51 protein-coding genes, 2 tRNA genes and 1 other RNA gene (2 of these 54 cut by a window edge) are annotated in these 56,837 nt (G+C 61.8%); 25 read left to right on the top strand and 29 right to left on the bottom strand.

The genetic code is table 11. From position 1 onward, the window contains the following. Positions 1–388, bottom strand: partial view of a disulfide bond formation protein B gene (locus tag EGN72_RS15130; protein WP_127049021.1) — the 5' portion only. 86 nt of this gene lie to the left of the window's left edge; only the first 388 of its 474 coding nucleotides appear in the window; it begins with the start codon at positions 386–388; the stop codon falls past the left edge of the window. Further along, the gene (locus tag EGN72_RS15125) at positions 385–963 is read right to left on the bottom strand and encodes a YqaA family protein (protein WP_127049019.1); all 579 of its coding nucleotides are present in this window, start codon (positions 961–963) and stop codon (positions 385–387) included. Before EGN72_RS15125 ends, EGN72_RS15130 begins: the two co-directional genes overlap by 4 nt. Positions 964–1,082: 119 nt before the next feature. Between EGN72_RS15125 and EGN72_RS15120 the strand changes: the two genes are divergently transcribed. From EGN72_RS15120 to EGN72_RS19630, 4 genes are all read left to right on the top strand, one after another. Next, entirely contained in the window at positions 1,083–1,934 is an 852-nt protein-coding gene (locus tag EGN72_RS15120; RefSeq protein WP_127049017.1) for a neutral zinc metallopeptidase, read from the top strand. A 111-nt stretch (positions 1,935–2,045) separates the two neighbouring features. After that, positions 2,046–2,129: transfer RNA gene (locus tag EGN72_RS15115), tRNA-Leu, on the top strand. 751 nt (positions 2,130–2,880) lie between these two features. After that, entirely contained in the window at positions 2,881–6,969 is a 4,089-nt protein-coding gene (locus EGN72_RS15110; RefSeq protein ID WP_127049015.1) for an Ig-like domain-containing protein, read from the top strand. 265 nt (positions 6,970–7,234) lie between these two features. Then, a complete protein-coding gene (locus tag EGN72_RS19630; protein ID WP_127049013.1) occupies positions 7,235–14,212 on the top strand; it encodes a Hint domain-containing protein in 6,978 nt (2,325 codons plus the stop codon). Between the two features lie 11 nt (positions 14,213–14,223). On the opposite strand, the gene EGN72_RS15100 is transcribed toward EGN72_RS19630, so the two are convergent. Then, a complete protein-coding gene (locus EGN72_RS15100) occupies positions 14,224–14,829 on the bottom strand; it encodes an NTP transferase domain-containing protein (RefSeq protein ID WP_127049011.1) in 606 nt (201 codons plus the stop codon). Between the two features lie 538 nt (positions 14,830–15,367). On the opposite strand from EGN72_RS15100, the gene EGN72_RS15095 reads away from it, so the two are divergent. The 4 genes from EGN72_RS15095 (at position 15,368) to EGN72_RS15080 (ending at position 21,587) form a co-directional block, all read left to right on the top strand. Then, positions 15,368–18,073, top strand: coding sequence for a ribonuclease E/G (locus EGN72_RS15095; protein WP_127049009.1), 2,706 nt, complete (start codon positions 15,368–15,370; stop codon positions 18,071–18,073). A 146-nt stretch (positions 18,074–18,219) separates the two neighbouring features. Further along, a complete protein-coding gene (locus EGN72_RS15090; RefSeq protein ID WP_127049007.1) occupies positions 18,220–18,969 on the top strand; it encodes a cytochrome c biogenesis CcdA family protein in 750 nt (249 codons plus the stop codon). A gap of 51 nt (positions 18,970–19,020) precedes the next feature. Further along, complete coding sequence (locus tag EGN72_RS15085; protein WP_127049005.1) at positions 19,021–20,244, top strand: hypothetical protein; 1,224 nt, start codon at positions 19,021–19,023, stop codon at positions 20,242–20,244. Then, positions 20,241–21,587, top strand: coding sequence for a cytochrome P450 (locus tag EGN72_RS15080; protein WP_127049003.1), 1,347 nt, complete (start codon positions 20,241–20,243; stop codon positions 21,585–21,587). Before EGN72_RS15085 ends, EGN72_RS15080 begins: the two co-directional genes overlap by 4 nt. A gap of 152 nt (positions 21,588–21,739) precedes the next feature. Here the strand turns inward: EGN72_RS15080 and EGN72_RS15075 are convergent, their stop codons facing one another. From EGN72_RS15075 to EGN72_RS15020, 12 genes are all read right to left on the bottom strand, one after another. Continuing rightward, on the bottom strand, positions 21,740–21,967 hold the full coding sequence (locus EGN72_RS15075) for a ribbon-helix-helix domain-containing protein (RefSeq protein WP_127049001.1): 228 nt from the start codon (positions 21,965–21,967) through the stop codon (positions 21,740–21,742). After that, positions 21,964–22,152: a DUF4169 family protein gene (locus EGN72_RS15070; RefSeq protein WP_127048999.1), complete on the bottom strand. Its 189-nt coding sequence runs from the start codon at positions 22,150–22,152 to the stop codon at positions 21,964–21,966. The genes EGN72_RS15075 and EGN72_RS15070 overlap by 4 nt, the downstream gene beginning before the upstream one ends. A 4-nt stretch (positions 22,153–22,156) precedes the next feature. Then, on the bottom strand, positions 22,157–23,551 hold the full coding sequence (gene fumC, locus EGN72_RS15065; protein ID WP_127048997.1) for a class II fumarate hydratase: 1,395 nt from the start codon (positions 23,549–23,551) through the stop codon (positions 22,157–22,159). 118 nt (positions 23,552–23,669) lie between these two features. Continuing rightward, entirely contained in the window at positions 23,670–24,239 is a 570-nt protein-coding gene (locus tag EGN72_RS15060; RefSeq protein WP_127048996.1) for a class I SAM-dependent methyltransferase, read from the bottom strand. 12 nt (positions 24,240–24,251) lie between these two features. After that, the gene (locus EGN72_RS15055; protein WP_127048994.1) at positions 24,252–24,728 is read right to left on the bottom strand and encodes an SspB family protein; all 477 of its coding nucleotides are present in this window, start codon (positions 24,726–24,728) and stop codon (positions 24,252–24,254) included. A gap of 105 nt (positions 24,729–24,833) precedes the next feature. Next, complete coding sequence (gene chrA / locus EGN72_RS15050) at positions 24,834–26,102, bottom strand: chromate efflux transporter (RefSeq protein ID WP_127048992.1); 1,269 nt, start codon at positions 26,100–26,102, stop codon at positions 24,834–24,836. 83 nt (positions 26,103–26,185) lie between these two features. Then, the gene (locus EGN72_RS15045; RefSeq protein ID WP_127048990.1) at positions 26,186–26,983 is read right to left on the bottom strand and encodes a sulfurtransferase/chromate resistance protein; all 798 of its coding nucleotides are present in this window, start codon (positions 26,981–26,983) and stop codon (positions 26,186–26,188) included. Between the two features lie 128 nt (positions 26,984–27,111). After that, on the bottom strand, positions 27,112–27,672 hold the full coding sequence (locus tag EGN72_RS15040) for a hypothetical protein (RefSeq protein WP_127048988.1): 561 nt from the start codon (positions 27,670–27,672) through the stop codon (positions 27,112–27,114). Positions 27,673–27,695: 23 nt separating this feature from the next. Beyond that, positions 27,696–28,346 carry a DUF1194 domain-containing protein gene (locus tag EGN72_RS15035; RefSeq protein ID WP_127048986.1) on the bottom strand — a complete coding sequence of 217 codons (651 nt, stop codon included), beginning with the start codon at positions 28,344–28,346 and terminating at the stop codon, positions 27,696–27,698. Between the two features lie 46 nt (positions 28,347–28,392). Further along, complete coding sequence (locus EGN72_RS15030; protein WP_127048984.1) at positions 28,393–29,112, bottom strand: phytochelatin synthase family protein; 720 nt, start codon at positions 29,110–29,112, stop codon at positions 28,393–28,395. Between the two features lie 208 nt (positions 29,113–29,320). Continuing rightward, positions 29,321–29,677, bottom strand: a transfer-messenger RNA (tmRNA) gene (gene ssrA / locus EGN72_RS15025). Between the two features lie 559 nt (positions 29,678–30,236). Further along, on the bottom strand, positions 30,237–31,154 hold the full coding sequence (locus tag EGN72_RS15020) for an MBL fold metallo-hydrolase (RefSeq protein ID WP_127048982.1): 918 nt from the start codon (positions 31,152–31,154) through the stop codon (positions 30,237–30,239). Positions 31,155–31,226: 72 nt separating this feature from the next. Here EGN72_RS15020 and EGN72_RS15015 point away from each other — a divergent pair, with 72 nt between their 5' ends. Next, on the top strand, positions 31,227–32,546 hold the full coding sequence (locus EGN72_RS15015) for an ATP-binding protein (RefSeq protein WP_127048980.1): 1,320 nt from the start codon (positions 31,227–31,229) through the stop codon (positions 32,544–32,546). Positions 32,547–32,558: 12 nt separating this feature from the next. Here EGN72_RS15015 and EGN72_RS15010 read toward each other — a convergent pair whose 3' ends face one another. Next, on the bottom strand, positions 32,559–33,032 hold the full coding sequence (locus tag EGN72_RS15010; RefSeq protein WP_127048978.1) for a CAP domain-containing protein: 474 nt from the start codon (positions 33,030–33,032) through the stop codon (positions 32,559–32,561). 285 nt (positions 33,033–33,317) lie between these two features. Between EGN72_RS15010 and EGN72_RS15005 the strand changes: the two genes are divergently transcribed. The 5 genes from EGN72_RS15005 (at position 33,318) to EGN72_RS14985 (ending at position 36,674) form a co-directional block, all read left to right on the top strand. Then, entirely contained in the window at positions 33,318–33,950 is a 633-nt protein-coding gene (locus tag EGN72_RS15005) for an ATP-dependent Clp protease proteolytic subunit (protein ID WP_127048976.1), read from the top strand. A 124-nt stretch (positions 33,951–34,074) separates the two neighbouring features. After that, complete coding sequence (gene clpX / locus EGN72_RS15000; protein ID WP_127048975.1) at positions 34,075–35,340, top strand: ATP-dependent Clp protease ATP-binding subunit ClpX; 1,266 nt, start codon at positions 34,075–34,077, stop codon at positions 35,338–35,340. 25 nt (positions 35,341–35,365) lie between these two features. Further along, a complete protein-coding gene (locus EGN72_RS14995) occupies positions 35,366–35,848 on the top strand; it encodes a hypothetical protein (protein ID WP_127048973.1) in 483 nt (160 codons plus the stop codon). A 71-nt stretch (positions 35,849–35,919) separates the two neighbouring features. Continuing rightward, entirely contained in the window at positions 35,920–36,294 is a 375-nt protein-coding gene (locus EGN72_RS14990) for an NADH:ubiquinone oxidoreductase subunit NDUFA12 (protein ID WP_127048971.1), read from the top strand. A gap of 32 nt (positions 36,295–36,326) precedes the next feature. Further along, a complete protein-coding gene (locus EGN72_RS14985) occupies positions 36,327–36,674 on the top strand; it encodes a DUF2155 domain-containing protein (RefSeq protein ID WP_370323311.1) in 348 nt (115 codons plus the stop codon). On the opposite strand, the gene aat is transcribed toward EGN72_RS14985, so the two are convergent. Genes aat through accB form a run of 3 tightly spaced genes read right to left on the bottom strand, consistent with a single transcriptional unit; the run spans position 36,638 to position 39,182 of the window. Continuing rightward, positions 36,638–37,279, bottom strand: coding sequence for a leucyl/phenylalanyl-tRNA--protein transferase (aat, locus tag EGN72_RS14980; RefSeq protein WP_127048967.1), 642 nt, complete (start codon positions 37,277–37,279; stop codon positions 36,638–36,640). The genes EGN72_RS14985 and aat overlap by 37 nt on opposite strands. 48 nt (positions 37,280–37,327) lie before the next feature. Beyond that, positions 37,328–38,680 carry an acetyl-CoA carboxylase biotin carboxylase subunit gene (accC, locus tag EGN72_RS14975; protein WP_127048965.1) on the bottom strand — a complete coding sequence of 451 codons (1,353 nt, stop codon included), beginning with the start codon at positions 38,678–38,680 and terminating at the stop codon, positions 37,328–37,330. A gap of 10 nt (positions 38,681–38,690) precedes the next feature. After that, a complete protein-coding gene (accB, locus tag EGN72_RS14970) occupies positions 38,691–39,182 on the bottom strand; it encodes an acetyl-CoA carboxylase biotin carboxyl carrier protein (RefSeq protein WP_127048963.1) in 492 nt (163 codons plus the stop codon). Between the two features lie 246 nt (positions 39,183–39,428). Between accB and EGN72_RS14965 the strand changes: the two genes are divergently transcribed. Together EGN72_RS14965 and preA are read left to right on the top strand one after the other, a co-directional pair. Further along, entirely contained in the window at positions 39,429–40,742 is a 1,314-nt protein-coding gene (locus EGN72_RS14965; protein WP_127048961.1) for an NAD(P)-dependent oxidoreductase, read from the top strand. A 1-nt stretch (position 40,743) separates the two neighbouring features. Next, positions 40,744–42,045, top strand: a complete 1,302-nt coding sequence (gene preA / locus EGN72_RS14960) for an NAD-dependent dihydropyrimidine dehydrogenase subunit PreA (RefSeq protein ID WP_127048959.1) — start codon at positions 40,744–40,746, stop codon at positions 42,043–42,045. A 36-nt stretch (positions 42,046–42,081) separates the two neighbouring features. On the opposite strand, the gene EGN72_RS14955 is transcribed toward preA, so the two are convergent. The 3 genes from EGN72_RS14955 to EGN72_RS14945 all read right to left on the bottom strand — a co-directional run bounded on the left by EGN72_RS14955 (position 42,082) and on the right by EGN72_RS14945 (position 43,930). After that, positions 42,082–42,378 carry a hypothetical protein gene (locus EGN72_RS14955; protein ID WP_127048957.1) on the bottom strand — a complete coding sequence of 99 codons (297 nt, stop codon included), beginning with the start codon at positions 42,376–42,378 and terminating at the stop codon, positions 42,082–42,084. 96 nt (positions 42,379–42,474) lie between these two features. Further along, the gene (locus EGN72_RS14950) at positions 42,475–43,089 is read right to left on the bottom strand and encodes a TetR family transcriptional regulator C-terminal domain-containing protein (protein ID WP_127048955.1); all 615 of its coding nucleotides are present in this window, start codon (positions 43,087–43,089) and stop codon (positions 42,475–42,477) included. A 97-nt stretch (positions 43,090–43,186) separates the two neighbouring features. Then, entirely contained in the window at positions 43,187–43,930 is a 744-nt protein-coding gene (locus EGN72_RS14945) for a FadR/GntR family transcriptional regulator (RefSeq protein ID WP_127048953.1), read from the bottom strand. A 130-nt stretch (positions 43,931–44,060) separates the two neighbouring features. Between EGN72_RS14945 and EGN72_RS14940 the strand changes: the two genes are divergently transcribed. From EGN72_RS14940 to acuI, 4 genes are read left to right on the top strand one after another with little or no spacing between them, the layout of a single operon-like run. Next, entirely contained in the window at positions 44,061–44,864 is an 804-nt protein-coding gene (locus tag EGN72_RS14940; RefSeq protein ID WP_233587155.1) for a DUF2182 domain-containing protein, read from the top strand. A gap of 11 nt (positions 44,865–44,875) precedes the next feature. Further along, on the top strand, positions 44,876–45,499 hold the full coding sequence (locus tag EGN72_RS14935; RefSeq protein ID WP_127048951.1) for a DUF1326 domain-containing protein: 624 nt from the start codon (positions 44,876–44,878) through the stop codon (positions 45,497–45,499). 11 nt (positions 45,500–45,510) lie between these two features. Then, the gene (locus tag EGN72_RS14930; protein WP_127048949.1) at positions 45,511–46,611 is read left to right on the top strand and encodes a dimethylsulfoniopropionate demethylase; all 1,101 of its coding nucleotides are present in this window, start codon (positions 45,511–45,513) and stop codon (positions 46,609–46,611) included. A gap of 12 nt (positions 46,612–46,623) precedes the next feature. Beyond that, complete coding sequence (acuI, locus tag EGN72_RS14925) at positions 46,624–47,613, top strand: acryloyl-CoA reductase (protein ID WP_127048947.1); 990 nt, start codon at positions 46,624–46,626, stop codon at positions 47,611–47,613. Positions 47,614–47,653: 40 nt separating this feature from the next. On the opposite strand, the gene EGN72_RS14920 is transcribed toward acuI, so the two are convergent. After that, positions 47,654–48,610, bottom strand: a complete 957-nt coding sequence (locus EGN72_RS14920; RefSeq protein WP_158623204.1) for a FliM/FliN family flagellar motor switch protein — start codon at positions 48,608–48,610, stop codon at positions 47,654–47,656. Between the two features lie 150 nt (positions 48,611–48,760). Here EGN72_RS14920 and EGN72_RS14915 point away from each other — a divergent pair. Then, positions 48,761–48,837: transfer RNA gene (locus EGN72_RS14915), tRNA-Ile, on the top strand. Between the two features lie 44 nt (positions 48,838–48,881). Here EGN72_RS14915 and EGN72_RS14910 read toward each other — a convergent pair. Beyond that, positions 48,882–49,331, bottom strand: coding sequence for a hypothetical protein (locus EGN72_RS14910; RefSeq protein WP_127048943.1), 450 nt, complete (start codon positions 49,329–49,331; stop codon positions 48,882–48,884). Positions 49,332–49,574: 243 nt separating this feature from the next. Here EGN72_RS14910 and EGN72_RS14905 point away from each other — a divergent pair, with 243 nt between their 5' ends. Genes EGN72_RS14905 through EGN72_RS14895 form a run of 3 tightly spaced genes read left to right on the top strand, consistent with a single transcriptional unit; the run spans position 49,575 to position 51,789 of the window. Continuing rightward, positions 49,575–50,279: an ABC transporter permease gene (locus EGN72_RS14905; protein ID WP_127048941.1), complete on the top strand. Its 705-nt coding sequence runs from the start codon at positions 49,575–49,577 to the stop codon at positions 50,277–50,279. After that, the gene (locus EGN72_RS14900) at positions 50,273–50,989 is read left to right on the top strand and encodes an ATP-binding cassette domain-containing protein (protein ID WP_127048939.1); all 717 of its coding nucleotides are present in this window, start codon (positions 50,273–50,275) and stop codon (positions 50,987–50,989) included. The genes EGN72_RS14905 and EGN72_RS14900 overlap by 7 nt, the downstream gene beginning before the upstream one ends. Beyond that, positions 50,986–51,789 (top strand): substrate-binding domain-containing protein, encoded by an 804-nt coding sequence (locus tag EGN72_RS14895; protein ID WP_127048937.1) that lies wholly within the window; start codon positions 50,986–50,988, stop codon positions 51,787–51,789. The genes EGN72_RS14900 and EGN72_RS14895 overlap by 4 nt, the downstream gene beginning before the upstream one ends. 45 nt (positions 51,790–51,834) lie before the next feature. On the opposite strand, the gene EGN72_RS14890 is transcribed toward EGN72_RS14895, so the two are convergent. From EGN72_RS14890 to EGN72_RS14870, 5 genes are read right to left on the bottom strand one after another with little or no spacing between them, the layout of a single operon-like run. Next, entirely contained in the window at positions 51,835–52,329 is a 495-nt protein-coding gene (locus EGN72_RS14890; RefSeq protein ID WP_127048935.1) for a DUF6505 family protein, read from the bottom strand. Further along, positions 52,322–53,044 carry a biotin/lipoate--protein ligase family protein gene (locus EGN72_RS14885; protein WP_127048934.1) on the bottom strand — a complete coding sequence of 241 codons (723 nt, stop codon included), beginning with the start codon at positions 53,042–53,044 and terminating at the stop codon, positions 52,322–52,324. Before EGN72_RS14885 ends, EGN72_RS14890 begins: the two co-directional genes overlap by 8 nt. After that, positions 53,041–54,132, bottom strand: a complete 1,092-nt coding sequence (locus EGN72_RS14880; protein WP_127048932.1) for an Mrp/NBP35 family ATP-binding protein — start codon at positions 54,130–54,132, stop codon at positions 53,041–53,043. The genes EGN72_RS14885 and EGN72_RS14880 overlap by 4 nt, the downstream gene beginning before the upstream one ends. Continuing rightward, on the bottom strand, positions 54,129–54,329 hold the full coding sequence (locus EGN72_RS14875) for a DUF6494 family protein (RefSeq protein ID WP_127048930.1): 201 nt from the start codon (positions 54,327–54,329) through the stop codon (positions 54,129–54,131). Before EGN72_RS14875 ends, EGN72_RS14880 begins: the two co-directional genes overlap by 4 nt. A gap of 32 nt (positions 54,330–54,361) precedes the next feature. Continuing rightward, entirely contained in the window at positions 54,362–56,314 is a 1,953-nt protein-coding gene (locus EGN72_RS14870; protein WP_127048928.1) for a 4Fe-4S binding protein, read from the bottom strand. A 362-nt stretch (positions 56,315–56,676) separates the two neighbouring features. Here EGN72_RS14870 and EGN72_RS14865 point away from each other — a divergent pair, with 362 nt between their 5' ends. Next, positions 56,677–56,837, top strand: the start of a protein-coding gene (locus tag EGN72_RS14865) for a DUF3305 domain-containing protein (RefSeq protein WP_127048927.1). 412 nt of this gene lie beyond the right edge of the window; only the first 161 of its 573 coding nucleotides appear in the window; the start codon lies at positions 56,677–56,679; its stop codon lies beyond the right edge, outside the window.

Here is a 56,837-nt window from a genome sequence, read left to right as displayed (position 1 = left end):
GTTCCCACGCCACCGCGTCACAGCGCACCGGGGCGGCAACGGTGGCGGCGGGGTTCAGCAAATCCTCGACACTGATCCCGGCGATGGAGCCTGCGCTGCACGAGGCAAGGCCCTCCCACCACAACCGCTCTACCCCTGTGTGAAACAACGCAATGCCTGCGGTGGTCAGGGCTGCCAGCGCGCCCAGATAGGGCAGGGTGCGCCCTTGCAGGATCAGCGCCAACAGGCCGATCACCACCGCCGCCATATGCGGATAGCGCTGCCAGAGGCAAAGCTGGCACGGGGCCATGCCGCCAAGATACTCAAAACCGTAAGCCCCGGCCAACAGCGCGGCAGAGCCACCCGCCGCCAGAAGTATAAACTGTGTCCGGGTGATGGAATGCGTCATAGGAACCTCACAGCGGCAAATCCGGCGATCAGCAACAGCACCGCCAAGGTGAACATAAGGCCCAAACGCCGTTCGATGAAATCACGGATCGGTGCGCCGAATTTCCACAATAGCGCCGCGATCAGGAAAAACCGCAAGGCCCGCGCCACCACGCTTGCCAGCATGAAAACCGGCAGCGAAAGGCCGGTGGCCCCGGACAAGATGGTGATGACCTTATACGGGAACGGCGTGACCCCCGCGATCAGCACCGCCCAGGCGCCGAATTCATTGTAACGCGCCTGGAAGGTCGCGAAATGTTCGGTCTTGCCATAAAACTCCAGCACCGGCAGGCCGATGGAGTCAAAGAACACCGCCCCGATATAATAGCCAAACGCCCCGCCCAGCACCGAAAACACCGTCGACACCGCCGCGATCAGAAACGCGCGGCGCGGGGCTGCGATGATCATCGGGATCATCAGAATATCGGGCGGAATCGGAAAGACAGAGCTTTCGATAAAGGCCACAAAGGCCAGTGCCCACAGGGCATGGCGCGATTGGGCAAGGCCCAGCGTCCAATCATATAAAGCGCGGATCATCGGGATCTCCGGTCGGGGTTGGCGCGTTGCATCATGCAGCGCCCGGCGGGTCAAGGGACAAACAGGCTTTCGGCCTGTGCCGGGCTGGGCTAAAACAAGGAAAACGGGGGGAGTTTGCGATGAAATGGCAAGGACGGCGCGAAAGCCGCAATATCGAGGATCGTCGCAGCCAAGGCAGCCGCACGCGCCGGGCCGGCGGCGTGGGGGGCGTTGGCCTTATTGCTGTGTTGGCGATCGGGTATTTTCTGGGCATTGATGTGACGCCCTTGTTGCAAGATCAGGGGGGCGGGCAGGTGTCCAGCCCGGCGCCGATGACGGCCGCCGATGAACAGGCGGGGCGTTTTGTCGCGGTCACGCTGGCCGATACCGAAGAAGTCTGGGCCGATATTTTCCGCGATCAGCTTGGGCGCAGCTACACGCCTGCGACGCTGGTTCTGTTCAAAGGGGTGACAGGGTCGCCTTGCGGCGGGGCCTCGGGGGCGTCCGGCCCGTTCTACTGCCCCGGCGACAAAAAGGCCTATCTGGATACCGATTTCTTTGTGACACTGGATCGGCAATTGGGGGCCAAGGGCGATTTTGCGGCGGCCTATGTGGTGGCGCATGAAATCGCGCATCACGTCCAGAATGAGCTGGGCATCCTGTCCCGCGCCAATGAGGTGCGCGCGCAGGTGTCGCAGGCCGAAAGCAATGCGATCTCGGTGCGGATAGAGCTGCAAGCCGATTGTTTTTCAGGCATTTGGGCGCGTTCGGCGCAACAGAAATTCGGGTCCATCGACCGTGGCGATCTGGAAGAAGCGGTGAATGCCGCCCGCCAGATCGGCGATGATACCTTGCAGCGCAACGCGGGCCGCCGCCCCAATCCGCACAGCTTTACCCATGGCACCGCCGAACAGCGCGCGCGCTGGTTCGTCACTGGCTATCAATCGGGGACTGTGGCCGCCTGCGACACGTTTTCCACCAATGATATCTAAGGCTGCCGGGGGCGGGGCCTTCGCGCCGCCCTCAGTTTTCACAAGAAGTGATTTTTGATGCTTTCTGCTGATTGACGAAGCCGGAAAGGCGCGTTACATCGCACCCACTGGGCCCGAGTGGCGGAATGGTAGACGCAGGGGATTCAAAATCCCCCGTCGCAAGACGTGCGAGTTCGAGTCTCGCCTCGGGCACCAGTAATCCCTCCGATTCTCTTTTTGTCAAAATTATGGCCATTTTTAAGCGATATGATTCGGTCACGTTAACCAATATTGTCGCTAATTCGCGGGATTGTTAGGCAAATTTCCGGTATTGGTTCCGGTTTGAGGACAGCGCTCTCTGCCCCGCTGATGAATAAAAAATGATTTGGTTAATCCGAGAATCAGGGTTTCGATTGTTTCCAGAATTTGCGTTTGGCATGTTTGATTTGTGAAATTCTGGGGCCAGCACCCTGCTGAAATCGAACTTTACCTGTCTATCTGGACAGGTTGACCCGCCGAAAATGGAAACAATCCGCCCCGGCCTTCCTGACCCAACGACCAGTTTTCCCACCGTTTTCAAAGTGCTGTGGCCCCGGTGACGCTTGGGCCTCTCACTGATTTTGCTTTTCCAGACCGATAAGCGATTGTATTACTAATGCTGTCCTATCTGGGAAGGGCATGGCCGTGGGGGCGGTCGATTTGAGTGGTGTGTATCGCACAGGGTTTGTGTCGCTGCATGGTAAGATGCTGCTAATCCGAAGGGAAACCTTTGTCAGAGGTTGTGAGGGCGTTTTACGTCATCCGGCCTCCGCTGCACTATCTTTAAACCTCACTCCGTCGAACAGGCTTCGTCGTGGCGTAGAGACCGGGCTTTCCGGTTCGCGTTGATCTTGCGGCCTTTGCGCTGCGTTTGATGGCGCGATCTGGGCAGGTGCTTGGGTCTCTGCTGATGTGAGGAATGTAAGAAATGCCGATCTTTGCTCTCTACAATTTTGATGACACCGGGCTTGTGGCAGCGGATTCCGCAGTTGCGAACGGCGCGCAAGATGGTGCCTATTTCGATGGGGCAGCCCCGGTCGGCGGGCGGGCCGTATTGGATGGTATTAATGACAAGGTAAAGATTTACCCAAGCCCCACATTCCAACTGCCGCGCGGCACCTTGGAAATTCAATTCTCGCAGACATCGCATGTGGGTGACTACCCGAACACGGTTCTGTCGCGTGATACGGCATCCGAAACCCCCGGCGGGTATCGGATCGAAGTGATGCCCGATGGTTCGGTGCTAATCTCGCATGAATCCGCAACCGCGACCACGACCTTCCAGACCGATCCCGGCTTCGTGAACCCCGGTGATGAGATCAACGTGGTCTATTCCTGGGATGCGACCAGCGGCGGGTCGGTGCAGATCACCAACCTGACCACCGATGACAGTTTCGAAGATCTGGTCCCTGCGGGCCTGACCATGAACCAAGGCCCCATGAGCCAGCCTTGGATGATTGGTGCCGGGCAATCGCAATCTGACGCCGGGCAATTGAACAACCTGAACAACCATTTCCAAGGCTCGGTCGAGATGTTCTCTCTGTCCGACACGGTGGATAACTTCTCGGGCATCCCCACCGCCAACCCCGATACCGCCGAAACCGATGAAGACACGCCGATTGACGTGATCCCGGTGCTGGCGAATGACACCGACCCGACCGGCCAGACCTTGACCATCACCGGCACCCCCACCTCCGAAAACGGCACCGTGGGCGTGAACCCGGATGGCACGCTGTCCTACACGCCGAACCCCGATTTCAACGGCACCGACACCATCACCTATACCATCACCGATCCGGACGGCAACGAATCCACCAGCACCGTCACCGTCACCGTGAATCCGGTGAATGATGGCCCGGTTGCCGTGGATGACGTGGACAGCACCGAAGTGGATACGGCAGTTGTCGTCGATCTGATCGGCAATGACACCGATGTTGATAACCTGAATTCCGAACTGTCCATCACCGGCACGCCGACCTCGGCGGATGGCACGGTTGTGGTGAACCCGGATGGCCGCTCGGTCACCTTCACGCCGAACCCGGGCTTTACCGGGGTGGCGACGATCAACTACACCGTCACGGACCCGGATGGGCTGACCGATGACGGCGTAGCTACCATCACGGTTGCCGATGATGATGGCGAAACCCCCATCGCCAACCCCGATACCGCCGAAACCGATGAAGATACGCCGATTGACGTGATCCCGGTTCTGGCGAATGACACCGACCCGAATCTTGACCCGCTGACCATCTCTGGCACCCCGACCGCCGAAAACGGCACCGTGGGCGTGAACCCGGATGGCACGCTGTCCTACACCCCGAACCCGGAGTTCAGCGGCACCGACACCATCACCTATACCATCACCGATCCCGATGGGAATGAGGCCACCAGCACCGTCACCGTCACCGTGAACCCGGTGAATGACGCCCCCGTTGCGGTGGATGATGAGGATGTAACGGCGATCAATACGCCGGTCACTCTGGATATCATCGCCAATGACACCGATGTCGACAATACCAACCCCGAGCTTGCGATTGCAGGCACGCCGACCTCGGCACAGGGCACGGTAGAGGTTGGCCCGGATGGCCGTTCCATCACCTTCACGCCGAATGCGGGTTTCACCGGTGTGGCGACGATCAACTACACCGTCACCGACCCGGACGGGCTGACCGATGAGGGCGTTGTCACCATCACCGTCGGCGACCCGGATGCGCCGGTGGCCAACCCCGACACCGCCGAAACCGATGAAGATACGCCGATTGATATCATCCCGGTTCTGGCGAATGACACCGACCCGAATCTTGACCCGCTGACCATCTCTGGCACCCCCACCGCAGAAAACGGCACCGTGGGCGTGAACCCGGATGGCACGCTGTCCTACACCCCGAACCCCGATTTCAACGGGGTGGACACGATAACCTATACGATCACCGATCCGGATGGGAATGAGGCCACCAGCACCGTCACCGTCACCGTGAACCCGGTGAATGACGGCCCCGTCGCAGTGGATGATGAAGAAACCGGCAATTACAACGAATCCGTTGTGGTGGACCTGATCGGCAATGACACCGATGTCGACAACCCGAACGCGGAACTGTCGATCTTTGGCACGCCCACCTCGCCCGATGGGACAGTGGTGGTGAACCCCGATGGCCGTTCTGTCACCTTCACGCCGAATGCCAACTTCATCGGTGAGGCGACGATCAACTATACCGTCACCGACCCCGATGGGTTGACCGATGATGGCGTGGCCACCGTGACCATCGAGGACCCGGATCGCGATGGGATCGTGCGCGGCACCGACGATGGCAACCTGATCGACACCGATTACATCGACCCCTTCGATGCCGACCGTGTCGATGCAGGCGATGCAATCCTGGATGATGATGCGCCGAATGATGACCGCATTCGTGCCGAAGGTGGCGACGATACCGTCTTTGCCGGGCTTGGCGATGATACGGTCTTTGCTGGATTGGGCGATGACCTTGTTTATGGCGAAGAAGGCGACGACGACCTGCGCGGGAATGAGGGCAATGACACGCTGTATGGCGGCGATGGCTCTGACACCGTGTATGGCCAGCAGGATGATGACTTCATCGACACATCGGCCAGCACGCCAATTCCGGATATTGATTATCCCGGCGTTTACCCGGCGGATACCGACCCGAACAATGACCGCGATCTGGTCTATGGCGGGCTGGGCAATGATACGATCCTGACGGGCGACGATGCCGATACGATCTTTGGGGATGGCGGCGATGACTCCATCAACTCCGGGATTGATGCCGACCTCGTCTATGGCGGCGGTGGCGATGATACCATCATCGGCAGCGAAGGCGCAGATACGATCTTTGGTGAGGACGGCAACGACCTGATCTATGGCGGCCTTGACGATGTGATCGGTGATGCGCTGGATCTGCCGGATGATATTGATCTGCGCCCCTTGAACAACCCCGACTTGATCGACGGCGGTGCGGGCAATGACACGATCTATGGCCGCGATGACAATGACACGCTGATTGGCGGCACCGGCAATGACCTGCTGTTTGGCGGCGTCGACAATGACCTGCTGTCGGGTGATCTGGGCAATGACACGCTGCACGGCGACGAAGGCGATGACATCCTTGAAGGCGATGGCGGCAATGACGTGTTCTATGGTGGCACGGGCGTTGACACCATGTTCGGCGGCGCGGATCGCGATGATTTCATCGTTGGTCTGGGTGAAGGTGCCGGCAGCGAGGTTTATGGTGGGTCTGAAGGCGATGACTTCGACCGCCTGATCATCGAAGGGCCGCGCACGGGCTACCTTGTGGTGGAAACCGGGCCGGACAGCGATGGCAACGGGATCGACGGTCGTGTCGAATATCTGGATGCCGATGGCAACATCACCGGCACGCTGCAATTCGAGAATATCGAAGAGATTGTCAGCGTTCCCTGCTTCACGCCCGGCACCTTGATTGCCACGCCCAAGGGTGAGGTTCCGATTGAAAACCTGAGGGCCGGTGACCGGATCATCACCCGCGACAATGGTATTCAGGAATTGCGTTGGATCGGTCAACGCAAGTTTGACTGGGCGCATCTGACCGCCAATCCGCATCTGCGCCCGATCATGGTACGCCGTGGCAGCCTTGGAAACGGCCTGCCAGAGCGTGACATGATGCTAAGCCCGAACCACCGGGTTCTGGTGTCCAACGATCGCACGTCGCTGTATTTCGACGAGCATGAGGTGCTGGTGTCTGCCAAGCATCTGGTCGGCGGCAAGGGTATCTTTGAGGTGGAAAGCATCGGGACGACCTATATCCACCTGATGTTTGACCAGCACGAAGTGGTGCTGTCGGATGGGGCCTGGACAGAAAGTTTCCAGCCCGGTGACTACACCTTGAACGGTATGGGCAACGCGCAGCGCAATGAAATTCTGGAACTGTTCCCGGAATTGAAAACCAAGGAAGGTCTGGCCGATTACACGGCGGCCCGCCGCACCTTGAAAAAGCACGAAGCCACGCTGCTGGTGCGCTAAGCGCAGGCAGACCAGAGTTTATGCAGCGAGCTGCAAGCAATTGCAGCTACAGGAAAAGGGGGCTTCGGCCCCCTTTTTTCTGTTCTGTTCGGGGCGGTGGCAACGCATCTCAAAGCGGCGCTTTGGTTGGGGTCTTTTGCAGTCTCCGCGGAAACGCCACGCCGCTGCCCCATCTTTGCCCCAGTCCCCCGCCATTGAAGGCCTTGGAAGAATCTGTGCGCAGGTTGCGAAAACCAGCGTCAAAGCTAAAGAGTTAGAGGGTAGAATGCCGTTTTTGTTGAACTGGGCGAGTGTTGGGGCAAACGGAACCTATTCCTTGGCCAATGGCACCGATACGGTCGGGCTGACGGTTGCGACCACAACCAACGCGCTGTCGCAAACGGCGCGCGCCTTTAGCTCTGGTTCGCCATCGGCCCCGGCGCTGTGGGTTTCGGGCATTTCCGAGCCGATCACCAGCACGCTGACCTTTGGCGCCCCCGTTTCCAACTTCAGCTTTGAAATCTACGACATCGATTCCAGCCCGAACTCTTGGGATGACAAGCTGACGGTGCTTGTCACCGATGCACAGGGCAATGTGCAGGCGGTGAATTTCGGCGATCTGCTGGCAGATCCTTATCATTCGTCTTCGGGCAATGTGCTGAACGCCGATGGTTCTTTCAATGGCGGGGTGGAAACGGTCGGTGCCGAAGATAGTGTGGCCATTACCATCGCGGGGCCAGTGTCACGGATTCAATTCATCTTTGACAATGGCGAAAGCTTTGATCGCAGTGGCATGTTCGGCGTTGGCAATATGTCCTTTGACCGGGCCGCGCCGGATTTCATCGTCGAAGGCACCGCCAATGGTGATCTGATCGACGATTCATATGTGCTTGATCCCGAAGGCGACCGGGTGAATGCCGGGGATGCGGCGAACGGGTCGGATGATGATATCATTCAAGCCGGCGCGGGTAATGACACGGTGATCTCGGGCGCGGGCAATGATTCCGTTGATGCGGGCACGGGCAATGACTCTGTTACCGCCGGCACCGGGAATGATACGGTTTTGGGCGGCGCGGGGCTGGATACGATCTATGGCGGCGCGGGCGCTGACAGCCTGATGGGCGAGGCGGATGCCGACCTGATCTATGGCGGCGACGACAATGATTATGTCGACGGTGATGGCGGTGCGGATATCCTGCACGGCGATGGCGGCAACGATACGATCGTCGGCGATGATGGCAACGATGTCATGTATGGCGGCGCAGGCGATGACCAGATCTTCGCCTCTGCCGGGAACAATCAGGCCTATGGCGGCAGCGGCGCGGACCAGGTGTTTCTGGGCGCGGGCAATGACACGGTTGACGGTGGCACCGGGGCCGACCTGATCAATACGGCGGGCGGGAATGATACGATCCTGCTTTCGGACGGGTTCGGCAATGATACGATCATCGGCGGTGAGACGGCCGAGACAGCGGGCGATACGCTGAACCTGTCGGCGCTGTCCGCTGGTGCGACGGTGGACCTGAGCAATGCCAACCCGGAAACCGGGACTGTCAGCACCAGCACCAGCACCGCCACATTCTCGGAAATCGAGAATATCGTGCTGAGCAACCATGACGATATCATTGTCTTGGGGGCAAATACCGGCGCGGCGCGGGTCATCGGCTTTCAGGTGCCTGTCGACAATGGCAACGGCACCTATACCGGACTTGATACAATAAACCCCGGCAACCTGCTGGATGCGCAGGGTAATCCGGTCAACGCCTATGATGTGACCGTCACCAGCCTTGGCGGCAATGCCGTGCTGACCTTTCCGGGCGGGCAAAGCCTGACACTGGTCGGCGTCGATGCCAGCGCGGTATCCTCGATTGCGCAACTGGCGGCGCTGGGCTTTGCGGCACCGGATGGCATTGTCTATGGCACGGCCGGGGATGACACGATTGATGCGGCTTATCTGGGCGACAATGACGGCGACCGGATCGACGCAGGCGATGCGATCTTGCCGGGGGCCGGGCCGAATGACGATCTGGTCTATGCCGGTGCGGGCAATGACAGTGTGGATGCGGGCCTTGGCGCGGATTCCGTGGTTGGCGAGGCCGGGAATGACACGCTGAACGGCGGCGAAGGCAATGACACGCTGGTCGGCGATTATGAGATCGACTCCGATTTTTCCGTGCGCGGCAACCCGATTGCAGGGCCGGGCGGCAATGATGTGCTGACAGGTGGCGCAGGGGACGACAGCATCTACGGCGGCTCCGGCGATGACAGCCTTTATGGCGGCGATGGCAATGACAGCCTGCTCGGCGGCCATGGCAATGACTTGCTCGAAGGCGGCGCGGGCGATGATGAACTGGAAGGCCTCTATGGCGACGACACCATTTATGGCGGTGACGGTAATGATCTGGTCTATGGTCGCGATGGCGCCGACCTGATCTATGGCGGTGATGGGGTTGATACGCTCATCGGGTCCATCGGGATTGACACGCTCTATGGTGGCGCGGGCAATGACATCCTTGCTGGAAGTCAGGGCAGCGATCTGATCTATGGCGGCGATGGCGATGATCTTGTGTTCATCGGCGTGCCTGCCCCCGGCGATATCGCCTATGACAATGAAGGCAGCATCTATCTGGATGCGGGCAATGACTTTCTGGATGCCAGCGATGCTACGTTGCGCTTTGACGCTTATGGCGGCACGGGCAACGATTTCATGAATGCCGGCCTGGGCGATGATACGCTGTTCGGTGGTGCCGATAATGACCAGATCTACGCGGGCGCAGGCAATGACCAACTGACCGGCGATGAAGGCAATGACTATATCGAAGGGCAGGCGGGCGATGATCGGTTCTTCCTGGCTGATGGTTTTGGGCAGGACACGCTGGTCGGCGGTGAAACCACCGAAGGTGCGGGCGATACGCTGGATGCCAGCGCCGTTACGCAAAACATCACGCTGGACCTGAGCGCGGGCGATGCCACCAACCCCGAGGATGGCACGCTCAGCCTCGATGCCGCCAATACCGCGACCTTCTCCGAGATTGAGACAGTGGTGCTTGGCTCTGGCGACGATAGCGTCACCGGCTCCAGCGGCAGCGATACCGTGTTCACCGGGTCCGGGGCCGATACGGTGATTGGCGGCGCAGGTAATGACAGTTTTGATATAGGGGCCGATAGTGACCGTGATGTGATCGTGCTGGCCGATGGGTTTGGCAGCGACACGATCACCCATTTTGATCTGACCGACAGCGGCGATGGCACTGCGATTGACCAGTTGGATGTCTCGGGCCTGACCTCGGACGGGGGTGTCACCCCGGTCAATACCTCGAATGTCACCGTGACCGATACCAATGGCGACGGCACCGGCGACGCGATCCTGACCTTCCCGGGCGGCGAAAGCATCACCCTTGTGGGCGTGCTGGCCAGTCAGGTTGACAGCTATGCCGAGTTGGAGGCCATCGGCATCCCACGCACCCCCGAGGCGGTTGACGGAACGGCGGCGGGGGATCTGATGCCGGTGGGCTATGTCGATGCGCAAGGCGATATCATTGATGGCGCGGACGGTCTGAATGATACGATCTATGGCTATGGCGGTGATGATACGATCATCGCGGGCCTTGGGGATGACACGGTTTTCGCAGGCGATGACAATGACAGCGTTGCAGGGGGGGCTGGGGCAGACCTGATCTATGGCGGCGCGGGCAATGATACGCTGAACGGTGGCGATGACGCCGATACGATCTTTGGCGATGCCGGGGCCGACAGTATCGAAGGCGATACCGGGGATGACTTGCTCTGGGGTGGCGCGGATGGCGATACACTGGCCGGTGGGGCCGGGGCCGATACCTTGCTGGGCGACGATGGCGATGACTCCCTGCGCGGCGGCGCGGATGGTGACAGCCTGTATGGTGGCGCGGGCAATGATACGATCCAAGGCGACGCCGGCGATGATTATGCCGAAGGTTATTTTGGCGATGATCTCATGTCGGGCGGTATTGGTTCGGATACGCTGGACGGCGGTGACGGCAACGATCAGATTTTCGGCGGTGATGACAACGATTTCCTGATGGGCGGCGATGGTCAGGACCAATTGGACGGCGGGTCGGGCAATGACACGCTTTGGTCGGGCGCGGGCGATGATACGCTGATCGGCGGTGCGGGTAACGATACCATGATCGGTGAAGGGGGCGACGATACCTTCACCCTGTCTGCCGGGTTCGGCACCGATGTCATTCAAGGCGATGAGGCCGGGGAAACCAACGGCGATACTATTGATGCCTCGGCCATCACCTCGGCCGTGGTGCTGGATCTGAGTGCGGGAAACCCCGGCGACCCGGAATCCGGCACGCTGACCTCTGGCGCCGATGTGGCCAGTTTCAACACGATTGAAAACATCGTTCTGGGTGCGGGCGATGACAGTGTCATCGGCTCCTCCGGGGCGGATAACGTTGTCACCGGGGCGGGCGCGGATACCGTCGATGGTGGCGCGGGCGATGACCGTTTCGCGCTGGGCGCGGATGGTGACGCGGATGTGGTGCGCCTGTCCGATGGCGATGGCCATGACACGATTGCGGGCTTTGACGCCCCGACAGTCAACCCCGATGGCAGTTTCAGCGGTGTAGACCAGCTTGATGTCTCGGACCTGTTTTCCACGCCGGGCAATCCGGTCGACGTCGATGATGTGACGGTTGGGGATGATGGCGCGGGCAACGCGGTGCTGACCTTCCCGAATGGCGAGGCTGTCACGCTGGAAGGCGTTAGTCCGGCCTTGGCCGCCGATCCGAAATACCTGATCGCGCTGGGCATTCCATCGAATTACATCGTCGAAGGCACCAGCGGGGCCGACCTGATCGACGCCGCCTATGCCGATGACCCGGAAGGCGACATGATCGACGCCGCCGATAATCTGGCGGGCAATGATGATGACATTGTGCAGGCCGGGGCCGGGAATGACACAGTTTATTCCGGCGCGGGCGATGATCTGGTTTATGGAGAGGCAGGTGCCGACCTTGTGCAATCCGGTGCGGGCGCTGACACGCTGTATGGTGGCAGCGGCAATGACACGCTGAACGGCGATGCAGGGGCGGATCAGCTTTATGGCGGCGATGATCGCGACCAGTTGACCATTTCGGGCGCGCTGGAGGCTGATAGCCTGACCGGCGGCGAAGGCGGCGATGACTTTGACACCGTAGAGCTTCAGGGCGCAGATGCCGGGGTCACGGTGACCTATGCCACCAATGAGGCAGGCAGCATCACCGATGGCACGGCCACGGCCCTTTTCTCGGAAATCGAAGCCTTCAACCTGACCGAGTTCAACGACAATCTGAACGGTGGGGTCAGCACGCTGGCGCTGTCGGTCTTTGCCGGGGCCGGGAATGACACGATCACCGGTGGCAGCGGCGCGGATACGCTGCATGGTGAATTGGGCGATGATGTCATTTTCGGCGGGCTGGGCAATGACTCCATCCGCGCCGATGAGGGCGACGACACTGTTTTCGGCGGGGCCGGGAACGATACGATCTTTGGCTTTGAAGGCAGTGACTCGGTTGATGGCGGCGATGGCGATGACCTGATCAACACGCGCACATCGCCCGGCACCGGCTTGCCGGATCAAGGCTATCCCGGCCTTTATGCCGCCGATACCGACCCGAACAATGACCGCGATACCGTCGAAGGCGGCGCGGGCAATGACACCATTCTGACCGGGGATGATGATGACCTGATCTATGGCGGCAGCGGTGCCGATTCCATTGATGCGGGCTTTGATGACGATACTGTCTATGGCGGTAGCGGCAATGACACCATCATCGGCAGCGAGGGCAATGATTACGTCGAAGGCGGCCTTGGCAATGATGTCATCTATGGCGGTCTGGCCGTGGGCGTGGCCGATATCTCCTCGATCCCCGATGCAACCGACCTGTTGCCGGGCAACGGGCTGGATACGCTTTACGGCGGTGATGGCAATGATCTGATCTATGGCATGGATGATGCCGACCTGCTCTATGGTGATGCGGGCAATGACACGCTGTATGGCGGCATCGACAATGACAGCCTCTATGGCGGCGATGGCGCAGACAGTCTTTATGGCGATGAAGGCGATGACCGGATTGAGACCGGCGCCGGCGATGATGCGGCCTATGGCGGCGAAGGCAATGACCTAATCATCGGCGGTGGCACAGGCGTCGATGCCCTGTTCGGCGATACGGGCAATGACACGATCACCGGCAGCCTGACGGGCAACACGCTGGCCTATGGCGGGGATGGCAATGACAGCATCACCGGCGGCGACCTGACCGATCAACTGATCGGCGATGATGGTGATGACATCATCTCCGGCGGTGGCGGTGCGGATGTCCTTTCAGGTGACGCGGGCAATGATACGCTTTACGGCGGCGACGGCGCGGACAACGTGTCGGGCGGCGCAGGCAATGACACGATTGACGGCGGCGAAGGGGCCGATACGCTCTTTGGTGATGATGATCGTGATCTGTTCTATGGCGGCATCGGCGATGTCATCGACGGCGGCGAGGGCGGGGATGACTTTGACACCCTGAACCTGTCCAACCTTGGCGGCGCGGCGGGCACCAATATCATCTATGGTGGCGGCAATGACGAATCCGGCATCGTCGAGGTTCTGGATGGCACCGGCGCGGTGGTTGGCACCTTCAGCTTCAGCAATATCGAAAGCGTCATCCCCTGCTTTACCCCCGGCACGATGATCCTGACCAAAGACGGCGAAAAGCCGGTGGAAAGCTTGCAGGTCGGTGACAAGGTGCTGACCCGCGACAATGGCTATCAGACGATCCGCTGGGTCGGGCAGCGCCATCTTTCGGCGCATGATCTGGCCGCCCAACCGAACTTCAACCCGGTGCGCATTCGTGCAGGGGCGCTGGGCGACAACCTGCCGTGCCGCGATATGACCGTCTCGCCTCAGCACCGGATGCTGATCTCGGGGCCGCGCGCCGAGATGTTGTTCGGCGAGGCCGAAGTGCTGGTGGCCGCGCTGCATCTGGTCAATGACCGCAGCATCGTCCGCGCTTGGCCGCAGCAGGTGACTTATATCCACCTGCTGTTTGATGAGCATGAGATCATTCGCGCCGATGGGGCCTGGACCGAAAGCTTCCAACCCGGCGATCAGACCTTGCACAGCATAGACAGCCCCCAACGCGCAGAGCTTTTGGCGCTGTTCCCCGAACTGGCGCAGGGGGATTTCTATCCCGCCGCCCGGATCACGCTGAAAGCCTATGAGGCCAAGGTGCTGATGCTGCAATAAGGCAGGCGGGCTTAGCCCCGCGCTGCCCGCCATGCCGCCCAATCTTCGGGCGTATCCAGATCGGTCAGGGCATGTGTATCAGGCAAGGGCACATGGCTGACCCGGCCTGCATGCGCCTGCAACAATGGCTTGGCCCCGCTGTCCCCATGCAGCCCCGCCAATTCCGCCCGCGCCCAAGCCGGAAACAGCACCGGATGCCCCGGCCTGCCATCGGCACAGGCCCCGCGCAAGATGTGCTGCGGCTGCGCCTGATGTGCGGCGATCATGCGGGTCAGGTCGGCAGCATCAATCTCGGGCATATCGGCCAAGAGCAGCAAGACGGCTGCCCCCTCAGGGCAATCCGCCAAGCCCGCGCGCAGCGAGGCGGCCATGCCTTCGGCCGCGTCCGGCACTGTCACAAGGCCCAAAGGCAGACCTTTCAATGCCATGGCACGCGCTGGCCGGTCCGGCGGCAGGGCAACCCAAACCGGCAGCCCGGTGCCAAGCGCCATCTCGGCCACCCGGCGCAGCAAGGGCAGGCCGCCCACCGGCTCCAGCAACTTATCCGCGCCGCGCATCCGCCGGGCGGCACCTGCGGCCAGAACCAGCACGCAAAGCGGGGGCGGGAGGGCGTTCATCAACTGTCCTTTTGCGGGAGGCTGCACGGGCGCGTGCGCCAAGTTTAGCCGCTTTGCACGCCAAGAAAAGCATCAAGACGCAAAAGCCGCACAGACAAGGCCAATCCCGGCCTTGTCACGCTTAATGCAGATTCAAGGCAAATTGCCCATTGTCTTATGTCATATCCTGCCATTATGGTCGAACCACGCGGGTCTAACTGTCTTTACAGCAGGTCCGCGCGCCAGATTTACGCCAAGGCGCATTGGGCGGGCCACAGGGTTCGCAGATGCTTGCCATGGTGGTCAACCGGTCGAAAGACCCCTAATTCGCCCGTCAAGTCATTGACGATACGGGCTTTTCATATGGATGCAGTAATGCATTCGGGATAAACCGCGATGCGCCGCGCATGTAATTTGACCAGAACTGACGGGGGGGCTGCAAGGCCGCACCCGCTATTTCTGACGCGCAGCCTCGCCTATACAAGTCACCACATCCGCGCAAATCGCCCCCCTGGAAATCCTCCGGTGCGGTGGGCGCGACTGGGTGCCATGGAACATAATGGCCAAGAAAATGCTAATCGACGCCACACATGCCGAGGAAACTCGGGTTGTTGTGGTAGATGGGAACAAGGTTGAGGAATTCGATTTTGAAACCATCAACAAGCGCCAGCTTGCTGGCAATATCTACCTCGCAAAGGTAACACGGGTCGAACCTTCGTTGCAGGCGGCCTTCGTGGACTATGGCGGCAACCGCCATGGCTTCCTTGCCTTTGCCGAAATCCATCCTGATTACTATCAGATCCCGATGGCAGACCGTAAGGCGCTGCTGGAGGAGGAGCGGGCCTTGGCCCGCGCCGAAGATGACGACGAAAAGGAAAAGGAAAAGGGCGGGGATCGCCGCCGCCGCCGTGGCCCGCGTGGTGCCTCTGCCGCGCAAGCCGCCAAATCCGATGACGCCGTGAAAACCGCCGAAATCGGGGCGATGGATGTTGTCGATCTGGACGACGAAGACGCAGAGGCGACAGCCTCGTCGGATGAGGGGACCACGGCGGAAACCCCGGCCCCCGCGCCCGAAGCCAAGGCAAAAGCCCCGGCCAACACCAGCGCGCCCGATCAGGACGCCGATGACAGCGCCAATGACAGCGATGAGCCGGAGAGCGAAGAGCCCTACCGCGCGATGGATACCGCCTCTGACACCGACAGCGAGATTGAATCGGTCGCGGATGAGGATGTGACCGAAGAAATCCGCGCCCCGCGCCGCCCGCGTGCGCGTCGCTACAAGATCCAGGAAGTGGTCAAAGTGCGCCAGATCATGCTGGTGCAGGTGGTCAAGGAAGAACGTGGCAACAAAGGTGCGGCGCTGACGACCTATCTGTCGCTGGCAGGCCGCTATTGCGTGCTTATGCCCAACACCGCGCGCGGTGGCGGCATCAGCCGCAAGATCACCCAAGCCAATGACCGCAAGAAGCTGAAAGAGATTGCGCAGGAAATCAAGGTGCCGGAAGGCGCTGGCCTGATCATCCGCACCGCAGGGGCCAAGCGCACCAAGCCGGAAATCAAGCGCGACTACGAATACCTGATGCGTCTGTGGGAACAGATCCGCGAGCTGACGATGAAATCCATCGCCCCCGCCGCGATCTATGAAGAAGGCAACCTGATCAAGCGCTCCATCCGCGATCTTTACAGCCGCGAGATTGACGAAGTGCTGGTCGAAGGCGCCGAAGGCTACCGCGTGGCCAAGGACTTCATGCGCATGATCATGCCTTCCCATGCCAAGGCGGTGCAGCCCTATCAGGATCAGACCCCGCTTTTCGCCCGCTATCAGGTGGAAAGCTATCTTGGCGGCATGTTCAACCCGACCGTGCAGCTGAAATCCGGCGGCTATATCGTTATCGGCATCACCGAAGCGCTGGTCGCAATCGACGTGAACTCGGGCCGGGCCACCAAAGAAGGCTCCATCGAAGACACGGCGCTGAAAACCAATCTGGAGGCCGCCGAAGAGGTGGCGCGCCAGTTACGCCTGCGTGACCTTGCGGGCCTGATCGTGATCGACTTCATCGACATGGAAGAGCGTCGCAACAACGCCGCCGTTGAGAAGAAGCTGAAAGACAAGCTGAAAACCGACCGCGCGCGGATTCAGGTGGGGCGGATCAGCGGCTTTGGCCTGCTGGAAATGAGCCGCCAGCGCCTGCGCCCCGGCATGTTGGAAAGCACGACCCAGCCTTGCGCGCATTGCCATGGCACCGGGTTGATCCGCTCTGATGACAGCATGGCGCTGACCATTCTGCGTGCACTGGAAGAAGAAGGCACCCGCAAACGCAGCAAGGAAGTGTTGCTGCGCGCGCCGATTGCCGTCGTGAACTTCCTGATGAACCAAAAGCGCGAACATATCGCCATGATCGAGGCCCGCTATGGCATGTCCGTGCGGATCGAGGCTGACCCCTCGCTGATCAGCCCCGATTACTCGCTTGAAAAGTTCAAGACCGCGACCCGCGCCGTGGTTGAGGTTTCGGCGGCGATTTCCGGCAATTCCTCGTTTATGGGCATGGCCGTGGATGATATCGAAGATCCCGATATCCCGACCGAAGAGGAAGAAAACGCCGAGGTTGAGGCGGAAACCATCGTCACGGCACCGGACGATCAAAAGGACGGAAACGGCCGCAAAAAGCGTCGTCGTCGTCGTCGTCGTCGCGGCAATAACGCCAATGGCGAAAATGGCGGTGATGATGGCAATGGCGATCAGGACAATGGCGATGACAGCAACGGCGATGAAGGCGATGATGCCACCGCCGAACCCGTAGCGGTTGAGGCCGCAGAGGCAGCCGAGGCCAAGACCGAGGACGCTCCGAAAAAGCGGCGCACCCGGTCGCGCAAGCCCAAAGCCGATGCCAAGGCCGAAACCGCAGAGCCTGCGGCAGAGGGGGCGGCAGAGGCCGCGACTCCGGTTGCCGAAGACGCAGCGGCGGAAAAGCCAAAGCCCAAGCGCACCCGCAAGCCCAAGGCCAAAAAGGATGACGTCGAAACCCCGGCTGAGGCCCCGGTTGAGGCGAAACCCGCAGCAAAGGCCGCGCCGATCGCGGCAGAGGCCCCGGCGGAACCTGCACCGGCAGAGGTGGCCCCCGCGCCCGAACCGGTCGCAGTGGTGGCCACTCCTGACGCCGCGCCCGAACCTGCGCCCGCTGCGGCAGAGGTGACTGAGGCCGCGCCGGAAACCACCGAAGAGGCCAAGCCGCGCCGCCGTGGCTGGTGGAACCTCGGGCGCTAGGCCAAGGCACACAGGATCGAACGGGCGCGGGGGCAACCTCGCGCCCGTTTTCGTTGACACATTGGCCCACGGCAACGTGACCAATTGTCGGCGTGACGAGGGGCCGCCAAAGCGCTATGACAGGCTGGCAACCCAAAGGAATGCCCATGATCGGAATTGATCTTATCGACGCCGCCCTTGCCCCGGCCATGCTGGTGGCGCTTTTGGCGGGTGTTCTGTCTTTCCTCAGCCCTTGCGTCCTGCCAATCGTGCCGCCCTATCTGGCCTATATGGGCGGAATCAGCATGGGAGAGATGACAGGCAGCACCGCGCGCCGCCGGGTTCTGCTGCCTGCGGTGTTCTTTGTGCTGGGCCTGTCAACGGTGTTCCTGTTCCTTGGCTTCACGGCGTCGATCTTTGGCACGTTTTTCCTGCAATATCAGGACGTTCTGTCCAAGGTGTCGGGTGCGGTCGTCATCATCTTCGGGCTGCATTTTCTGGGCATTTTCCGCATCAGCATGCTGGACCGCGAGGCGCGTCTGGATGCGGGCGACCGGGGCGGCTCGGCCTTTGGGGCCTATCTTCTGGGCCTTGCTTTCGCCTTTGGCTGGACACCGTGCATCGGCCCGCAACTGGGCGCGATCCTGTCGCTTGCAGCGTCCGAGGCCAGCCTGACACGCGGCACCACGCTGCTGGGGGTTTACGCCATCGGTCTGGGCCTGCCCTTCATTCTGGCCGCTGTCTTTATTGAACGCGCCGTTGGCCTGATGTCACGGCTCAAGCGTCATATGAAAACCATCGAACGCGCGATGGGTGTGCTGTTGATCGTAGTGGGCGTGGCATTGCTGACGGGGGCTTTCTCGGCCTTCTCGTTCTGGCTGCTGGAAACCTTCCCCGCGCTCAGTTCTTTGGGCTAAGTTTTGCCAGATTTCCCGCTATACTGCGGGGAAAGACAGTCAGGCAGGCCAATGGCGAAAACGACCCCAGAGACAACAAGCGTCAAACGCCGCCGCGTGTTTTATGTGCCGGGATATGACCCGTTCCACCCCCGCCGCTACCGCGAGCTTTACCGCAAGGAAGCCGCCGCACAGTCCGCGATTTCCGGCTATCAGATCGCGCTGTCGCCCAAACAATCCGGCGGTGCATATGGCTGGGACGTGACGGCCGAGATGGACGGGGCCAAGGTTCAGGCGCAGGTGGATGTGCTGGTCTGGTCTGATATCGTCAAATCCTCGATGGAGACGGGGATTGTGGGCACCTACCGCCAGCTGATGCGCACCGCCTGGATTTATATCGGGTCGGGGGCGCTGTGGCGGTTGATGCGTCTGCGCAAAGGCCCGGTGATTGCAGCACTTTACCCGATCGTGTTTCTTTTGGGCCAATTGGCGCTGGCGCTGGTCTTGGCGTGGGGCTGTCTGCGTCTGGGGGGCCTGTTTCCCTATGGCGAATGGGTCGGCGGCGCGGTGGGTATCGGGGCGGGGGTGGCCTTGCTGCATTGGTTCCGCCGGGTGGATAACAAGGTCTTTGCCTATTACCTGATGCATGACTATGCCTATTCCGCCCAGTTCAACGGCGCGAACCCGCCGGAACTGGAGGCGCGGATGGCGGTGTTTGGCGATGCCATTGCCGCCGCGATGGCCGAGGAGGTGGAGGAGGTTCTGGTCGTCGGCCATTCCTCGGGCGTGCATCTGGCCGTGTCGGTGCTGGCCGATCTGATCCGGGCGGGGCGGGTGCCTGCGGCGGGGCCTGCGCTGTCGTTTCTGTCGCTGGGGCAGGTGGTGCCGATGGTGTCCTTCCTGCCCGCAGCCTATCGGTTGCGGGCGGATCTGGCCTATCTGTCGCAAACAGAGGCGTTGGATTGGGTCGATGTCACAGCCCCCGGCGATGGCTGCGCCTTTGCGCTGTGTGATCCCGTGGCTGTGTCGGGCGTGGCCCCGGCGGGCAAACGCTGGCCGTTGGTGTTTTCGGCGGCCTTCACGCAAACCCTGTCCCCCGCCCGTTGGAAGGCGCTGCGCTGGCGGTTTTTCCGGCTGCATTTCCAATATCTCTGCGCCTTTGATCGGCCCCGTGACTATGATTATTTCCGCATCACCGCAGGCCCGCTGACGCTTGGCGCGCGCTATCAGGGGCGCCCGCCTTCGCAGTCGCGGATTGAGCTGCCTGTCAACAAATTCACCTCGGTCGCGCCATGATCCCGCCCAAACCGCCTGCACGGCCCGATAAAGTTTCGCTCTGGCGCTATATGAAGCTGTTTCGGCAGGATATCCTGTCGGCGCAGCCCGCGCGGCTGTATCGGGCGTGGATGGCAGAGTTTCGGACCCCGTTTTTCCGCAGCTATCTGTGCAACGATCCGGCGCTGGTGCGGCGGGTGCTGAATGAACGGCCCGATGATTTTCCGAAGTCGAACCGTATCCGCGAAGGGTTGAACCCGCTGCTGGGCAATTCGGTTTTCGTGACGAATGGGGCGGTGTGGAAGCGGCAGCGGCGCATCATCGACCCGGCCTTTGAAGGCGGGCGCATCCGCGAGACATTTCCGGCCATGGTCGCAGCAGGGCAGGCGGCGGTGGCGCGGATGCAGCCCGGTGTGCAGGAAATTGAGCCGGAGATGAGCCATGCGGCAGCGGATGTGATTTTCCGCACGCTGTTTTCCATCCCGATCGAGCATGAGATCGCGGCAGAGGTGTTTGACCAGTTCCGCGCCTATCAGCGTGAACAGCCGATCCTGAACCTTGCGGCGTTCTTGCCGCTGCCGCGCTGGGTGCCGCGCTTTCATTCCCGCCGCACGCGGGCGACGGCGGCGCGGATACGGGGGCTTATCCGGCAATTGACCGAGGCGCGGGCCGCCGAGATCGCGGCAGGCACCGCACCGGATGATCTGGCGACGAAAATCATGACAACCGCCGACCCCGAGACGGGGGAGCGGTTCGGGACCGAGGAGATGATTGATCAGGTCGCGATTTTCTTTCTGGCGGGGCATGAAACCAGCGCCTCGGCTTTGGGCTGGGCGTTGTATTTGCTGGCGATGCACCCCGAGGTGCAGGAAAGGGCAGCAGCGGAGGCGGCGATGATCGGCGCTGCGCCGGATTTTGCTGCGATGAGCAAGCTGAAATTCATCCGCGATGTGTTCCGTGAGACGTTGCGGCTTTATCCGCCGGTGCCGATGATGGTGCGGGAAAACGCCTGCCCGGAGGAATTTCGGGGCCGCAAGGTGGCCCCCGGCGGGCAGGTGGTGCTGAGCCCGTGGCACCTGCATCGGCATGAACGGATTTGGGAGCGGGCCGACGAATTTGACCCGGACCGCTGGCAGACGGAGGCAGGGCGGACCTGCGGGCGCGATGCGTTCATTCCGTTTTCGGCGGGGCCGCGGGTTTGCACGGGGGCGGGTTTTGCGATGGTGGAAGGGCCGCTTTTGCTGGCGATGCTGTTGCGGGCCTATCGGTTTGACTTGGTGGCGGGCCGGGTTCCGGTTCCGGTGGCGCATCTGACGGTGCGGGCCAAGGATGGGATTTGGCTGGACGTGAAACCACGCGGCTGAATCGCGCGCGGAATGCCGGCTAACACCTTGAAAAACTAGAAAAACCTTTGAGAAATTTACCTTTTGTTAAGGGCTGGCACACGCCCAAGGGGGGGCGTTTTGGCGGGCCGGGTATGGATATTTGGACCGGAAAGAAAGCAGGCGCGCGCGCGTTATTTCGGGGCGGCGTTTTTGTAGTGGTTCAGCACAAAGACGCGGATGGACGAGGCAAGGCCCGCATCTGGCGGGCGTTGTTCGTCAATCTCAATCGCCAGCGCGTTGATGGTTTTGTCCTGTGCCTCGGCGATCTGGCGGAAGGCGTGCCAGAATTCGGTCTCCAGCGAAACCGAGGTGCGGTGGCCGCGCAGGGTGAGGGAATGTTTGACGGGGCGGGCGGTCATTTCTGCGGCCCGTCTTCGCGTTTATGGGCGTCGAGGCTTTGGCGGGCTTTGTCGCTTTGCGCCGCCTCAAGCGTGCGTTCCGCCTTGGTCCGGCCAAATTTGGCGGCATTGGCATCACCCTGCGCGCGCGCCTCGGCCCGTTGACGGGCTTTCTTGGCGGCGCGCAGGTTGATGATGTCAGCCAATATCTTAGCCTTTCGGGCCGATCATATCTTCGGGACGGACCACGCGGTCAAAGGTTTCACCGTCGACGAGACCGAGGGCGATTGCCTCTTCACGCAGGGTGGTGCCGTTCTTATGCGCGGTTTTGGCGACTTTGGTGGCGTTGTCATAGCCGATGGTGGGGGCCAAAGCCGTGACCAGCATCAGCGATTCCTTCATCAGCTTGTCGATGCGGGCCACATTGGCCTGCGTGCCGACGACCATGTTATCGGTGAAGCTGCCAGCGGCATCGCCCAGAAGCTGCATGCTTTGCAACAGGTTATAGGACATCATCGGATTGTAGACGTTCAACTCAAAATGGCCCTGCGAGCCTGCAAAACCGATGGCGGCATCATTGCCCATGACATGGGCGCAAACCATGGTCAGCGCTTCGGCTTGGGTCGGGTTGACCTTGCCCGGCATGATCGAGGAGCCCGGTTCGTTTTCCGGCAGGATCAATTCACCAAGGCCGGAGCGGGGGCCGGAGCCGAGCAGGCGCATGTCATTGGCGATTTTGAACAGGCTGCCCGCCACGGTTTTCAGCGCGCCGGAGAACATGACCATTGCGTCATGCGCGGCCAGCGATTCAAACTTGTTGGGCGCGGTGACGAAGGGCAGGCCGGTGATCGCGGCGATTTCGGCGGCGACGCGGCTGTCCCAGCCGACGCGGGTGTTCAGCCCGGTGCCAACAGCGGTGCCGCCTTGGGCCAGTTCATAGATGTCGGGCAGGCAGGATTCGACGCGCTGGAGGCCCTTGGCCACCTGATGCGCATAGCCGCCAAATTCCTGACCCAAGGTCAGCGGCGTTGCATCCTGCGTATGGGTGCGGCCGATCTTGATGATATCCTTGAATTCGTTGGATTTTGCCACCAGTGCCGCATGCAGTTTGCGCAGGCCGGGCAGCAGCACATCGCGCGCCATCATGCCGGTCGCGACATGCATCGCGGTGGGGAAGGTATCGTTCGACGACTGGCCCATGTTGCAATGATCGTTCGGGTGGACCGGTTTTTTAGAGCCCATCACGCCGCCCAGCATTTCAATCGCGCGGTTGGAGATCACCTCATTTGCGTTCATGTTGGATTGGGTGCCAGAACCGGTTTGCCAGACGACCAGCGGAAAATTGTCGTCAAATTTGCCGTCGATCACCTCTTGCGCGGCGGCGGCGATGGTGTCGGCCAGATCGGCGGGCATATCGCCTTGGGCCTTGTTGACCAGCGCGCAGGCTTTCTTGATGACGCCAAGCGCGCGGATGATGGCAACGGGCTGGCGTTCCCAGCCGATGGGGAAGTTCATGATCGAGCGCTGGGTCTGTGCGCCCCAGTATTTATCGGCGGGAACTTCGAGCGGGCCAAAGCTGTCGGTTTCGGTACGGGTCGCGGACATGATGCACTCCTGCTGAATTTGGCCCTTCATAGGGGGGCAGGGGGTGAAAATCAATCGGTATACGGCGGCATACAGTCGCAGATCGCGTTAAATTAAGGAGTTTTCCTGTGGCCGGCGATCAGTGGTCGGCTTGCCGCAGGATATAGACTTGGGCAGGTGGGAAGTTGCCCCAGATCTTGGTGGTTTTTTCGGCGCGCAGGCCGAGGCTGGCCAGACCTTCGGCGGAAAGTGGCGCGTTCTGGCCATAGGTGAATTGCACCATGAACCCATCGGGGCGCAGAATGTCGAAGGCGGCGCCGACAATCTCGCGCCGCAGGCTGCGCGGCATGGACAGAAGCGGCAGGCCAGAGACAACGGCCCCCACTTTGCCGGGGATATGTTTCGGGGCGTCTTGCGCGCCGGTGACATGGATGGTCACGCCGGGAAAGCGGCTGTGCAATTCTTCGGCAAAGGCGGGGTTCATCTCAAACAAGGTCAGATCAGCGGGGGCGACACCTTGGTCCAGAATGGCGCGGGTGATGGTGCCGGTGCCGGGGCCGAATTCCACCACCGGGCCGGTGGCGGGCGACAGTGCCGCCGCCATCGCCTTGGCCAAAGCGCGCGAGGAGGGCACGAGCGAGGAGGTTTGCTTGGGTTGAAGCACCGCCTGTTTCAGAAAAAAGGCGAGATCGCTGAGCATGTTGGACATCTGTATGTCGCCTTATTTGCGGAATTTGTCGAGCGACAGGACTTCGGCTTCGCGCGCGGGTTTTGCGGGCGTTTCCTCTTCCGGCTCTGGCGGGTCGTCGTCGTCTTCCGCGTCGTCTTCGTCATCATCATCATCGTCGCTGGTTTCAAAGCGCAGGCCGAATTCGACCGATGGGTCAACGAAGGTGCGCAGGGCGTCGAAAGGGATGACCAGCGGTTCGGGGTTATTGCCGAAGTTCAGCGTGATGGAAAAGCCGCTGTCGGTGACATCGAGGTTTTCGAACCAGTTCTGGATCACGATGGTCATTTCGGTCGGGTAGCGCGCGCGCAGCCAGTCGGCGATGGCGACATCGGGATGAGTGGTGTCGAAGGTGATGAAGAAATGGTGATTTCCGGGCAGGCCATGCAAGGACACATCCGTCAGCACGGATTGGATCAACCCGCGCATCGCGTTATGCATGAGGTTGCCATAGTCAATGCTGCGCGCCATGGGTGCCCTTTCTTCGATTCCGTTCAGCATAGGGGATTTGGGGGTGAAAGAAAGAGGTGCAGGCGCTGAAAATGCCGCCTGACAGCAACTTCTTGATGCGCGGGATCAGAGACCGATAGGGGCCAAGGCGGGCAGTGCGCCCAAGCCTGCGCAGAGGGCAAGGGTTGCGGGCAGGCCCCAATGGCGCAGAAAGATCAGCGCGGTGGCCAGCAAGGCCAGCCCGGCGGCCAAGGGGTCAAGGCTGGACAGGACAGGTAGGATGAGGCGGGCGGGGCCGATCTGGGTGGTTTGCACCGTGGCAAACAGCACATGCAGCGCGAACCAGAGCGACAGGTTCGCAATCACCCCCACAACCGCTGCCGTAATGGCGGCAAGTGCCGCGCTGAGCCGTGGCGCATGTTCCAGCCTCTCGATCAGGGGTGCCCCTGCGAAGATCCACAAAAAGCAAGGCGCGAAGGTCATCCAGAGGGCGACTGCTGCGGCGGCAAGGCCCAAGGGCAGGCCGCCTTTGCCATGGCCAGCCAGATAGGCCACGAATTCGGTGACAAGGATTAAAGGGCCGGGCGTGGTTTCGGCAAGGCCCAAAGCGTCGATCATCTGCGGCAGGGTCAACCAGCCTTTGCCATCGACGATGGTTTGCGACAGCCATGCCAGCACTGCATAGGCGCCGCCGAAGGTCAGCACGGCGAGTTGGGAAAACAGCAGCCCGATTTCAAACAGGAAGGTGGCGTTAAACAGCCACAAGGCGGCCAGCGGCAGCAGCCAGACTGCCGCCCAGATTGCGGCTTGTGACAAGGTTTGGCGCAGAAGCATCGGCCTTGGTGCTGCGGCGGGACGAGGGGCCGCCGTGCTGTTGAAGGTGAAAAAGCCGATCAGGCCCGCGCCAAGCACCACCACGGGGAAGGGCAGGTCAAACACAAAAAGCGCGATGAAGGCGGCGAATGCCAAGGCCCAATGCACAGGGCCTTTCAGCGCGCGTTTGGACAGCTTCCGCAGCGCGTGCAGCACAATTGCCAGCACCGCCGCCTGCACCCCGCGCAGCAGCGCCGCCATCAGCGGCAGATCGCCAAAGGCGGCATAGGCCATGGCCAGCAGCAGCACCACCAGCGCCCCCGGCAACACGAAAAGCAGCCCTGCGATCAGCCCGCCTGTCACCCCGCGCAAGCGCCAGCCGGAATAGGTGGCAAGCTGCATCGCCTCTGGCCCCGGCAGCATCATGCAAAAGGACAGCGCGCGCAGGAAGTCCGCCTCGGTCATCCAAGGGCGCTCTTCGACCAGTTCTCGGTGCATCAGCGCGATCTGCGCCGCGGGCCCGCCAAAGGACAGCAGGCCGATACGGGCAAAGACGCGGAAGAGTTCGGGCAGGTTGGGCATGGGATGGACCTTTGGCGGGGCGCGCGGGGCCAGCGGTGGAGCCTCCGGCGGGGATATTTTTGAATAGATGAAGCCGGGCGGGGTTACGGGGTGGATGCGGGCCAGTCATGGGTTTCTTCATGGCCATCGCGGGCCCAGCGATATAGGGCATCATAGAGCCCGAGCCCTGCCTCCAGTTGTTGCAGATCATCCTTGTAGAGCCGGGAGAGGCCGACGGACAGGGCCAGAAGCCCGGCGGCTTGCGGGGCGAGGTTGTGGCGGTCGGTATCGGCGGCGCGGATGACAAGGGCGAGCCGGTCCAGCGCCGGGGTGGAGAGGGCGAAGGTTTTGAGCATGGTGTCGAAGCTGCAATCGGGGCCGTTATGGGAAAAGGCCGCGCCGTCGATATCAAAGGGGATGGCATCGAAGCGGTCTGCGACGGCGGCAACCTCGGCGGGCGCGACATAGAGAAAGCGCGCGCTGGGATCGACGAAGCGGCGGATCAGCCAAGGGCAGGCGATGCGGTCGATCTTGGGGCGGTGGCGCGTGACCCAATTGTGGCTGCTGGGCAGGGCCGCGACCGGGACCATTGGCAGGCTGGCGGCGGCCCAAGCCTCGGTGCCGCCCTGAAGGGTTTCGGCCTGCGCCCCGTGCAAGCGCAGCAAGGCGGCGGCCCCCTCGGAAAGTTTGCGGCCGCCGTGGCAGATCACGACCGCGCGGCGGTTGTGCAGCCCCGGCGCGTGGGATTCGATGCTTTGCGCTTGGCAGAGCGTGGAAGTGGGGATCAGGCGCGGGTTTGCGGCGATATCTTCGGGCAGGCGCACATCGAACAAGGCCGGGCAATCGGGCGTGCCGATAAGGTGGGAGAGTTGGGCGGGGGTGATCTGGCTGGGGCCGGGCATGGGGCATCCTGTGCAAAACGGCCCTTTCGGGCCTGTGAGGTTTGGGATGCGATGCTTGGGCCTGCCGCCTCACGGGGCGTTCGCGGGCCCCATGGGGAAAGGCTAGTCGGTTGCGGGCGTGGCGTCAATCAGCGGTTTTCGAGCAAGCTGTCGAGGGGGCGCGCATCTGAGGCGCGGGTGTCGATGGCAAAGACGGGAAGGTCTTTGGGTGGCACTGCGATGGGCAGGCAGGTGAAGGGGGCGGCGGCAATATAAGGGAACAGGAAGGCGTGGCTGTCGGCGGCGCCGGGGATGGTTTGATCGCGCAGCGCCAGAAGGGCCGCGCCACCCGCAAGATCGCCGAAAGCGAAATAGGCGCTGTCGGTTCCGAAATCGAGGTGATGGGTGACTGTGGCGGGCGGGGCGGTGGATGCCTCTAGCCAGAGGGTCAGGGCGCGGTGATCGGGCTGTGACACTGCAACCCAGATATCAAGGTTTTGGGCGGAAACTGGGCTTGCGCCGCGCAAATGATAGTCATCGCTCCAAGAGGGATCACCGATGAAGATTTTGCCGCTGGGCAGGGCGAGGCTGCCGCAAGATTGCCATGTCGCGCTCTGGCCCGATTGCGCGCTGATCCAGTCGCGCATGGTTTGGGCGGGTGCGAGGCCGGGGCGCAGGGTAAGCGCGCTGACGAGCAGCACTTTGAGCATGGGGTTGCCTTGGGTATTATGAGTCAGCCGGTCGGTTTGATCAATTCGCGCAGCAGTTTGGCGCGGATGGCGCGGGGGTAACCCTCTAGCCCGCGGGCGGTGAGCACGAAGCCGCGCGGGGTGACGACCCAGTTTTTGTAAAAGCTGGTGGTGGGGGCGGAACTGCCCATATCCTCAATCGCGATGCCGTTGATTTCTATGCCTTTTGCGGCGGCCTCCATCCTTGCGCGGCCCACGGAGGTGCCAGCGTTTTCCGGCCCGTCGCCCGAGACGTCGATCACGAAGCGTTTGCAATCGGCCACGGCGGGGAATTGGGCGGTGGCAAAGCTGATCGCTTCGCCCACGGCGGTGTCAGAGCCATCAAAGGCGCGGGGCAGGCTGCGGGCGCGGGCGGCAAAGCTGCGCAGCGCCTGAGGCGAGAGCATGCGTTGCCAAGGCATCACCATCGCCTGCCGCCCCAGCCCGGACCATTGCATCACCGAAAGCGCGACCTGACCTTGCAGCAAGACGTCGGCCACCTCCGGGTCTTGCAGCGCATCGGCAAGGCCTTGGATTTGCAGGGCATATTCGCCCCGGTCGATGGAGCCGGAGACATCAATCGCCAAAAGCAGCGCAGTTTCGCAGGCGATGGCAGGGGTGGCAAGCGTGAGGGCAAGGAGCAGCGCGCGGATCATGCGGCAAGCTTGGCCGAGCCTGTGGAGGCTTGCAAGGGATTTGGCGTCAGTGGATATGCACAAACCCGCCGGTTTCGCCTTTCAGCGGGCCGTGATCGTCAGAGGTGGGTTTGAGCATGGCGTCGAGCAGGATGGCGGCGGGTGTCCAATAGGGGATATACCAATCCTGATCGACTTCGAGGATCAGGACGCGGTCGGTGGCGGCATCATAGGCCCCGATGAGCGAGATATGCGGGCCATCCCAATCGCCGGTGACAACGCCTTGGTTGAAATAGACCAGCAGCGCATCGTCGGCGGAGATTTCATTCTGGGCCAGCAGGGCGCGCATCGCTTCGGCATCCGTGCTGTCTTTGGGTTTGAAGCTGGTGATGGTTTTGGCGCTGCCGGTGGCGGTCAGCGCGGCTTGGGTGAAGGTGACGAGTTGGTCAAACAGCACGCCGTCGCCGTCTTCGGCGGACAGGGCCATCCATTCGGTGCTGCCGACCTGGGCCAGCAGGCCCTGTTGCGAGATCACCTGATCTTCGGCATGGGGCGGCAGGCCCGCGAGCCCGTTGAGGGCGGCTGTGACAGTGGCGATGGAACAGGCGGAGCTGGTGAATTGCGGTTTCACGAAGCTGGAAAAGGCCCAGTAATCGGGCGCGGGATTGGCGCGCAGATAGGTGTTATCGGTTGTGATGGGCACGGCATTGGGGCCGAGTTTCGGGGCGTCTTGGGCGAGGGCGGGCAAGGCGGCAAGGCATAGGGGAAAGGCGAGGGCAAGGCGCATGAGGAGGCTCCGTCTGGGATGGAGTGAAGCGTAGCGGTGAGGCGGGCGAAGGCAAGCGATTCCCCCGGCTTGGGCTGGGCGGCGGGCCGGGGGCCTCCGGCGGGGATATTTGGGCCGAAAAGAAAGCGGGCGGTGGGAGTGTTTGGTGCAAGCCACCAGCGCGCAGGCGTTTCCGGCGGCGGGAATGCTGTGGTTTGCGATGGGGGGAAGTGGAGGATTCTGTTGCCAGGCTCCTCCGGGCCCCGCCTTACACTGCTAGGTGCAAGGGCTTAGTTTTCGATAGTTCCGGTCGCTTACGCGGCCATTGCCATCGGAGCACGGTTGTCATTTGCAACTGTACGTTTCGGACCGATAACGGTGGTACCTCACCGAGCGAAAGCTGGCCTCTTTAGACGTTCGTCGATCCTATTTCGACCCCGAACCCCCGAAATGAGCGGGTGGAATGGTGGAGTCGCCGGGTACCGCCCCCGGGTCCGAGCCGTTTATTACAGGTGCGTTTATCGCCATAGTCCGGGCAAGCCCGAACAGGGTGAATATAGGGGCCGGGGGGGCGCTGCGCAAGGGAGCGATGAGCGAAGTGTGCGTTGGCGAAGAATTTGGTCTGTGACCGGATCGGGCATCTTGCCGGCAAAAAACACGAGGGATTTGGCCGGGCGCCTGACGTCGCCGTTGATTTAGATACAGGTGGAAACACCTTCGGCCTCTTTGACGCTGTTGTCGGACAGGGAAATGACCTCATGGCAAACCCCCGTTTACTGACGGGGAGCACCTTGCAAAAGGACGAAGGCGATCCGCCGCCTATTGCATTCCGGGCAGCGTAGGTTCTGATCTCCAGGTCATAGCCCTTGGACCGCGTCCGATGGTAGAACTTGCCCATGCTTTCATATTGCCCCCGACCACAGGCGGCCTCGCCTTTTGCGAGAGAGAAGAAGCGCGCGCCATGGCTGACGTCATTGCCGATTTGCGGCAGCAGCGTCAGATAATCGCTTGCCACATGCTGAATACCACCGGCAGAGACGGTGCAGCCTGCGCCGAGGCGAAACCCGGCTGCGACATCGACACCGAAGAAGCCGAAGTGCGGGGTGGTTTTCTGAAACGCTTGGGCGAGGGGCCCGTGCGGGTGGTCAGCGCAGGTGAAAGGTTGAGGTCGGGCCGGGCGCGGGTATCGCGGCCACGGTGCCGCGCGCGGTGAGTTCCAGCAGATGCGCAAGCACGTTGCGCTGTGCGGCAGGATGCAGGGCCGGGGGAGTGTCGGCGTAAAGGGTTTTGGTCAGGGCGGGAATGGTGGTTTCCCCTTTGGCCAGTTCGGCCAGTATCGCGGCCTCGCGCGTGTCGCGGTGCTGGATCAGTTCGCGCAAGCGCGTGGCGGGGCTGGTGATCGGCGCGCCGTGGCCGGAGTGGAGGATGGACCAATCGGTTGCCGCCAGTTTGTGCAGGCTTTCGCGGTAATCGGCCATATCGCCATCGGGGGGCGAGACGAGCGAGGAGGCCCAGCCCATTACATGATCGCCCGAGAACAGCACATCCCCCAGCGCAAAGCAAAGATGGTTGCTGAGGTGGCCCGGCGTATGCAGCGCGGTCAGCGCCCAATCGCCATGGGCCAGGGTTTCGCCATCGGCGAGCGGGATATCGGGGGCGAAAGCCGCGTCGATGCCTTCGCCCCCTGCGACCATGCCGGTGGCGGCCAAGGCCTGCATCTGTGCGCTGCGCCCGGCGGTGGCGGGGCCGAACGCGTAGGTTTTCACCCCCAGCGCCTGTGCCATGGGCTGCGCAAGGGGGGAGTGATCGAGATGCGCATGGGTGACGAAGATATGGCTGATCCGCTCTGACGGGTGCAGGGCTGCGAGCAGGGCTGCGGCATGGGCGGGATCATCGGGGCCGGGGTCGATAAGGGCGACATCGCCGGTGCCGACCAGATAGCTGTTGGTGCCGTGCAGTGTCATGGGCGAGGGGTTGCGCGCCAGCACGCGGCGGATCTGCGGGCCAAACTGTTCGGCGGACCCATAGGCGGGGCTGTTTGCGGTGGTGGGTCGGGTCGGCATGTTTGCTCCGCTTTGGTCGGTCGCGCGATTTATCCGCTTTTGTCGCGGGGCGCGTGGCGCTAGTCTTGCCAGATGTTTCGCAAGATAAAAACCCTTATGCCGCGCAGCCTTTATGGGCGGGCTGCCTTGATCCTGATTGTGCCGGTGGTGGCCATTCAGCTGGTCGTTTCTATCGCCTTCATCCAGCGCCATTTTGAACGGGTGACGCGGCAGATGACGGACGGCGTTGCAATCGAGTTGCAGTATATGCTGAGCCAGATGGAGGCGGCCCCCGATATCACGGCGGCGCAGGCGCGGCTGGCCGATATATCCACGGCCATGGGCTTTGCAGTTCGCTTTCCGGCAGAGACGGCGGGCACGGGCGAGGCGCGGGAGTGGATTGATCTGTCGGGCAAAGTGGTGATTGCGACGCTGCGCGAAAGCGTGCCGGGGGTTGGCCGGATCGAGCTTTTGGGCGCGCCGCGGCGTTTGGAAATGGGGATAGAGACGGATTGGGGCCCGATGTGGCTGGTGGTGGACCGGGGGCGGTTTTCGGCGTCGAACCCGCATCAATTGCTGGTGCTGATGATCCTGACTTCGGTTCTGATGACCTTGATCGCCTATGGGTTCTTGCGCAATCAGTTGCGCCCCATCACCAAGCTGGCCGATGCGGCCACCGCCTTTGGCCGGGGCCAGACGGTGCCTTACCGGCCCCGCGGCGCGTTGGAGGTGCGGGTGGCGGGCAAGGCGTTTCTGGATATGCGCGCCCGGATTGAGCGGCAGATCGAGCAACGCACCATGATGCTGTCGGGCATCAGCCATGATCTGCGCACGCCGTTGACGCGTCTGCGTCTGGGCTTGTCGATGCTGCCCGAGGATGAAGAGACAGCGGCGCTGTTGGGCGATGTGCGCGATATGCAGCGCTTGATTGACGAATTCCTGTCCTTCGCGCGGGGCGATGCGATGGAGGAGCCGGAGCGCACGAATATCCGCGAGTTGATCACGCGGATCGTGGGCAATGCGGAACGGGCGGGCCACTCGGTTTCGCTGGGCACGCTGGAGGTGCCGGCAGAGGTGACACTGCGCCCGGCGGCGGTGACGCGGGCCTTGGAAAACCTGATCGGCAATGCCGCGCGCTTTGGCAGTTTGGTGCGGGTGGGGGCGGTGCAGTCGGGGCGGATGCTGCGGGTGGTGGTTGAGGATAACGGCCCCGGCATCGCGCCCGACTTGCGCGAAGAGGCGCTGACCCCTTTCGCGCGGCTGGATGCAGCGCGCGACCCCAATCGCGGCGGCGGCGTTGGGCTTGGGCTGGCGATCACGCAGGATATCGCGCGCAGCCATGGCGGCCGCCTGACGCTTGGTGACAGCAAGGATCTGGGCGGCCTGAAAGCCGAATTCATCATTTCCTGTTAAGGGAGTAGCGCCTTATTTTGCGGCGCCGCCCACCATCACCCAATAAAGCTGCTGGTCGGCCCCAAGCGCCACGCCTAGACCCATTTCATCAATCTTGGGCGACAGCATATTTGCCCGGTGCGGGGCCGAGTTACACCACCAGTCCGATGCGGTTTTGGCCGTGCGGAAGCGGCCGATGTTTTCGTTGGCCGAGCGGAACCGATAGCCCACATCCTTCAGGCGGCGCACAAGGTCAGAGCCATTGCTGCCGAAATGCGAAAACTGCCCTTGCCCGGCCATGTCACAGGCATGGGCCTGCGCCGATTTCGCGAGTTTTTTGTCATTGACCAAAGCGGGCAGGCCTGCGGCTTGGCGATAGCCGTTAATGTCGGCGGTGACTTGTGCGAGCATGGCTTTCGCCTCTGCGGGTTTGGCGCAATCGGCCGAAAAGGCCGGGTTGGCCATGGCAAGGGCAAGGCTCAGGAGCAGGGGGCGGAAGGCGGGCATGGGGATCTCCGGTAAGTTGGGCGGAGTGTAGGGATTTATGCGCGCGCCGCCAAGGTGGAATGGCAGGGCCAAGACAATCGCCCACCGCTGAAAACGGGTTTGCGTTTAAGGGTTTGTTCACCTTGTTCGTGGCATCAGAGGGCAAACCGCGCCGGGTGTCTGCGGGAAGGCGATGCAAAAGGCAGCGGGGAAAATGCCTGTTGCCCTTGCAGGGGGCGGCACGCACTACTAAGACTTAGGCAATCCTTTAGCGAATACGCTACTCACATAAACAGGCAGGCGAAGATGCAAGATCCAGTTGACCACTATATGAACACCCTTGTTCCCATGGTTGTGGAACAAACCAGCCGCGGCGAGCGCGCCTATGACATCTTTAGCCGGATGCTCAAGGAGCGGATCATTTTTCTGTCCGGCCCGGTGCATGATGGCATGTCCAGCCTGATCTGCGCGCAGCTTCTGTTCCTTGAGGCGGAAAACCCGTCCAAGGAAATCTCTATGTATATCAACAGCCCCGGCGGCGTTGTGACCTCTGGCCTGTCGATCTATGACACGATGCAATACATCAAGCCGAAGGTGTCGACGCTGGTGATCGGGCAGGCGGCCTCGATGGGGTCCTTGCTGTTGACGGCGGGCGAAAAGGGTATGCGGTTCAGCCTGCCCAACAGCCGCGTCATGGTGCATCAGCCCAGCGGCGGCTATCAGGGGCAGGCGACGGATATCATGATTCACGCCCGCGAAACCGAAAAGCTGAAGCGCCGGTTGAATGAGATTTACGTCCGCCACACCGGCAATGATTACGACACGGTCGAGGCGGCGCTGGAACGCGACAACTTCATGTCGGCTGAGGATGCGAAGGCCTGGGGCCTGATCGACGAGATCGTCGAAAACCGTGGCAAGGCCGAACCGGAAGCAAAATAACCACATTGCCCCGCGATTGATCGGGGGCGATTTGACATTGTGAAGGGGTGGGGCATGTCCTAGACTTGGCCCACCAGCATTTCAGACGACCCAACTTTACGGCGACGCAGGGCAGAGGACGATAATGGCGACGAATTCAAGCGGTGACAGCAAAAACACGCTCTATTGCTCTTTCTGTGGCAAAAGCCAGCATGAGGTGCGCAAACTTATCGCGGGGCCGACCGTATTCATCTGTGATGAATGTGTGGAGCTGTGCATGGATATCATCCGCGAGGAGACAAAATCCTCGGGGCTGAAATCGTCGGAAGGGGTGCCCACGCCGCGCGATATTGCGAAGGTGCTGGATGATTATGTGATCGGTCAGGAACATGCAAAGCGGGTTTTGGCCGTGGCGGTGCATAACCACTACAAACGTCTGAACCATTCCTCGAAAACCGATATCGAACTGGCGAAATCCAACATTCTGCTGATCGGGCCGACCGGCTGCGGCAAGACCTTGCTGGCGCAAACGCTGGCGCGGATTCTGGACGTGCCGTTCACCATGGCCGATGCCACCACGCTGACCGAAGCGGGCTATGTGGGCGAGGATGTGGAAAACATCATCCTGAAACTGCTGCAAGCCAGCGAATATAACGTGGAACGTGCGCAGCGCGGCATCGTCTATATTGACGAGGTCGACAAGATCACCCGCAAGTCTGACAACCCGTCGATCACCCGTGACGTTTCGGGCGAAGGCGTGCAGCAGGCGCTGTTGAAGATCATGGAAGGCACGGTTGCCTCGGTGCCGCCGCAGGGCGGGCGCAAGCATCCGCAGCAGGAATTCCTGCAAGTGGACACCACGAATATCCTGTTCATCTGCGGCGGGGCATTTGCCGGGTTGGAAAAGATCATCGCGCAGCGCAACAAGGGGTCGGGCATCGGCTTTGGCGCCGAGGTGAAAGACCCGGATGCGCGCGGCGTCGGCGAAATGTTCCAGGAGCTGGAGCCAGAAGATCTGCTGAAATTCGGGCTTATCCCGGAATTCGTCGGCCGTTTGCCCGTGCTGGCAACGCTGACCGATCTGGATGAGGCCGCGCTGATCACCATTCTGACAGAGCCGAAGAACGCGCTGGTCAAGCAATATCAGCGCCTGTTCGACATTGAGGGCACGCAACTGACCTTTACCGCCGATGCGCTGACGGCGATTGCCAAGCGGGCGATCAAGCGGAAAACCGGTGCGCGCGGTTTGCGGTCGATCATGGAAGATATCCTGCTGGATACCATGTTCGAACTGCCGGGCATGGATGACGTGCAAGAGGTTGTGGTCAATGAAGAGGCCGTGAACTCGGGCGCGAAACCGCTGCTGGTGCATACCGACCGCAAGAAAAAAGAGCCGGCAAGCGCCGGGTAAACCAAAGGCGAGGGGGCCCGGTGAGGTGACACGCTTTTGGATCGCTGCTCTGATCCTTTTGGCCGCTCCTGCGCAAGCAGAGGAGCGGCCTTTTGTTAACGTCGCCAAGATGTTCGGCGATCTGATCCCCTACAATTCCAAGCTGATCGAGACAGAGGCCGTGCCGCTGGACAATGGGCTGCCCTCGACCAGCCTGTGTTTGATCGCGGCGGTGCGTCTGCCGCAAGACAGCACCACCCCCCCACCCAAGATTGACAGAACCCGCCCGCGTTACGCGCAATTTGGCGGTGACTGGAAACCAACCCCGATGGTCGGCGGACCGAAGGGCAGGGATATTCGCGCGGCCTGCGCACCCTTTCTGCGAAGCGACCGCTTTGATGAGGCGCTGGAGACAGCACTTGCCAGCCCCGGCAACTTCTACATCCGCGATTTCACCGGAACCCTGCTTCAGGTCTATGCGCCACAACAGCGGATCGCCGTGTCAATCCGATTGGCACAACGTAAATGACAAAGCGGTTTGTGGCTGGACCTTTTGCCGCCTTTCCGCCATATGTTGCCCAACGAACTGGAGGCCCTGTGATGTATTTCCTCAAACGCTTGCTGACTTGGTGGAACAGCCAGACCATCAGCACCCAGATTTTCACCTGGCGCAAAGGCCAGAAAGTCGGTGAGGATGAGCAGGGCAATATCTATTACCAAACCGCAGATGGCAAACGCCGCTGGGTGATTTTCAACGGTGAGATTGAGGCCACGCGCGTCAATCCTGATTGGCATGGCTGGTTGCATTTCACATGGGATACCACCCCGTCCGAGGCGCCTTTGGTCAAGAAATCCTGGGAAAAGCCGCATCAGGAAAACCTGACCGGCACCGATGCGACCTATGCGCCCGCAGGGTCCATCCGCCGCCCGGCCCCCGTGGCGCGCAGCGATTATGAGGCCTGGCAGCCGGAGTGATCCGGGGCCGGTGGCAATCGATGTTCAAAGCCTTGACCGTTCTGCTTGTGGCGCTGGCCGCCACGCCGTTGACTGCGCAAGATGCGGTCACGGCACCGGGCGGCGTTGTGCGCTGGCTGGACAAGGTATCGGGCGAAACCGGTGATATTGAACTGTCGCGCGGGCAATCGGCGCAAAACGGGCGGCTGACGATTCAGTTGGATGATTGCCGCTATCCGTCGGATGCCAGCCCGACCGAGGCTTATGCCCATCTGACCATTCTGGACAAGCTGATGGATGTGCCCGCCTTTTCAGGTTGGATGATGGCCAGCAGCCCCGCCCTGTCCGCGATGGACCATTCGCGCTATGACGTCTGGATCTTGCGCTGCCTGACGGAGTGAGCGTCCGGCGCATAGCCCGGCGGATCAAAGCGCGCGGGCCGTGCAAGGGCTGCGTTCAGGCGGTCGTGATACTCTTTCCGTGAAATCTCTACCGCGCCGAGTGAGGCGAGATGCGGCGTGATGAACTGCGTATCGAACAGCGTGAATCCCCCCGCCCGTAACCGATGCACTAGCCAAGCCAGCGCGATCTTGGACGCATCGGTGCGGCGCGAAAACATGCTTTCACCAAAGAAGGCCGCACCAAGGCTGACACCATAAACCCCACCCACCAACGCGGTGCCGTCCCAGACCTCAAGGCTATGGGCAAAGCCTGCTTTGTGCAGCGCTTGGTAGAGCGCGAAAATCTCGTCGTTGATCCAGGTTTCATCGCGGTCGGCACAGGCCGCCACGGTGCCTGCAAAATCAAAATTTGTTCGAATTGTATAATTATCTTGCCCGATCCGCTTTGAAAGGCTGCGGGAAATGTGGAAATTATCCAAATCAAAAATACCCCGGCGGCGCGGGTCCACCCAATGCAGGGTGTCGGATGCCCGGCTTTCGGCCATCGGAAAGACCCCGGCGGCATAGGCAGACAGCAAAAGCTCTGGGGTGATTTTCTCGGTCATGGCAGGGAAAGGAAATGAAAAGGGGGGCGCAATGGCCCCCCTATACGATCAGTGCTTGCCAAACTGCGCGTCCAACCATTTTTCAAGCCAGTGAATATTATACTCACCGTTTTGCACATCCGGCTCCGCCAGAAGGGCGTGGAACAGCGGGATCGTGGTGTCGATGCCGTCGATCACCAATTCACCAAGCGCGCGGCGCAAACGGGCCAGCGCCTCTGGCCGGTCGCGGCCATGCACGATCAGCTTGCCGATCAGGCTGTCGTAATAGGGTGGAATCGAATAGCCGCCGTAAAGCGCCGAATCCATCCGCACGCCAAGCCCGCCGGGGGCGTGGAAAGTGCGCACCTTGCCGGGGCAAGGCGAGAAGTTCGGCAGCTTTTCCGCGTTGATCCGCACCTCGATGGCGTGGCCGTTGATTTCCAGATCGTCTTGGGTGAAGGACATGCCAAGGCCTGCCGCCACGCGGATTTGTTCGCGCACCAGATCGACGCCGAAAATCGCTTCGGTGACGGGATGTTCTACCTGAAGCCGGGTGTTCATCTCGATAAAGAAGAACTCGCCATCCTCATACAGAAATTCCACAGTGCCCGCGCCAATATAGTTGATCTTGGCGACCGCATCGGCGCAGATTTTGCCGATTTTGGCGCGCAGCTCGGGGGTGATGGCGGGGCCGGGGGCCTCCTCGAACACCTTCTGGTGACGCCGCTGGAGCGAGCAATCGCGTTCGCCCAGATGCACCGCATTGCCTTTGCCATCACCAAACACCTGAATTTCGATATGGCGCGGCTTTTGCAGGTATTTCTCGATATAGACTTCGTCATTGCCGAAGGCGGCCTTCGCCTCGCTGCGTGCGGTGCGGAAAGCGATTTCCAGTTCCTTGGCGTTCTTGGCAACCTTCATGCCGCGCCCGCCGCCGCCTGCAGTGGCCTTGATGATGACCGGAAAGCCGATGCCTTCGGCCACGCCAATCGCATCCTCAAAGCTGGCAACCCCGCCGTCAGACCCCGGAACCACCGGAATGCCCAGTGCTTTCGCGGTTTCCTTGGCGGTGATCTTGTCGCCCATGATGCGGATATGTTCCGCCGAGGGGCCGATGAAGGTGATGTCGTGATCCTCCAACGCCTGGGCAAAAGCCTCATTCTCGGACAAGAAACCATAGCCGGGGTGAACCGCCTGCGCGCCCGTAATCTCACAGGCGGAGATGATCGCGGCCTTGTTCAGATAACTGTCGGTCGAGGAAGCGGGGCCGATGCAGATCGACTCATCAGCCATGCGCACATGCATGGCGTCGCTATCGGCGGTGGAATGCACAGCGACAGAAGCGATCCCCATTTCGCGGCAGGCACGAATGACGCGGAGGGCAATTTCGCCCCGGTTGGCGATCAGGATCTTGTCAAACATGATGTGCCCCTTATTCGATGATCATCAAGGGGGCGCCAAATTCGACCGGGCTGCCATCTTCGAACAGGATCCGCTTGACGGTGCCCGCGCGGTTGGCCGGAATGTGGTTCATGGTTTTCATCGCTTCGATGATCAGAACGGTCTGGCCTTCGGTCACTTTATCCCCGATGGCGACAAAGGGCTTGGCCCCCGGTTCGGCGGCCAGATAGGCGGTGCCCACCATCGGCGAAGTCAGCGCGCCGGGGTGTTGTGCCGGATCATCGCTGCCAGCCACAACTGCGGGGGCATGGGCGGGGGCGGCGGCAACGGCTGCCGGGGCGGCCATCATCGGGGCGGCTTGCGTCATCGTCACCACATTGGCTTGCTTGACCACGCGCACATCAAGGCTGTCATCTTCGGCATAGTCGCGTTTCACCGAGATTTCGGTCAACTCATTGGTGTTCAAAATCTCAGCAAGAGCCTTGATGAAGGCCACGTCAGCGTCTGTTGAATGTTTGCTCATTACCGTCCTCGATTGGCATTTTCCGGGTGTTTGCGGCACATTCAGCAATGCCGACCCCGACTGATAGGCCGGGTTATACGCTAGGGAAGCTTGGGTGAAAAGCACGAGTTGCACAAAGGCACGGCAACAGGGGCGGAGGTTTGCGTGGCTGTGAGGGAAAATGCAGGGTTTGATTATTTACTGTTTGATAAAATAAATGACCTGTGGCAGCCTTTTTTCAAATCACACCGACAGGAGGGCCTGACTTTGCCGAACACTCCGCTTACGCCCGGGCTTGCAGCGGGCCGTCTGCCGCCCGAAGCCTATGCCCATAATTTCGACGATCTGGAACCCGTGCTGGACGCGCATGAGGCGCATGTCGCGGCGGATCGCTGTTATTTCTGCCATGATGCGCCGTGCATTACGGCCTGCCCGACCAGCATTGATATCCCGCTGTTCATCCGGCAAATCGCGACCGGCACGCCAGAGGCGGCGGCGAAAACCATCTGGGACCAGAACATTCTGGGCGGCATGTGCGCCCGCGTTTGCCCGACCGAGCAATTGTGCGAAGAAGCCTGCGTGCGCGAGGCGGCAGAGGGCAAGCCGGTGGAAATCGGTCGGTTGCAACGCTTTGCCACGGATCGGGTGATGGGCAAGGGGGTGCATCCCTATAGCCGCGCGGCCAACACGGGCAAGCGGGTGGCCGTGGTGGGGGCGGGGCCTGCGGGCTTGGCCTGCGCGCATCGCTTGGCGATGAAAGGGCATGACGTGGTTCTGATGGACCGGCGCGACAAGCCCGGCGGGCTGAATGAATATGGCATCGCCAGCTACAAGGCCCCGCATGATTTCGCGCAGGCCGAGGTGGAGTGGCTGCTGAAAATCGGCGGGATTGATCTGCGCCTTGGCGTGGAACTGGGCCGCGATGTGACGCTGGACAGCTTGCGGGCCGAATATGACGCGGTGTTTCTGGGCATCGGCCTTGGCGGTGTGAACGCCTTGCGCGCGGCTGGGGAAGATGTGAAGGGCGTGCGCGATGCCGTTGATTTTATTGCAGAACTGCGGCAGCAGCCCGATAAGGCCAAGCTGCCCATCGGGCGCGATGTGGTGGTGATTGGCGGCGGGATGACAGCGGTGGATGCGGCTGTGCAATCGCGCCTGCTGGGGGCGCAGAATGTGACCATCGTTTATCGCCGCGGTCAGGAAAAGATGAGTGCGAGCCGCCATGAGCAGGACCACGCGCAACAGGTCGGCGTGCGCATCGTCTGCAACGCCGCCCCGGTCGAGGTGATCGGCCAGAACGGCGCGGTGACGGCGGTGGTATTCGCCTATACCGAAGACGGGCCAGAGGGTTTGAAACTGCTGGCCGATACCTTCACCCTCAAGGCCGATCAGGTGTTCAAGGCCATCGGCCAAACCCTTGTGGCGCCGGAAGGTATGGGCGGGCCGAAACTGGCGACGCAGCCGATGGCGGGTGTCTGGACAGGCGGCGATTGCGCTGCGGGCGGTGAGGATTTGACGGTGACTGCCGTGGCCGAAGGGCGCGACGCGGCAGAGGCCATTCACGCAAGTTTTGGGGGCTAATATGGCAGACCTGACAACGAATTTCATCGGGATCAAATCGCCCAACCCGTTCTGGCTGGCCTCGGCCCCGCCGACGGACAAGGAATATAACGTCCGCCGCGCGTTCGAGGCGGGCTGGGGCGGGGTGGTGTGGAAAACCCTTGGGTCCGAGGGGCCGCCGGTGGTCAACGTCAACGGCCCCCGCTATGGCGCGGTATGGGGTGCGGATCGGCGGCTTTTGGGGTTGAACAACATCGAGTTGATCACCGACCGCCCGCTGGAGGTGAACCTGCGCGAAATCAAATCGGTCAAGCGCGATTACAAGGACCGGGCGCTGATCATCAGCCTGATGGTGCCTTGCGATGAAGATAGCTGGCGCGATATCCTCAAGCGGATCGAGGATACCGAGGCCGATGGGGTGGAGCTGAATTTCGGCTGTCCGCATGGCATGGCCGAACGCGGCATGGGGTCTGCTGTGGGGCAGGTGCCGGAATATATCGAAATGGTGACGCGCTGGGTCAAACAGCACAGCCGGATGCCCTGCATCGTGAAGCTGACGCCGAATATTTCGGATATCCGCAAACCCGCCGAGGCGGCGAAACGCGGCGGCGCCGATGCGGTTTCGCTGATTAACACCATCAATTCAATTACTTCGGTCAATCTGGACAGTTTCAGCCCGGAACCGATGATTGATGGAAAAGGCACGCATGGCGGCTATTGCGGTCCGGCGGTGAAGCCGATTGCGCTGAATATGGTGGCCGAGATTGCCCGATCCGCCGAGACGCGCGGCTTGCCGATTTCGGGCATCGGCGGGGTGACGACATGGCGCGATGCGGCGGAATTCATGGCGCTTGGTGCGGGCAATGTGCAGGTCTGCACGGCCGCGATGACCTATGGTTTCAAGATCGTGCAGGAAATGATTTCGGGCCTGTCGCAATATATGGATGAAAAGGGCATGACGGCGACCAGCGATCTGGTGGGCCGCGCGGTGCCCAATGTCACCGACTGGCAATATCTGAACCTTGAATATGTGACCAAGGCCAAGATTGACCAGGACGCCTGCATCCAATGTGGCCGCTGCTATGCCGCCTGCGAAGATACCAGCCATCAGGCAATCTCGATGAGCGACGATCGGGTTTTTGAGGTGATGGACGACGAATGTGTCGCCTGTAATCTTTGCGTTAACGTCTGCCCGGTAGAAGATTGCATAACGATGGTCGAACTACCGAAAGGGACAGTGGATGCACGCACGGGCAAACCGGTGGCGGATTATGCGAATTGGACAACGCATCCCAATAACCCAAGCGTCAAGGCCGCGGAATAGGGCGGCGCTTTGGCTGGTCATGCGGGCTGTGCGTGGTCAGATTGGCTTGGTAGAGGTGACACGGGCGCGCGCCTCGGCATAAACCGTCTGGGCCTGCGCCGATTTGCTGGCGGCTTGGGAGGCAAGCATCAGCGCGGCGGCGGCGGTGTTCGGATCTGCCGAGAGGCGGGCAATCTGCACCGTCTGGCGCCAGGCGGATTCGGCGGCATCTGCTGCCGCGCGGGCCTCATCGACGGTTGGGCTTGGCTCTTTGGCGGGTGTCGCAACCGGTTCTGCGGAGGCCGGTCGTTCGGCCACCATTGGCGTCGGTTGCGGAAAACGTGAGAATTCCATTCCGATCTCCTTTCACTGTTCAGGCCCCCACCTGTGCTGATCCTAGCAAATCAGCCCCGGCTTTTCCCGCGTTTTGAACCTACAATTTAATTCAATTCAGGCGTGGTGGAGCGCCAGCAAACGGGTGAACAGCAGTTCCACGAAATCCTGCGCCTCGGCATAGGGGTCATGGCCGGGGCCAAGCATGGCGCGCACCTGCACATCGAAATCGGCATAATGCTGAGTGATGGCCCAGATGGAAAACAGCAGATGCACCGGGGGCAGTGGCGCGATTTTGCCTGCATCCATCCAAGCCTGCAAAACGCTGGTCTTTTCATCCACCAGCGCCTTCAGATCGCCTTCGATCGCCGCGCGCATATGCGGCGCGCCTTGCAGGATCTCATTGGCAAACAAGCGGCTTTCGCGCGGGAAATCGCGGCTGATCTCTATTTTCCGGCGCACATAGCCCATGATCTCGGTCAGCGGGTCGCCCTGCGGGTCCATCGCGCGCAACGGGTCAAGCCATGTGTCCAGCAGTTTGGACAAAAGCGACAGGTGAATCGCCTCTTTTGAGGGGAAGTAATACAGCAGGTTCGGCTTTGACAGGCCCGCCACCTCGGCAATCTGGTCCAGCGTCGCGCCCCGGAAGCCGTGGGCCGAGAATACGTCCAGCGCCGCATCCAGAATGGTTTCAGAGTTTTTTTGTTGAATGCGCGTGCGTGGGCGGCTCATGTAGCGTCCTGCAAAGGGTCGGCCCAAGCGGCCAGAGGGAGCGTGATCTTAGACCGATCCGAAAGTCCGGTCAAACAGTTGCAAGGGGCGGGGGGCGCTAGCCGGGCTGCCGCTGTGCGCGGCGCGCGCGCACGTCATTGGCAAGCTCGATCGTGTAAAGCGCCAGCGCCGCAAGCGCGGTTTCGGCATCCGCCGCGTTGCGCTGTTCCAAGGCATCGGCAATCGCTGCGTGATGTGACACGATCCGCTCGCGCGAGCGGGCCGAAAAGGTGATCATGTTCATCAAGGGTTGCATCGCCTCCACCGCGCCGGCGAGTTGGTAGGACAGAACCGGGTTGCAGGCCCCATCGACCAAGGCCCGGTGAAAGGCCACATCCGAGGCGCAAAAGCTTTCATCCGTCAGGCCCGGCTGGGCTTGGCGAAACATCTCGGCGCGCATGGTGGCCAGATGGTCAGCGGTGCGGCGCTGCGCCGACAGCGGCACGCAGGCGCGTTCCAGCGCAAAGCGCGCCTCGCAGGCGGTTTCGAAATCCACCTCATTCATCGACAAAAGCAAGGTCGAGGTGGTGATCTGCTGGCCGTAGGCTTCCTCAAACGACAGCCGGTTCACGAAGGCGCCGCCCGTGGCCCCGCGCTGGGTGCGGATCAGGTTTTGCGCGGCCAGCCGTTTCAGCGCCTCGCGCACGGTGGGGCGCGACACGCCGAATTGCTCGGCCAGTTCCTGTTCCGATGGCAAGCGCTGATCCACGATCAGCCGCCCCTCGACAATCGCATCGCGCAGGGCGGCGGAAATCCGCAGCGACAATTCACCCTCTGGGGCCATTTTATAGGTTTGCGTCATGTTTCACGGCTTTTTCTAATTGTCTTACAATTAAATGTTTGACAATTGAATGCGATGAAAGGAACCTACGCAGAAGCGGCGGCTGCGTCTATAGGGCCGCGCATGATTCCTTGCTGAACGGGCCCGAAAAATGGCGTTTCCCTCTGATGATATGCACAGCGCGCGCCCGGTCTGGAACCGCACGGCTTTGGCATGGATGGGGTTTTACGCGTTGGTGCTGCTGGGTTGGCTGGGTGTCTTTGCGATGGCTGTGCAGAACCCGGCGGCGGATCTGGCGGGGATGCCTGCGGATTTCTGGGCGTCCCTGTGCATCGCGGCGGGGCAGGCCGCCTTTGGGCCGCTGGTGCTGATGTGGGGGCTGATGGCGCTGGCGATGATGCTGCCGACCTTCGTGCCCGCGCTGCGCTGTTTTCTGGACCTGTCGGCCGCCGGGGCCACCAGCCTGCAAGGCGCCGTGGCGCTGGTGGGTGGGTATCTGGTCGTCTGGGGTTTGGCTGCGGTGGCAGGCGCAGGCGCGCAATACGGGCTGTCGCGCGCAGGCCTTCTGGCGCTGAACGGGGCCAGCGTTTCGGGCTGGTTGACGGCGGCGCTGTTGCTGGGGGCCGGGGCCTATCAATTTACCGCGTTGAAAGAGGCCTGCCTTGCCAAGTGCCGGATGCCGCTCACGTTTTTCATGGAGCGGTGGAAGCCCAGCACCCCGCGCGCTTGGCGCATGGGGGTGGAGCTGGGCGTTTTGTGTCTTGGCTGCTGCTGGGCGCTGATGGCGCTTGGCTTTGTCGGCGGCACGATGAACCTGCTGTGGATGGGGGCCGCCACCCTGTTCATGACACTGGAAAAACTGCCCGATATCGGGCGCTGGCTGACCCGCCCTGTTGGGTTTGCCCTGATTGCCGCAGGGGTCTTTACCGCCCTGCACACCCTTCTAACCGTTTGAAAGGAAAGCCAATGGCTGCGACTTTGCCAGAGTGGAGCATCAAAGGGGAGTTGATCCTCAACTGTAACTGCACCGTGTTTTGCCCCTGTGTTGTCAGCCTTGGCAAACACCCGCCAACCGAAGGCTATTGCCAGGCCTGGGTCGGGGTGCGCGTCGATGAAGGGCATTATGACGGCGAAAGCCTGTCGGGCCTGAACATCGGGTTGATCATGGATATTCCCGGCAATATGGGGCGCGGCAACTGGAAAGCCGCCGCCTATATCGACGAGCGCGCTTCGGAAAAGGCCTATGACGGTTTGGTCAATATCTTTTCGGGCAAGGCGCGCGGCACGACGGGCCTGTTTGCGGTGATGGTGTCAGAGTTTCTGGGCGCCGAGCGGTCGCCCGTCAGCTATGAAACCGAAGGCAAGACCCGCCACCTGATCGTGGGCAAAAAGATCAACGGGGCGGTGACGCCGATTTCGGGCAAGAACCCCGATGATGAAGTGGTTGTGAAGAACACCGAATACTGGATGGGCCCCGATATCACCATCGCGCAGGCCGACAAGGGCCGCGTGCGTGCCTTTGGCCGCGTGTGGGATTTTGACGGCCGCTCTGCCGAAATTTGCCAGATCGACTGGCACGGACCGAAATAAAGGGAACCCAAATGGCCACTATCGCCCCGTCGCGCCGTGTGCGGCGCACGCCTTTTTCTGCCGGTGTCGAAGCCGCAGGCGTCAAAGGCTATACCGTTTACAACCGGATGCTGCTGCCCACGGTGTTTGACAGCATCACCGCCGATTACCGCCACCTGAAAGAGCATGTGCAGGTGTGGGATGTGGCCTGCGAACGGCAGGTGGAACTGCGCGGCCCCGATGCCGCCCGCCTGATGCAAATGCTGACCCCGCGCGATTTGCGGGGGATGCTGCCGGGGCAGTGCTATTATGTGCCGATGGTGGATGAAACCGGGGGCATGTTGAACGACCCCGTTGCCGTGAAACTGGCCGAAGACCGCTATTGGATTTCGATAGCCGACAGTGATCTGCTGCTGTGGGTCAAGGCGATTGCGCTGGGGTTCCGGTTGGATGTGCTGGTGGATGAACCCGATGTCTCGCCCTTGGCCATTCAGGGGCCGAAGGCCGATGACCTGATGGCGCGTGTTTTCGGCGATGAGGTGCGCAAGGTCCGTTTTTTCCGCTTTGGCTGGTTTGATTTCCAAGGCCGCAGCCTTGCGATTGCGCGATCTGGCTATTCCAAGCAGGGCGGCTATGAGATTTACGTCGAAGGTGGCGATATCGGGATGCCGCTGTGGGACGCGTTGTTCGCAGCCGGAGAGGATTTGAAGGTCCGCGCCGGATGCCCCAATCTGATCGAGCGGATCGAGGGCGGCTTGCTGTCCTATGGCAATGACATGACGCGCGACAATACACCGCATGAATGCGGCCTTGGCAAGTTTTGCAACACCCATACGGCGATTGGTTGCATTGGCCGTGATGCGCTGTTGCGCGTGGCCAAGGAAGGCCCGGTGCAGCAAATCCGCCCCATCGCGATCGAAGGTGAGATTCCGCCTTGTGACCGGGTCTGGCCTTTGCTGGCCGGGGGCAAGAAAGTGGGGCAGGTCACCTCTGCCGCCGCCAGCCCCGATTTCGGCGGCAATGTCGCCATTGGCATGGTGCGGATGACGCATTGGGACGCGGGCACCAAGCTGGAGGTGGAAACACCGGCAGGCATGCGGCCTGCGGTCGTGAAAGATAAATTCTGGATTTGAAGGAGAGTTCCTATGTTTAACGCATTGATCGTCGAGAAAGATGCCGAGGGGAAAACCGCAGCCTCGGTCCAGCAGATCGGGTTGGACCGTTTGCCAGAGGCCGAGGTGACGGTGGCGGTGGAATATTCCACGGTGAATTACAAGGATGGTCTGTGCATTGGCCCCGGTGGCGGTTTGGTGCGCAATTACCCGCATGTGCCGGGAATTGATTTCGCAGGCACGGTCGAGGCGTCGACAGATCCGCGCTACAATGCGGGCGACAAGGTCGTGCTGACGGGGTGGCGCGTGGGCGAGGCGCATTGGGGCGGTTACGCGCAAAAGGCGCGGGTCAAGGCCGATTGGCTGGTGCCGCTGCCCGCCGGTCTGACCACGCGACAGGCCATGGCCGTAGGCACGGCAGGCTTTACCGCCATGCTCGCCGTGATGGCGCTGGAAGATCACGGGTTGAAGCCCGGCAACGGGCCGGTGCTTGTGACAGGGGCTGCGGGGGGCGTGGGCTCTGTCGCGACAGCCATTCTGGCAAACCTTGGCTATGAGGTGGCCGCTGTCACGGGGCGGCCGGACTCGGCGGATTACCTGAAATCCTTGGGGGCGAACCAGATCGTCGCGCGCGAGGAATTGGCCGAAACCGTCAAGCGCCCGCTGGAAGGCGAGACTTGGGCGGGCTGCGTCGATGCGGTGGGCGGTGCGATGCTGGCCCGTGTGCTGGGGCAGATGAAATATGGTGCCTCGGTCGCGGCGGTTGGTCTGGCGGGTGGGGCGGCTTTGCCTGCAACGGTGATCCCGTTCCTCCTGCGCGGGGTTAACCTGCTGGGCATCGACAGCGTGATGCGCCCCTATGACGACCGGCTGCGCGCTTGGGAACGGATTGCCAAGGATCTGCCGATGGCCAAGCTGGACGCGATGGTAAAGCCCGCCGTTCTGTCTGACCTGCCGAAACTGGGGGCCGACATTCTGAAAGGCCAGGTGCAGGGCCGTGTGGTTGTCGATGTGAACGCCTGACGCCACGGCGCGAGACAGACATCAGAAAGCCGGGTAAGCCTTACCCGGCTTTTTGTATGGGCTGGGTGCCAGGTGGCTTTGGCTGGGCCCGTTTGGGCGCATCGACGCGGGCGGCGGGGGCGTTGTCTTCGACCATGCGAATGGCGCGCATGCCCCGGTTCTGGCCCAGCTTGCCCCCCGCCACGCGGGTGCCATCCAACCCTTCCAGATCAATCTGCGCGATGGACGCCGTGCCAAGCACCAAGGGATCGCCGGGTTTGAGGTTCAGCACCGTATCAATCGGCAGTTTCAGCCGCGCCAATACAGCCACGAGTTCGGCTTGCACGGATTGCACCTGCTCCCCCAAAGCGGCAGAGAACACCAGTTCAGCAGCGCGGCTGGGCGGTGCCGGGGGCACGGCGGGGGCGCGGCCACGCCCGTCGGCGGGCAGGGCAAGGATGATTTGCCCGGTTCTTGCCCCGCCACCCAAGGCAACATCGCCACGCAGCACCTGATAGGTCACATCTTCCAGCAACAGCGCCAGCGGGCGGGCATCTTCCAGAAAAGAGGCGTAGCGAAAGCCGCTGGTCCAGATCAGGTCGGTATCGTTGAGCAGCTCCAGCTCCAGCCCGGCGAGCGCCTTGTCAATCAGGCCCGAGGCCATGGCCGCATCCGTCCGGGTTGGGCGGCGGGGCGGGGCGGGGCTTGGGTTCACCCGGCCCACCATTTGCATTTCGACCACGCCCGCCAGCACTTCGGGGGCCAGCACGATCAGGCCAAGCGCATCTTTCGGCCCTTCCAGCATCACCACAAGGCTACGCTCGGGCGGCAGTTCCAACACCTCGGCCAGCGAAAACCGATCTTGCCGCAGCTCTGTCAGCCCCATTTCCAGCCCGATCGAATCGCGTGCGGCCCGCCCCAAGGCGAGCTTCCACGCTTTTGCAGCGCCTTTGACCGGTGCCGGCGCGATATTACTGCGCGCCAGACTGATCTTTTTTCTGATGCCGCTCTGTTCCAAGCAAACCCCCGTTACCGCCCTTCCTCCTTCGCATGAAAGCATTGCCAACCGGTTAACAAAGCTGCGGCGGCAAACTGGTCTTGACCCCCCGAAGCGATAGGCTTAGCAAAGCCCGGACGATCTGTTCGGTCGGATTTCCCGCCCGCTTTCGGGCCTGTAGCTCAATTGGTTAGAGCAGGGCGCTCATAACGCCTTGGTTGGGGGTTCGAGTCCCTCCGGGCCTACCAAACCCCCTTTTACAGCGTCCTGAAAAAGGCGCGATGTGCGGTGCTTAATCGTCTTTTCCGCCGCGCCAATGCGCAAGGGTTTCGCTGATCGGGCTTTGGTCTTGGACGGCAAAGCGCATTTCGCTGATTTTCCAGCGATCATCCCTACGGCGAAGCGTGACCTGCGCGCGGTAAGGCTCCTCGCTAAGCACATTATCTGCGGCGACATAGCGGGTGTGATAGTGGCCCCAGACCGTGTCGGCATCGTGAAACCCGGCCTCAACGCAGTTGCGCACCATCAGCGTCACGCGTTTCATCTTCAGCCGGTCGATGAACATCTGGCAAATCGCGCGCATTTCGGCCTCATTGCGGGCGACCACAACGCCTTGCGGGGTTTGCAGCGTGCAGGGCAAGTCGCACCAGCCCAGCGTTGCCTCCAGATCGCCGGAAATGGTCGCATCGCCTTGGCGGTCCAGATAGGTTTGCACGATGCTTTGGGCATCTTCCTCCGTCATGGTCTGGCCTCCGTCCAAGGGTGGGTCAGGGGAATGGTTGCGGGGCTGGGGCCTTGTGTCAACACCGGCTTGGCGCAAGGCCCCGGCGTTGGCAAGAATGCACCGGGGCGGCGCACCCCCGGGGGGTGGACAAATTGTCCATCAGAATTCTCGCGAATCCCCAAATTGTCCGTTTTTGCCCCTGATCCGGGGTGCTATGGAACGGCAGAGCAGCGGATGGGTTGAAAACGAGAATGCCTTGGCATGAATGATATTTGGCAAGGATTGGCGCAGGCCCTGCGGCTGGTTCTGGGGCTTGACGCGGATCTGATCGAGATTTCGGGCCTGTCCTTGCAGGTCAGCCTTGGGGCCACGCTGATTGCCTCGGTGATCGGGCTGCCCTTGGGGGCGTGGCTGGCGATCAACCGGTTCCGGGCGCGGCGGGTGGTGATTGCGGTGCTGAACGCGTTGATGGGCTTGCCGCCTGTGGTGGTGGGCTTGTTCGTCTATGTGCTGCTGTCGCGCTCTGGCCCGTTTGGCGTATTGGGGTTGCTGTTCACACCCACGGCCATGGTGATCGCGCAAGTCATCATCATCACGCCGATCATCGCCTCTATCGCGCATCAGGCCATTCGCGACCTGTGGGCCGACTACCACGATTTGCTGATTTCGCTGAACACCAGCCGCGCGCAACGCATCCGCACGCTGCTGTGGGATGGGCGGCGGGCCTTGATGACAGCTTCACTCGCCGGGTTTGGCCGCGCGATTGGCGAGGTGGGCGCGATCATGATCGTGGGCGGCAATATCGACCATGTGACCCGCGTGCTGACCACCGCCATCGCGCTGGAAACCGGCAAGGGAGAATTTGGCTTGGCGCTGGCCTTGGGTTTTGTGCTGATCAGCCTTGCGGTTCTGGTCAATCTTGCGGTGCATTTCCTGTCGCGGACGGAAAGGAGCGGGCGATGGTAGGCTCTATTCTGCCGCTGGCACTGGAGGACATCACGCTGCGCCGGGCCGGAAAGGTTATTCTGGGGCCGCTGTCTTGGGTGCTGGACGGGGCCGGGATAACGGTTGTGATGGGGCCGAACGGGTCTGGCAAAACCTCGTTCCTGCGGGCGATGCATGGGTTGGAGCGGGTGAATGCGGGACGCATCGCTTGGGCCGCACCCCTGGAGGCCGTGCGCGCGCGGCAGGCCTTTGTGTTTCAGACGCCGATACTGATGCGGCGGTCGGTGGTTGACTGTATCGCCTATCCGTTGCGGCTGGACGGTGTGGCGCGCAAAACCGCAAGGGCGCGGGCGGCAGAGGCGGCGGCCAAGGTGGGCTTGGGGGCGATGCTGGAGCAGCCCGCGCAGGTGCTGTCGGGCGGCGAGAAGCAAAAGCTGGCGCTGGCCCGCGCGCTGGTGCGGGGGCCGGAACTGCTGTTTCTGGATGAGCCTTGCGCCAATCTCGACGGCCGCGCCACGCGCGAGATTGAGGCGATCCTGCGCGACGCGCGGGAGGGTGGCACAAGGATCGTGATGTCAACGCATGACCATGGGCAGGCCCGCCGTCTGGCCGATGACATCTTGTTTTTATACAACGGTCGGCTGGTGGAAACCGGGCCGAAAGCTGTGTTGCTGGAAACCCCAACCACGCCCGAAATGACGGCGTTCATCAACGGAGAGTTGCTACCATGACCCTAAGACCCCTTGTCCTTGCATCCCTTTTGGCGCTTGGCGCGGGCAGTGCCTGGGCCGAAGACATGAAGATGGCGGTGACCACCTCTTTCGCCAATTCCGGTCTGGCCGAAGTCTTGTTGCCCGAGATCGAGAAAGACACCGGCATCACCGTGCAGCTTTTGGTGGTTGGCACGGGGCAGGCGCTGGCGCTGGGGGCGGCGGGCGATGTGGATGCGGTTCTTGTCCATTCCCGCGCGGCCGAGGAGAAATGGCTGGCCGAGGGCAATGGCACCCACCGCCGCGAGATCATGTATAATGACTTTGTGATCGTTGGCCCCGCCGCCGACCCGGCAGGCACCAAGGCCAAAGCCAACGCGCTGGACGCCTTTGCCGCGATTGCCGAAGCGCAAGCGCCTTTCGTCAGCCGGGGCGATGACAGCGGCACCCACAAGATGGAACTGGCGCTGTGGAAAGATGCGGGCGTGGACCCTGCGGGCGAATGGTATCGCGCCGTCGGTCAAGGCATGGGGGCCGCGCTGAACACCGCTGCCGGGATGAACGCCTATATTCTGGCGGATCGGGCAAGCTGGCTGAACTTTGGCAACAAGGCCGATCTGGCGATTGATTTCGAAGGCGATCCCGTGCTGTTCAACCAATATGCCTATTTGCCGGTGAACCCCGAAAAGCACCCGCATGTGAAAGCCGATCTGGTCGAGAAGCTGGAGGACTGGTTGGTCAGCGACACCGCCAAGGGCTTGATCGAAGGCTATAAAATCGCCGATCAGCAGTTGTTCGTGTTCAACGCCCAACCCAAGTAAGCGGTTGCGCCGGGGGCCTGTGCCTCCGGCGTTACTCCTCTGGCGTCAATCCTCTGGCACGGAATGGATGGCGAATTGGTCCAGCCCCGCGTCATTCGCCTCGATATAGCGGAATTGTTCGCGCACGCCGGCATCTGTCAATTCGCGCAGCACCGTCAGCACCGTGTTGGGCGCGTGATCGGCGCAGAGATCGGCCATATGGGCCAATTCCTCGGCGGCGACGGGGCGGGCGGCGTCAAGGCTTGGCGCGCCATAGACATCGACGAAATGCTGGGCCAGATGCGCGATCAGCGCTTCATATTCGGCATCTTCGATCTGGGTGGTGGCGACAAAGGTCACACGGCCAAAGGTTTCCACCCCCAGCCAGCCATTTGCAAAGGCCTGCCGCGCCTTGCCCACCAGATCGCCCTGCGCAAAGTTCGAAAATTCGAACCCGCCCGAAACTGCCCATTCCCCGGTGCGGGCCGGGTTGTGAAACACATTGCGGTCGCTTTCATCGAAATGGATCGCGCGGGCCAAAAGCCTTGGCATGTCAGACATCCTCCAACAGTTTGGACAGGCGCAGAAGATGGGTTTTTTCGCCCAGTTTCAACAACATGCCAAAGTTTTCATCGACCCCCAGAAAACGGCCCGACAGGTGGGTGCCATCCACGGGCAGCTTGATCTCTTGGCCGCGTTTCCACGCAAGCCCTTCCCATTCGCGGTGCAGCTTGGCGCGGCCCTGCGCGTCCTCCAGCCCGGTCAGCCACAGCATCGCATGGCGCGACCATGCCTCTAGCAGCAGCACGGGGTCAATCTCGCCGCAGCCTTCATGGCTGAGCGCGGTCCAGTCCGGGGTTTCGCCGGGTTCCAGCGTGTCAGGCAGGCGCAGCGTCAGTTCCAACCCCACGACCATCCAATCGGGTTCCTTGGTCGGGTCTTGGGTGGCGGCGGCGACATGCAGCCCGCCCACATGCCCCCCGTTCAGCCGGATGCCGCCTGTCCAATCCAGATGCACGGCGGTTTCGGGCGGGGCATGCGCGCCGATGGCGTTTTGCAACCCCACCCCGCAGGCACAGAACGCCGCCATCGCCTGTTCCAGCGGCATTTCCGGCACCAGAACAATCGCCGCGCGCAGCCGTTCGGGCGACAGCGACCACGTCAGCAAGCCGGAATCGACGCCGCGCTCTGCCTCGGCGATGGCCACGGTAAAGGGGTTCGCGGGGCCAGTGGCCAAGCCTTTCAGCAGCGGCGGGAAGCTGGGTGTTGCGCTCATGCCTGCCCCTTGGCGATCAGGCTGCGGGCAAGATCACGAAACGCCCGCGCCTGCGAAGAGGCCGGTTTGGACACCACAATCGGGGCGCCGCCATCGGCTGCCGTGCGAATATCCAGATGCAGCGGAATTTCCGCCAGCAGCGGCACGCCCAGCTTTTCCGCCTCACGCGCGACGCCGCCATGGCCGAAGATATGCTCCTCATGCCCGCATTGGCTGCAAACATGGGTCGACATGTTTTCGATCAGCCCAAGGATCGGCGTGCCGAGTTTCTTGAACATATCAATGCCTTTGCGGGCATCCAGCAAGGCAATATCCTGCGGGGTGGACACGATGATCGCGCCATCCACCTGCGATTTTTGCGCCAGTGTCATCTGCACATCCCCCGTCCCGGGCGGCAGATCGACGATCAGCACATCCAACGCCCCCCATTGCACCTGAAACAGCATTTGCTGCAACGCGCCCATCAGCATCGGGCCGCGCCAGACCACGGCCTCATCCTCTTGGGTCATCAGGCCCAGTGACATCAGGGTGACGCCGTGGTTGCGCAGGGGCAGGATGGTCTTGCCATCCGGGCTGGCAGGGCGGCCCGAAACGCCCAGCATACGCGGCTGGCTGGGGCCGTAAACATCGGCATCCAGCAGGCCGACCTTGCGGCCCTCGGCGGCCAGCGCCGTGGCCAGATTGGCCGAAACGGTGGATTTGCCCACGCCCCCTTTGCCCGACGCAATCGCCAGTATCCGCGCCACACCGGGAATTTTCTCTGGCCCTGCGGCTTTGGCGGGGCCATGCGCATGCCCATGGGAATGGCCCGAGGCTTTCAGGTTCGGCGGTGCGGCGGGGGCGGAATGTGCGGTCATCACGATGGACACCGTTTCAACACCTGCCAGCGCTTTCAGCTTGGCTTCGGCCTCGGCGCGGGCCTCTTCCATCTTTTTGGCGCGGGCGGGGTCAATCTCCAGCACAAAGCGCACGGCCCCGCCATCGACCGTCAGCGCCTTGACCATGCCCGCAGAGACGAGGTCATTGCCGCGGATCGGGTCATTGACGGTTTTCAGAACCTCCAGAACGGCGTCGCGCGTCACGCTCATGCAGAGGGCCCCGTGATCTTGCCTTCGACCGTATGGGTCAGGTCCAGCCCGTCGATCGTCAGCACCACACGCGCGGTAAGCGGCTTGCCCGCCACGGCGGGGCCTGCGTTGCGCACCGCCTCCTCAATCGCTTGCTGCGAGGTGACGCCGACCTGCTTGAGGAATTTGCGAAGGGACATGTTGAATTCGTCATCCATGACGAGGCTCCTTGTGATGGGGTGGGGGCGGATCAGTGATCTTTGCGTTTGCTCAGATAATCATCCGTGGTGCGCACGCGCGGGCGGTCCGCGCTGGCGAAAGGGTTGTTTTCGCTGTGATATTGCGCCTGAATGCGGCAATTGTCACACATCTGGATCAATCGGCCTGCACCGCTTTCCATGAACATGGAATGTTTGCCCGCCAGTTTCGCGCTGATCTTTTCAATCGTGGATTTCACGCCGAACAGTGACCCGCATTCGATACAGGCAAAGGGGTCCTCCTCATTCAACACGGTCAGGGACAGGGCCGCATCCGACGGGTTGAAGCGCGGTTCCAGCGTGATCGCCTGTTCCGGGCAGATGGTTTCGCAAATCCCGCATTGCAGGCAGGCATCTTCCTGAAACCGCAGTTGCGGCTTGTCGGGGTTATCGACCAGCGCACCATTGGGGCAGAGAGAGGAACAAGACATGCACAGCGTGCAGGCATCGCTATTCACCAGCACCGCGCCATAAGGGGCACCTGCGGGCAAGGGCATCGGGGCGGTGGCATCAGGCAGCAGGGCCTTGGCGGCCAGACGCGCGATCTGGCGGCGGCTGCCCATGGCCAGAACCGGCGTGGCCTGCAACGGGGCCGGGCGCGCGCCATAAAGCAGATCAGACAGCGCGTCAGGATCGGCCAGATCAATCAGGCGCAAGCGGTCTGCACCGCCCATGGCGGCGGCCAGCGCAATCTCGGCAGTGATCGGGTCGCGTTCGGTGCGGGGGGCGGCGAGGATATCGACGCTGTGAAAGCCGCAGGCAAGGCTTGCCAGCAGTTCGGCATGGCCAAAACCCGCCAGCGCCTCGACCGCCAAGGGGATCACATCGGCGGGCAAACCGCGCCCAAAGCGTGCGGCGAGGGCGATCATCTCGACCCCGTGATCGTCATGCACCAACAGGCGCGGCGCGCGCCCCCCTGCGGCCAGATAGGTTTCGGCCAACACACGCACGCGGCGCAGCACATGGTCCACGGGCGGCGCGTCATAGCGGATCGCCCCCGAAGGACACAGCGCCGAGCAAGCCCCGCAACCCGCGCAGACCATCGGGTCAATGTCGATGTGGTCGCCCGCAGGCCGGATGGCGCTGGTGGGGCAGACATCAAGGCAGCGGGTGCAGCCCGTTTGGCCCGCGCGGGAATGGGCGCACAGATGCTGTTCCAGCACCAGATGCAGCGGCTTTTCAAAGGTGCCGACCATCTGGCTGGCCTCATGCACCGCCGCAGCGATAGCCAGCGGGTCGCCGGGGTCCACCCGCAAATAGCCGTCGCGTTTATGCGGGGCGGGAAACAGGCTGGTGCCGCCCGACAGATCGAGGATGACATCGCAGGTCGTGGTGGCATTGTCGCGCGGCGCGCCAAGGGTAAAGCCGCCGCGCCCGCCCGGTTCCAGCATTTGCAACGCATCAAGATGCAACGAGAATGCGCCCAACGTGCCGCTGGCGCGTTTCAACCGCCCGCGCACCACCTCTACCGCGCGGGTCAGCGGCAAGTCACCTTCATCGGTGATCAGCACGGTCACGGCCAGCGTCTCGGCCAGTTTTTCCGCCGCCGGAACCGCGATTTCGGCGCGGCCGATCACAAGGCAGATACCTTCGGACATAACGTCCACCGATTTGTAACCGGGGGCGGGGATCTGGCTTTCCGCGATCAGCGCGGCCATTTTGGGCATGGTCTTGGCGTCATCCGACCAGCCCGCGCGGTCGCGGATATCCACGCAGCCCGGTGCCTCGGCCCCCAGTTCCTGCGCCAGTTCGGCAAAGCGGGGGGCCTCTTGTGCGCAGGCAATCAGCGCATCGCCCGCCTCTATCGCGGCGGCGGCGGCTTTCAACTCGGTCGTGCAAAGCCCGGTATGCACCCTCGAGCAGGCCAGCCCGGTCGCCGCAGACAGCCCCTTGGCGTCTATCTTTTGGCTGCCCAGACAATCACACAAAATCAAGTGTTTAGCCACTATATTCCCCCCATGCTTGCGCCCCGGTTCTTGGCCTTGGGGTCGCTGGCAGGCGTAAGCTAGGCATAAAACCAACCGGGCCGTAAAGCCAAATCCGCGCCAAAACCCCGCCGCAGGCCGTTGATTCGCGCAATAAATCGCATTTCATTTCCGACCAAAAAACACAGGTTTTCGGGGCGGTCATTTCGTCCATCTGCTTGGGCGTGGCCAAAGGGCAAACTGGACAAAATGTCCAGTCGGGCGAAGGGGCGTGGTGAAAATCCTCGATTCGGGAAAAAAACCTTGGAAGTGACGCGCTGCACCGCGCAAACTTCCGCTACGGCGGCTCAAGACCGCCGACCTTGGGAGGGGTTTTCCACTTTATGGCGCTTGTCCGCGCATATCTGCCGATTGGCATCATCGTCCGCAAATCGCCCGGCGTCACCCGTTGGGCGAAATGGTCGTGGCGCGTGGTTGCGGTGTTGCCGGGGGCAGGGCCTGCCGATTGGCGAGAGTTGCGCCGCGATGGTGACGCGGTAGAATA

Source organism: Pseudorhodobacter sp. E13, from assembly GCF_003991405.1.
Lineage (GTDB): Bacteria > Pseudomonadota > Alphaproteobacteria > Rhodobacterales > Rhodobacteraceae > Pseudorhodobacter.
The sequence above is the reverse complement of the archived record's forward strand: the minus strand, read 5'-3'. Positions and strand labels throughout refer to the sequence as shown.

What these genes read in the sequence shown, in the direction of transcription:
- EGN72_RS15075 (WP_127049001.1), bottom strand. Translation starts at nt 21,967, where the DNA reads ATGACCGCCCGCCCCGTCAAACATTCCCTCACCCTGCGCGGCCACCGC.
- EGN72_RS14890 (WP_127048935.1), bottom strand. Translation starts at nt 52,329, where the DNA reads ATGTCTGACATGCCAAGGCTTTTGGCCCGCGCGATCCATTTCGATGAA.
- preA (WP_127048959.1), top strand. Translation starts at nt 40,744, where the DNA reads ATGGCAGACCTGACAACGAATTTCATCGGGATCAAATCGCCCAACCCG.
- clpX (WP_127048975.1), top strand. Translation starts at nt 34,075, where the DNA reads ATGGCGACGAATTCAAGCGGTGACAGCAAAAACACGCTCTATTGCTCT.
- accB (WP_127048963.1), bottom strand. Translation starts at nt 39,182, where the DNA reads ATGAGCAAACATTCAACAGACGCTGACGTGGCCTTCATCAAGGCTCTT.
- fumC (WP_127048997.1), bottom strand. Translation starts at nt 23,551, where the DNA reads ATGTCCGCGACCCGTACCGAAACCGACAGCTTTGGCCCGCTCGAAGTT.
- EGN72_RS15010 (WP_127048978.1), bottom strand. Translation starts at nt 33,032, where the DNA reads ATGCCCGCCTTCCGCCCCCTGCTCCTGAGCCTTGCCCTTGCCATGGCC.
- EGN72_RS15120 (WP_127049017.1), top strand. Translation starts at nt 1,083, where the DNA reads ATGAAATGGCAAGGACGGCGCGAAAGCCGCAATATCGAGGATCGTCGC.
- EGN72_RS15020 (WP_127048982.1), bottom strand. Translation starts at nt 31,154, where the DNA reads ATGCCGACCCGACCCACCACCGCAAACAGCCCCGCCTATGGGTCCGCC.
- EGN72_RS15085 (WP_127049005.1), top strand. Translation starts at nt 19,021, where the DNA reads ATGGCGAAAACGACCCCAGAGACAACAAGCGTCAAACGCCGCCGCGTG.
- EGN72_RS14955 (WP_127048957.1), bottom strand. Translation starts at nt 42,378, where the DNA reads ATGGAATTCTCACGTTTTCCGCAACCGACGCCAATGGTGGCCGAACGA.
- EGN72_RS15080 (WP_127049003.1), top strand. Translation starts at nt 20,241, where the DNA reads ATGATCCCGCCCAAACCGCCTGCACGGCCCGATAAAGTTTCGCTCTGG.
- EGN72_RS14875 (WP_127048930.1), bottom strand. Translation starts at nt 54,329, where the DNA reads ATGGATGACGAATTCAACATGTCCCTTCGCAAATTCCTCAAGCAGGTC.
- EGN72_RS14950 (WP_127048955.1), bottom strand. Translation starts at nt 43,089, where the DNA reads ATGAGCCGCCCACGCACGCGCATTCAACAAAAAAACTCTGAAACCATT.
- EGN72_RS14935 (WP_127048951.1), top strand. Translation starts at nt 44,876, where the DNA reads ATGGCTGCGACTTTGCCAGAGTGGAGCATCAAAGGGGAGTTGATCCTC.
- EGN72_RS14930 (WP_127048949.1), top strand. Translation starts at nt 45,511, where the DNA reads ATGGCCACTATCGCCCCGTCGCGCCGTGTGCGGCGCACGCCTTTTTCT.
- EGN72_RS15040 (WP_127048988.1), bottom strand. Translation starts at nt 27,672, where the DNA reads ATGCTCAAAGTGCTGCTCGTCAGCGCGCTTACCCTGCGCCCCGGCCTC.
- EGN72_RS15125 (WP_127049019.1), bottom strand. Translation starts at nt 963, where the DNA reads ATGATCCGCGCTTTATATGATTGGACGCTGGGCCTTGCCCAATCGCGC.
- EGN72_RS14990 (WP_127048971.1), top strand. Translation starts at nt 35,920, where the DNA reads ATGTATTTCCTCAAACGCTTGCTGACTTGGTGGAACAGCCAGACCATC.
- EGN72_RS15060 (WP_127048996.1), bottom strand. Translation starts at nt 24,239, where the DNA reads ATGTCCAACATGCTCAGCGATCTCGCCTTTTTTCTGAAACAGGCGGTG.
- acuI (WP_127048947.1), top strand. Translation starts at nt 46,624, where the DNA reads ATGTTTAACGCATTGATCGTCGAGAAAGATGCCGAGGGGAAAACCGCA.
- EGN72_RS14895 (WP_127048937.1), top strand. Translation starts at nt 50,986, where the DNA reads ATGACCCTAAGACCCCTTGTCCTTGCATCCCTTTTGGCGCTTGGCGCG.
- EGN72_RS14945 (WP_127048953.1), bottom strand. Translation starts at nt 43,930, where the DNA reads ATGACGCAAACCTATAAAATGGCCCCAGAGGGTGAATTGTCGCTGCGG.
- chrA (WP_127048992.1), bottom strand. Translation starts at nt 26,102, where the DNA reads ATGCCCAACCTGCCCGAACTCTTCCGCGTCTTTGCCCGTATCGGCCTG.
- EGN72_RS15090 (WP_127049007.1), top strand. Translation starts at nt 18,220, where the DNA reads ATGATCGGAATTGATCTTATCGACGCCGCCCTTGCCCCGGCCATGCTG.
- aat (WP_127048967.1), bottom strand. Translation starts at nt 37,279, where the DNA reads ATGACCGAGAAAATCACCCCAGAGCTTTTGCTGTCTGCCTATGCCGCC.
- EGN72_RS15055 (WP_127048994.1), bottom strand. Translation starts at nt 24,728, where the DNA reads ATGGCGCGCAGCATTGACTATGGCAACCTCATGCATAACGCGATGCGC.
- EGN72_RS14905 (WP_127048941.1), top strand. Translation starts at nt 49,575, where the DNA reads ATGAATGATATTTGGCAAGGATTGGCGCAGGCCCTGCGGCTGGTTCTG.
- EGN72_RS15110 (WP_127049015.1), top strand. Translation starts at nt 2,881, where the DNA reads ATGCCGATCTTTGCTCTCTACAATTTTGATGACACCGGGCTTGTGGCA.
- EGN72_RS14940 (WP_233587155.1), top strand. Translation starts at nt 44,061, where the DNA reads ATGGCGTTTCCCTCTGATGATATGCACAGCGCGCGCCCGGTCTGGAAC.
- EGN72_RS14880 (WP_127048932.1), bottom strand. Translation starts at nt 54,132, where the DNA reads ATGAGCGTGACGCGCGACGCCGTTCTGGAGGTTCTGAAAACCGTCAAT.
- EGN72_RS14910 (WP_127048943.1), bottom strand. Translation starts at nt 49,331, where the DNA reads ATGACGGAGGAAGATGCCCAAAGCATCGTGCAAACCTATCTGGACCGC.
- EGN72_RS15045 (WP_127048990.1), bottom strand. Translation starts at nt 26,983, where the DNA reads ATGCCCGGCCCCAGCCAGATCACCCCCGCCCAACTCTCCCACCTTATC.
- accC (WP_127048965.1), bottom strand. Translation starts at nt 38,680, where the DNA reads ATGTTTGACAAGATCCTGATCGCCAACCGGGGCGAAATTGCCCTCCGC.
- EGN72_RS15015 (WP_127048980.1), top strand. Translation starts at nt 31,227, where the DNA reads ATGTTTCGCAAGATAAAAACCCTTATGCCGCGCAGCCTTTATGGGCGG.
- EGN72_RS14900 (WP_127048939.1), top strand. Translation starts at nt 50,273, where the DNA reads ATGGTAGGCTCTATTCTGCCGCTGGCACTGGAGGACATCACGCTGCGC.
- EGN72_RS15095 (WP_127049009.1), top strand. Translation starts at nt 15,368, where the DNA reads ATGGCCAAGAAAATGCTAATCGACGCCACACATGCCGAGGAAACTCGG.
- EGN72_RS15100 (WP_127049011.1), bottom strand. Translation starts at nt 14,829, where the DNA reads ATGAACGCCCTCCCGCCCCCGCTTTGCGTGCTGGTTCTGGCCGCAGGT.
- EGN72_RS15005 (WP_127048976.1), top strand. Translation starts at nt 33,318, where the DNA reads ATGCAAGATCCAGTTGACCACTATATGAACACCCTTGTTCCCATGGTT.
- EGN72_RS15030 (WP_127048984.1), bottom strand. Translation starts at nt 29,112, where the DNA reads ATGCGCCTTGCCCTCGCCTTTCCCCTATGCCTTGCCGCCTTGCCCGCC.
- EGN72_RS14885 (WP_127048934.1), bottom strand. Translation starts at nt 53,044, where the DNA reads ATGAGCGCAACACCCAGCTTCCCGCCGCTGCTGAAAGGCTTGGCCACT.
- EGN72_RS19630 (WP_127049013.1), top strand. Translation starts at nt 7,235, where the DNA reads ATGCCGTTTTTGTTGAACTGGGCGAGTGTTGGGGCAAACGGAACCTAT.
- EGN72_RS15035 (WP_127048986.1), bottom strand. Translation starts at nt 28,346, where the DNA reads ATGATCCGCGCGCTGCTCCTTGCCCTCACGCTTGCCACCCCTGCCATC.